Below are 57671 nucleotides of genomic sequence, written 5' to 3' on the forward strand. Positions count from 1 at the left end.
CCCGACGCGGCGGCACGACGCGCTCAACATACGATTGCACTGGTAGCAGCATCAGGGCGATTGCATGTTCATTGGTGTTCCTGAAGCATCATGGAACGGGCGGTCGGGGACTGAAGTCCCCGCCTACCGTCATTCAGTCGCTGCGCGACGGCCGTCGGGAACGGCCGGGGCTGGTGCGACTGGAGCGTCGCGCAGCGACTGCAGGATGGTAGGCGGGGCTTTCAAGCCCCGACGCGGCGGCACGACGACATCAACATGCAATCGCCCTGCTCGCCCGATGCCTGCGCTTGCGTGCTAATGGTGGGCGTGCGAGGACCGGGGCCGCGGCGATCTGGCGGTCGACCGTGGCCGGCCGGCCACCCTGCCCGCAAGCTGCACGCTCCGCTCGACGACCTCCTCCCCGACCTGCTCCAGCAAGTGGAGGATGTGGCGCGGATAGTAGAGCGCCGAGAGGCCGGATGGCAGCGGATCGGTGGAAAGCTCGTGCTTAGTCGGCACCAGGGCGACGTGCAGGCAGTAGCGCAGCCGCTGCCAGGCCGATTCCATCGCGCGGAGGTAGAAGAGGTTGCGCGCCGCGAACAGCTCGTCCGTCTCCGCGAACAACTGGCGGACCACCGTCTGCGCCAGATCGACCAGGATCGGATCGTCGGCGGCCCGCTTGACGACCCACGGTGGTATGGCGGCGTCCAGCAACTCGGCGGCCAGGAGCAGCCCGAGCAGCAGCATCCGAGCGCTGCCCATCTCCGTCGCCAGCCGCACCAGCCGTGCCCAGTCCAGCTCCGGCCGCGAGGCGGCGATCTCCGCAAGATCGCAGAGCCAGCGCAGCTGCTCCCAGCGGTGCTTGGCTCCGTGCAGGCAGAGGAACAGCAGCAGATCCGTCACGGCGAGGCTGCGGATCGTGACGCCTTGCAGGTCGGCCGTCTCAAGCTCCCCCCAGAGCCGCGTCAGGTCGAAGGGGAGTGAAAAATAGTGCGGCATCAAGTCCCAGTGGACTTCGACCATGATGGAGCCATCGGCGCTCACGAGATCGATGGCGCATTCGGACTGGGTGTAGGCGACCCGCCCCAGGCCGTGGAGGTCGAGGGCGCGCCGATAGCCGCGCTCGTGCAACAGTTGGAGCGCACGCCGCAGATCGCGCCGCTTGACCAGGATGTCCAGGTCGACGTACTGGCGCAGCGAAGGGTTGGCGTAGGCCGCCGCCGCCAGCACCGGCCCCTTGAACGGGACGGTGGCGACCCCCTGCCCTTCGAGCAGTTGCACGACGTCCAGCAGCTCGCGCTGCGAGAGCAGGTTGTGCGCCGCGTTCGCCAGGAACTGCGCGCGGAGGTCTGCGAGCACGCTCGGGGGCGACAGATCCCGGCCGTGGGCGTGGAGCTGCCAGGAGAGCAGCGCCGTCACGCCGTTGGCCTGGGCGATCCGCTGGAGGTACGCCCAGTCCAGGGGGCCAGCCAGCCGGGCGCGAAGCTGGGCTGCCGCCCTGGCGTCCAGGCGGGAGCGTGCACCGAGCAGCAGTACCGCGGCCTCGGGACGCAGCCCCTGCGCCAGCCCCGCCATCGCCGAACGCACGGCCGCTCGTCCCGCCTCAGCCCGCACTACGCTGTCACCGCGCGGCCGCCTGCCGCCCGGGCGCCAGTGTCGTCATGGTGTACACGCGCTGTACCCTCCGGCCCGCCGCGCCTGGATCGCGCGCAGCCCGCCCGTGTGGCAGGCATACCCGCAAGCCATGCGTGAGAGTATGCACAGCGAGGCCCGCAGCCCGCTCGCTCACGGCGGCGTCACGACGTCGCCAATGTGATGATTTTGACATGATACGGAGAGCAGTATGCTGACCACTCAACCTCTTCTCAACATGCTTCATGTACTCAATCTGCCCTCAACCATTCCTCATTCTTTGGGCATTGACGGTGTAACAGTACCATACAGATCATCAGAATATCACACAAATTGGGTAGGAAAAGGACTTTACGACATTGTCGATACTTCCGTAAGATCACTGCACCGATCTCTCCTTCGCCGTTCGTCAGGTTGCCAGGATACGGCCGTTCTGGCTTCTGTGTGACCCCTGGCGCGATTTGCGTGAGCCGGAGGCGCCCTTTGCACAGCACACTCACGTTCCGCCCTGCCAGTCACGTCGCTGTCGCCGAGTTCGATGGTGAGACCGTCCTGCTCAACGTCTCGTCTGGCATCTACTTCGGCCTCAACCCGATCGCCAGCCGCATCTGGCAGTTGCTGGGGACTGGCGCCAGTGAGCCGCTGATCGTCCAGACGCTGCTCGACGAGTATGACGTGGACGAGGCCCGTCTCCGCGCGGATGTCGCGGCGACGGTGCGGCAGCTCGCGGCTGATGGGCTGGTCTGTCAGGTTGAAGCGTAGCGCTGTGCGGCTCGATCTGGTGCGCCGCGCGTTGCGGTTGCCGCCATCCGAGTGGGTTGGCGTGCTGCGGGCAGCCGCCGGCCTGCTGCTGGTCGATCTGCACCTGCGACGGCGTGGCTTTCGGGACACGGCCCGGCTCGACGTGCCGGCCGGTGAGATCGGGACGTTGTCCTCGGCGGCGTGGCAGCAGGCGCGGCGCTACGTGCGCTGGATCGACGCGGCGGCGCTGGCGCTCCCGATCCAGGCGCGCTGCCTGCACCGCTCACTGCTGCTCCAGCGCTGGCTGCTGCGCGACGGTCTGCCGGCGGCCCTCTGCATCGGCGTGAGCCGGCCGGGTCGCCCGTTCCTGGCGCACGCCTGGATCGAGCTGCACGGCGTGGTGGTGAATGATACGGCGGCCAACATCGCGGATTTCGCGCCGCTGACCGGCCCGGCCATGTCGGCTGACGGCGCGGTCACGCCGGCGGTGCCCCTGTTTGTCGGCGTGGGGCAGCCAGCATGAGCGCGGTGTTTGGACTCGTGTACCGCGATGGCGAGGCTGCGCGTGCGGTGGAGCCGTGGCTGCTGCGGAAGATGGCCCAGAGCCTGCTGCATCGCGGGCCGGACGGACAGGGCATCTGGCACGACGGCCCGGCTGGCCTGGGGCATCTGCTGCTGCACACCACGCCCGAGTCGGTCGGCGAGCGCCAGCCGCTCCACGATGCTGGGCGCGGCCTGGCCGCCACGGTCGATGCCCGGCTGGACAATCGAGCCGAGCTGCTGGCGGCCCTCGATCTGCCGTCGTCGGCCACCGACGCCGATCTCGTCCTGGCGGCCTACGCGCGCTGGGGCGAGGCCAGCCCGTCACACCTCCTGGGGGACTTCGCGTTCGTCATCTGGGATGGTGGCGCGCGGCGGCTGTTCTGCGCCCGCGATCATGCTGGCGTCAGGCCGCTGGTCTACGCCAGCGTCGGCGGTCTGTTCGCCTGCGCCTCCGAGTCCAAGGCGCTGCTGACGCTGCCCGCCCTGACGGGTGAGCGCGACGAGGCCCAGATCGCCGACTTCCTGCTGGGCGAACCGGCTGATGCCGCCGCCACGTTCTATCGCGAGATCCGCCGCCTGCCGCCGGCCCACACCCTGACCGTGGACGGGGCCGGCCCGCGGCTGCAGCGCTACTGGTCGCCGTCCGACGTGCCGGAGCGCCGCCTTGGCTCGGACGCGGCCTACGCCGACGCGTTCCGTGAGACGTTCGCCGAGGCGGTCCGCTGCCGCCTGCGGAGCGGGCAGCCGGCCGGGGCGCTGCTGAGCGGCGGCCTCGACTCGTCGTCCATCGTCTGTGTGGCGAGCGCCATGCAGCCGGCCCCGCTCCCGACCTTCTCCTGTGTCTACGACGCCGTGCCGACCTGTGACGAGCGTCAGTATCAACAACTGGTGTTGCACGCGCGGCCCTGCACCTGGACGACCCTGGCGGCGGACGATCTCAGCCCGCTCAGCTACCTGGATGAGCTGACGATCCAGGCCGAGGGGCCACCGTTCGGCCCTGGTCTGGCCTCACAGGTTGCGCTCTACCGACTGGCGAGCGCCGCCGGCGTGCGGACGCTGCTGGATGGCCACGGCGGCGACGAGGTCGTGTCACATGGCGAGGGCTACCTGAGCGAGCTGGCCCTGGCTCACCGCTGGCCGGCGCTGCTGCGGGAGGTCCGAGGCGTCGCCCGGACCTACGACGAGGCCGCCTGGTCGATGTTCGCCACCTACGCCCGTTTCGGCCTCAGCACGTCGGCCACCTTCCGCAGGCTCTGGCGGGCGGGCGGTGCGGTCTGGCATGGCGTGCGCCGCACGACGCCCCAGCCGGCCGGCGAGGCTCCACGGCTCGGCGTGGTGCTGCCGGCGCTGGCGGCCCGGGTAAACCTGGCAGATCGCGTGCGCGAGCGGCAGCGCGCCCAGGCCCGTGCTGCGCGCACCGAGCGCGGACTCCACCTTGCCACGCTGGACGATGGCCGACAGCCCCTGGCGCTGGAGGTGCTGGACCGCATCGCGAGCGCGGCCGGCGTCGATCCCCGCTACCCCTTCTGGGACAAGCGGCTGGTCGAGCTGTGCGTGAGCGTGCCGGCCGAGCAGAAGCTGCGGGGCGGCTGGCCCCGCTCGATCTTGCGGCGGGCGATGGAGGGCATCCTGCCGCCGGCGATCCAGTGGCGCGCCGACAAGACGGATTTCTCGCCGTCGCTCAGGCGAGGCTTTCTGACCTTCGAGCGGCAGCGACTCGACGCGGCCCTGCTCGACGGCAGCCCGGAGCTTGACGCGTACATCGACCGGGCCGCCCTGCGTCAGCGGTATGACCGCTGGCTCACCGCCGAGCAGGGCGATGCCCACGGCGACATTCATCACATCTGGCGGGCAATGGCGTTGGGGCGCTGGCTCCAACTCACTGACCCGGTCCACCAGCAGGCATCTCCAGTTCGCGGGGTCTTCAGTCAGGGCCTGCCTGCCGCCCAGCTCCACCTGGGCGCTTGAGCGTACGCGTGGGTCATTCCAGCGGTTGCATGGAATTCGAGAGAAAGGAGGATGGGATATGGCAGTAAAGAAGGAGTACCTGGCCCCGGAGGTCAAGGCGCTTGGAGACGTGCGTGCGCTGACGCAGCGCAACGTCTCGGGGACGAAGACCGACAAGGCGTTCCCCGCTGGCACGCCGATCAACCAGTTGACCTTTTCCACCTAACCCACGCGCAGCAGTTCAGCGTGACCCGGCTGGACGGGCGGCAGCAGGCTCTGACTGAGGACCTCGTGGTCCATGCTGTGCAGGGCGGGCCGGCAGTCGCCCGCTTCTGCCCAGACGTCCCGCCGGTGGCGGGCGGGCCGTGCCGAGCTTCGTGCAGCAAGCACGGCCGTGGCTGCTGTCGGGAAGGGTACGAGTCTGCACGTTCAACAGACCGGCCTCACGTGGGGCTGGGCGCGTGGACACAGCACATCGATCCGGTTTTCAGTTCAGGAGAGATGAAGGAGGCCCGGGACATGGCAAAGAAGACGGTGTACCTGACGCCAGAGGTGAAGGCGCTCGGCGACGTTCGGACGCTGACGCAGCGGAACGTCTCTGGCACCAAGATCGACAAGGCGTTCCCCGCTGGCACGCCCATCAACCAGATGACCTTCTCGTCCTGACCCTCGCGCCCGCGTTCAGGCTCACCTGACAGCCTGAGTTGCGTGGCAGTCGGCTCTGACTGAGGACCCAGCGAACCATCAGCGCGTCCGGGCATGAGCGTGGCGACCGCCATGCTCGTACGCGCGCCACGTTGCTAGACGCAGCGGCAGACGCAGTACACGGGGGCAGTCGGTGTACAGGTACCGTGCCTACGGCTTCATCATCGACGCGGAGATGCCGTTGCCGGAGCTTCGGTCGGCGGTGGATGGCCCTGCCGACGTCGCCATTCGTTACGGCGCGGTGGGCCGCCCGCCGGCCCCGCCCGATCCCCAGACCAGCGCCTACGCGGTCTCCCCAGACGACGTGCGCTTCTTCTGGGAGCTGGTTGGCTCGTTCCGAGTCCGGGCGGGCCGCGAGATCCTCGTGGATCCCGTGCCGGACGTCGAGCAGGCGTTGCTCCGGATCCCCCTGCTCGGCTCGGTGCTCGGCGTGCTGCTGCATCAGCGGGGCAGCTTCGTGCTGCACGCCAGCGCGGTGGACGTTGACGGGCGGGCCGCCATCTTTCTCGGGCCGAAAGGGCAGGGGAAGTCGACCACGGCGGCGCTGCTGGTGGGACGCGGCCATCCCCTGGTGGCGGACGATATCGTCGCGCTGGACATGGGGCCGCTCGACAAGGGTGCGCTCGACATGGGGGCCGGCGCTCTGGGCGCGCCCGCACCGACCGCAGGCGAGTCGATCCGGCTGCTCCCCAGCTTCCCGCAGATGAAGCTGTTCGACGACGCCGCGGCCGCGGCCTTCGGCGACGATCCCGAGGATCTGCCCCTGCTGGCTTCCCTGATCCCGAAGCGGGCGCGCCGCACGCCGGACCGCTTCGCGGACCGCCCGCTTGCGCCCGGCGCGATCTATGTCCTGGCTGACGGCCCGGAGCTGAGCATCAGCCGCCTGACCGGCCAGGACGCCGTCTGCGAGGTGATCGGCAGCTCGATCCCGGCCCGCTTCGGCAGCGACCTGCTGGATGGCCCGGCTTCGCTGACCCACTTTCAGCGGGCCATGACGCTGCTGCGGCAGGTCCCGGTCTACCAGTTGGCCCGCCCGCGCGACCTGGCTGGGTTGGGACGGCTCGGCGCGGCCATCGAGGCGATGCTGCGGCAGCCGGTTGGGGCGGGCGCCTGATGGCGGACGGGCAATCGCCCGGGGGGATCATCGGGCGGCTGCGTGAGAGCGCCGCGAGCCTGGTCTACTGGCCGCGCGCCTTTCGGCTGATCTGGACGGCCGCCCCGCGCCACACGGCGTGGTGGCTGGCCTTGCTGACGGTGCAGGGCATCCTGCCGGCCGTCACGGTCTATCTGACCAAGGAGGTCGTTGACAGCATCGTCGGGGCGCTCGAGAGCGGCGGCGTCTGGGATCAGGCGGCCCCGGCGCTCGGGCTGATCGTGCTGGCGGCCCTGGTGCTCCTGGCGACGGAGAGCCTTCAGGGTATCGCGGACTGGGTTCGCACGGTCCAGACGGAGCGCGTCGAGGACTACGTCAAGGGGCTGGTTCATCACCAGTCGGTCGCGGCGGACTTCGCCGCGTTCGAGTCGTCCGAGTATCACGACCGGCTGGATCAGGCCCGCCGCGAGGCCGCCAGCCGGCCGGCTGCCCTGCTCGCCAGCCTCGGGAGCCTCGCCCAGAACGGGCTGACGCTGGTGGTGATGGCGGCCATGCTGTTCCCCTACGGCGTCTGGCTCCCGTTCGCCCTGGTGCTGAGCACCGCGCCGGCTGTCTACGTCGTGCTGGCCACGGGCTGGCGCTACCACCGCTGGTGGGAGGGCACGACCACGGCCCGCCGCTGGACTCACTACTACGACGCCCTGCTGAGCGACCGGCTGTACGCCCCGGAGCTGCGGCTGTTCGGGCTGGGGCGGCACGTCGCCGGGCTGTTTCAGCAGGGGCGGCAGACCCTCCGGGCCGAGCAATCGACGTTGCTGCGGCAGCAGGCCCTGGCCCGCCTCGGTGCGAGCGCGTTGGCGTTGCTGCTGACGGGCTGTGTGCTGGCCTGGATGGTGCTGCGGACGCTCCAGGGGGCGCTTACGCTCGGGGATCTGGCGCTGTTCTGGCAGGCGTTCAGCAGAGGGCAGGCCCTGGCGCAGTCACTCCTGGGACACGTGAGCCAGCTCTACACCAACACCCTGTTCCTGAAGAACCTGTTCGCCTTCCTCGATCTCAAGCAGGAGATCGTGTCGCCGGCCGTGCCGGCCCCCGTCCCGGAGCGGTTGACGCAGGGCATCGCCTTCAAGGACGTGACGTTCCGCTACCCGGGCGCCGAGCGGCCGGCCCTGGACGGCTTCTCGCTGACGGTGTCGGCCGGCTCGATTGTGGCGGTGGTCGGTCCGAACGGGGCCGGTAAGTCGTCGATGCTCAAGCTGCTCTGCCGGCTCTACGAGCCTGACGCCGGCAGCATCGAGATCGACGGCGTCGACCTGCGCACCTTTGACCTGGAGGAGCTGTGGGCACACATCGCCGTGCTGTTCCAGTATCCCGGCTGCTACGTGGCCACGGCCCGCGAGAACATCGCCTACGGCGACCTGCACGGCCAGCCGACGGCGGAGGCTATTGAGCGGGCGGCGCGGGCGGCCGGCGCGCACGAGCCGATCTCGCAGCTGCCGCGCGGCTACGACACGCTGCTCGGGAAGGGGTTCGGGGACGGACTCGACCTGAGCGGCGGCCAGTGGCAGCGGGTCGCGATGGCCCGCGCCTACCTGCGTGACGCCCCCATCGTCCTGCTGGACGAGCCAACCAGCTTCATGGACTCCTGGGCCGAGGCCGACTGGTTCGAGCGGCTGCGGACCCTGATGGCCGGGCGGACGGCGCTGGTCATCACGCATCGCTTCACCATCGCGCGGCGGGCCGACATCATCCAGGTGATGGATGGTGGCAGGATCGTCGAGTCTGGCAGCCACGAGAGCCTGCTGCGGGCGAACGGCCGGTACGCTGAGTCGTGGCGAGCGCAGATGCGGGCCGGGCTCTCGCCCGACCCCGATCTGGATGGGGGTGCTCCCGAGCTGGACGCGCGGCTAGACGAGCGGCAGGGCAGCCGGCTTGAAGTTCAACTGGACAGTCAACACCAGCAGCGCCGCGAACAGCCCGCGTAGCACATCGACGATGCGGCGGCCGGGGCCAGCCGTGGGCGATGGGAAGGGCGCGAGCGCCGCCGTGACCACCTGCCGCGTCGTTCGCAACGAGATCGCCTCGCGACGCAGCAGCCCGAGATAGCCGATCCAGCGCCAGAAGACGCGTTGGGGGGTGTCCGTCGCATCGGGGAAGAAGTGCCCGGACAGGTGGTCCGCCCCGCCCCCAGCCAGGTAGACGCAGAGGCGGGCGGCGGCGTCGGGTGCTGAGAGCTGCAGGTGGCCGCCCTCGCTCTGCCGGTAGCGCGCCAACTGGCGGCTGAGCTGCTCGACGAGCCGCGTGTGTACGTGACCGGGATGCAGGGCGAACACGGAGATCCCCTGTGCCCGCACCTCCCGTGCGAGCGACTGGGTCAGGCTCACGACGCCCGCCTTCGATGCCGCATACGCCGAGAGCAGCGGCCACGGCCCCACGGCGCCGTTGCTGGCGATGTTGATGATGCGACCCCGCTGACGCTCGATCATGCCGGGCAGCACGGCGCGCGAGCAGAGAAACGCGCTGCCGAGATTCAGGTGGAGATCGGCGAGCCAGGCGTCGGGATCACTCTCGGCGATGGGGGCGACGGACTGCGTGCCGCCGACGTTGTTGACGAGGATGGCGGGCGCTCCAAGCTGCGTCTGCACAGCCTGGATCATCGTGTCCACGCTCGACGCCTGCGTGACATCCGCCTCGATTGCCATCGCCCAGCCGCCTGCCTGCTTGATCTGCCGGCAGGTACGCCGTGCAGCCGCGCCGTCGATATCGACAACGGCGGTTCTGGCGCCTGCGCGCGCCATCTCGCGGGCGATTGCCGAGCCGATGCCGCTACCGGCGCCCGTGACGATGGTGACTTGCCCGTGCAGGTGACGGTGAGGGCCGCGGTGCTGGATGGGGAGAGGGGAAGGCTGCGTGGTCGTGGAGGAAAGCGTGAGTGACGCTTCCTGAACGAGCATAGGGGACAGTCCTCCTGTAGACGGAGATGAACGCGCCCGCCTCCCCCGAGGTTGACTCGTCGGTCAGATAGGTAACCCGCACGTCAGGCTGCAAAGAGTGCTGCAACGCCGACATCCCTGAGCAGTTGCCCGAACAACGGCCCGACTTCTGGCCCTAGGACGAACAGCCCCAGGTTCAGCCCGATGTGCGCCAGAATCACGCCCACCAGCGAGCCGCTCGTGGCGCGGGCCAGCCCGAACACGCCGGCGATGGCCATGGCGCACAGGCCCAGCGGCGGCGAGAGATACCCGATGTGGAGCACGCCCACGACCAGCACCACGAACGGCACAGCCAGCCGCCCGATGGCCCTGCGCGCGGCTTCGAGCAGCGCACCCTGGAACAGCAGGTCGTCCACGATGCCCAGCCCCGTGACGATGGGCAGGAACTTGTCGTCGAGGGTGTTCGGGTATGGCAGCGTGGTGACGAGTGACCGCTCCACGACGCCCAGGCCGACCCCAACACCGGCGACAAGCAGGTAGAACGGGATCTGCCGCCACCGGAACACGATGCCGACGTCAGCCCAGGTGAAATCTGCCGCCCGGATGGCGATGACCGTGGCGATGCCGGTGAGCAGCCCTACCAGGGCCAGCCGCCAGATCGGCACGATCTCGTCGAGCGGCGCGCCGAACGCGATCAGGCGGCTGGTCGGCGCGACGGCCAGCGTCCAGAGCAACGTTCGCATCCGGCGGCTGGCGACCCTCCCACCCACGATCAGCAGCCCGAGCGTGAGCACGCCGTACAGGATCGTGCCCAGGCTGCCGGCCATCACAATCGACAACTCCGCCACGGCGAGCAGCAGCAGCGTGACGGCGGCAGCGACCTTGAGTCGGGTCCGTGTGGACACAAGATCCAGGTACGGACGTGGGCCGCTGCGCGTCTCGGGCGGCTCCTGGCCGCCGGTGTCGTCGCCGACAGCCTCCAGCCGCCGCCGTTGCCGCTCCTGGGGGGTCAGCGAGAGGACGGTCAGCATCACGAGGGCCGGCAGCGTCAACAGCGCCATGCGCGCAGGGGCCGCCGCTCCACGGAACAGGGGTCGCACGATCGCCCAGAACCGGGCGCTCGGCTCCGTCCCCGTCAGGACTCCCTGCACGTCAGGCCGTTGCGCCTGCTGCCGCTTCGTCATCCAGTGCTCCTCTTCACCGCTGACCGCTTCGCGCGCCGGCTCCTGGGGCGAACGGCTGCGGGACGGACATCGGAAGGTGCTGGCTGGGGGGTGGGGCCGGGGTCGGGCGGACGCCGCTGTCTCCAGGCGGCGCAAGGTTCGCCTCGACGCCGCCGGCCAGATCGCTCTCGCCGGCGTTGGTGTCGCCGGCGGCTCCTGGCGCAACATCTACCCAGAGTCGCAGTCGCCGGTACGGCTGCTCCTCGCGGTTCAGGTAGAGCGCCAGCTCGATCATTTGATCGACGCCCGGGCGGGGCATCGTCCAGGTCAGCGGCCACTCGATCTTCTCGCCTGGGCCGACGGAGAGCGTCGATGGCGCGACCAGCACCTCGCGATCGCCCGGGTTCCAGGAATCGACGGTCCAGGCCTCGAAGCGGTAGCGCTGGCTGAACAGCTCGTGGTTGACGATGCCAAGCGTCACGTTGACCGGCTCCCCGACCTCGACCTTGCGCGGCAGCTGCTCCGCGAGGCCGCCGCGCCCGAGCACGTACATCTCGGTCATCAGGTCGTCAGCCGTCGGCGTCAGCATCGTCACCAGGGCCGCGCCGCCCGCCAGCACCAGGGCGATCAGCACCAGCGGGAAGACGATGCGCTCCGGGCCGCTCAACTGCCCGAGCCAGCGCCGCGTCGGGATCTGGGAGATGGCAGGGCGCATCGAGGGTGGCGGCTGCTGCGACCGCTGCCACAACGCCAGCAGGACGCAGGACACGATCCAGACGGTTTCAGCCATCACGACGGGCCAGGGGCGCAGGCCGCCCGGCGAGGCATCCAGCAGCAGCGCCAACAGCGGGATGATCGCCACGCTGACGCCGATGCTGATGCCGATGCGTTCGGCCTGATCCAGCGACTGCCGGCGCGGCGCGAGGACGGCCAGCAGGCAGTAGCCCGGCAGGTACAACACGACGATCAGCCCGAGCACCAGCCGAACGAACAGGACCGGCGCAGCGCGGCTCTCGATCAGCATCACCCCGAGCAGCAGCACCGCGCAGGCCACCGCTACCGCGAGATCCCGCGAGCGCACGACGGCCCGCCCAGCGCCCTGCACTGCCACGGCCATCAGGTTTGACCCCTGGGTCCGGGGGTGAGGGCCTTCATTCCATTAGCTTGCCACACGGTGGATGCCTCCCGTCACGCCGCGGTACACGTCGAGCGTGGCCTGGGCGGTGCGGTCCCAGGTGAACTGGGCTGCGCGCGCCAGACCGCGCGCGGCAAGCTCCTGGCGATGCGCAGGCTCGCGCAGCAGCTCACGCAGCGCCGTGGTCAGCCCCGGCACGTCCAGCGGATCGCAGAGGCGTGCTGCATCGCCAGCGATCTCCGGCAGCGACGACGTGGACGAGGTGATGACCGCCGTCCCGCAGGCCATCGCTTCGAGGACGGGCAGCCCGAACCCCTCGTAGAGGCTCGGGAAGACGAACAGGTCTGCGCCGCTGTAGAGGGCTGGCAGGTCGGCGTCTGGGACAAAGCCCAGGAAGCGGACCCGGTCCCCCAGCCGCAACTGCTCGACGGTGGCGTAGACCGGGCTGGACTTCCAGCCGGACGCCCCGACGATGACGAGCTGCCAGCCGCGCGCGTCCTCGGGGAGCGCCGCGAAGGCGTGCAGCAGCCGCGTCAGGTTCTTGCGCGCCTCCACCGAGCCGACGTAGAGGAGGTACGGCCCGGTGATGCCCTGCCGTGCCGTCACCGTAGTGATCTGCTCCGGCGTCGCGGGCGCGAACTCCGGCCCGACGGCGTTCGGCGTGACGTGGACCCGCGCGGGATCGACCCGCAGCAGCCGCACGATGTCGTGCCGCGAGCACTCGCTGACCGTCAGGATGGCGTCCAGCCGCCGGGCGACGCTCGGCAGCCACCGGTGGTAGATCAGGCGGTCGAGCGTGGTGCTGGCGGCCGGGTAGATCAGCGGGATCACGTCATGGATGGTCGCCACGCGCTGGCGCGTCGTCAGCAACAGCGGTGAGACGCCCGTCGGATCGTGGACGAGATCGAGATCGTGGCGGCGAGCGGCCCAGGCGATCTCGGCCTGGCCGACCGTCATCAGGCCGGGCAGCAGGCCAGCCCCAGGTAACTGCACCGTGGTGGGCGAGGGCGGCAATTCGCGGCCGGCCTGGAGGATGGTCAGCGGCAGCCCGGCCCGCAGCAAGGCGGCCCGCAGCTCGCGGGTGTACCGCGCGATGCCGCCCGTCGCCCGGTCGAGCGCGTAGGTGATCAGGCCAACGCGTGGCCCTGACTGAGGGCGCGGCAGAGCATTCATCGCTGGAACGGACTCCTCGGCCGTGAGTGGTAGATCTGGGCCTGCCCGTTGTCGTAGGTGATCATGCTGTCGGCCTCCACGGGCAGCGGGACGCCGTAGCGGATCGCCTGCTCGCGGGTGACCTCCGAGATCATGAAGTCGCGGGTGCCCTCGTCCACGTCGAACTGATCGAACTTGATCTCGCGGGGTGTGGCTCCGCGCCGGATCTGCTCGCCGGTGTTGACGCGCTCGTCGTAGGCGACCCACAGCGAGCGCCCGCGCAGGGCCGTCTCAGCCCAGGTGATGGCCGTCGCCTCGCCGGGCTGGTAGTAGACCCACTTGTTGCTGAGCAGCGGCTCGTTCGTCGCCTTGAACAGCGACAGCACGCTCAGGACGGCCACCAGCGTCCCGACCAGCACCGGCGCCGCCCACCGCACGACGCGGTTCTGCAGGGTCCAACTGGCCATCCAGCGGGCGGTCACCGGCGCCGCGATCATCACGAAGCTCGGGAACATGCGGTGCTGCAGGTTCGCCGCCAGCGAGCCGCTCAGGTCGACGATGATGCTGGCCGCGCCCTGCAGCCCGAACGCCCCGTACAGCGCCCAGAGCAGGATCTCGTTCTCGGAGAACGGTTTGCGCCGGCGCAGCAGCCAGAGGATGCCCTGCGTCGCCCAGATCAGCCCGGACGAGGCCAGCAGCAGCCAGTTCGCGAGGCTGACCGTCAGGTAGACCGTGGGACTGAGCCAGCCGGTGTTGATGGCCACGTACGGGTTGGTGATCTGGGCGGGCGGCGCGTCCTTCTCGGGAGAGGGTGCGCCGAAGAACACGATGGCTATGCGCTCCTGCACCTGCTGGATCACGCGGACGTCGTGGATGGCCGGGCGGTAGGCGTGAAAGGTCAGGATGTAGGCGAAGATCATCGAGATCAACGCTGCGTAGCCCAGGCGGCGCAGGGCCGGCCCGATCATCAGCAGCGGCGTCCCGGTGATCCGCGTGATGATGATGGCGATGACCAGCGTGCAGATCAGGCCGGCCACGTACGACGTTGCCAGCAGGTTGTTGAACGAGAAGATGGCGTAGACGCACATGTAGAACGCCACGACCAGCGCCCCGAACCTGACCGGATCGTCCCGCGAGCGGAGGCTCCGGAACAGCAGGTACAGCCCGAGCAGCATCAGGCCGCGCGTGAACTTCTCGTGGGTGCCCCGCATGATCGGGAAGAGGTACTCGGGCTGAATGTAGAGCAGGGCCGTGCCGAGGACGGCCCCCCGGACGGTGCCGGTCAGCTCCCGGAACAGCAGCCAGGCGGGCACAATCGTCCAGACCATCAGCAGGGCCGAGCCGTACATCGTCAGCGTGGCGAGACTCATCCCGGTGGCGCCGACCAGGAACGTGACGACCGCCTGGTAGGCGTACCCGTTCGGGTAGGCGAGGTCAGCGCCGGCCGGGATCAGCGTCGCGCCGTCCACCACCGCGCGGTTGGTGCGGATGATGCCGCTGGTGTCGCCCTCGCCCCAGAAGCCCCGGTACCGCGCGATGACGAACATCGACATCAGCACCGCCAGCCCCACCAGCACGATGATGCTCCAGGCGGCGCGCGGGCTGAGTCGGTCGTTGTAGCGATGCTCGGCGATCATGTCTCGCGCCTCCGGGTCTCGCTGGAGCGGAGCAGCAGGGCCACGACCACGCCGAACCCGACGGCCAGGAAGAACAGCGGGATCGACAGTTGGAAGAGCGTCTCCGTGCTCGGCAGCTGTGTCGCGATGGGGCCGGCCAGGACGGAGCGCCGCCGCACCTGGACCTCTTGCGTCTCGGAGGCAACGGTCTTGCCGGTGGCGTCCTCGGCCCAGAGGCGGATCGTCCAGGGTCCGGAGCGGACCGGCTGCCAGGGAATCGCCATCTGGAACGGCTCGCCGGCCAGGACGTCGGTCTTGAAATCGCCCAGCATGGTCGAGACGCCGTCGCTGGAGACACGCTCCAGGCGAACGGTCAGGTTCGGAGCATCGTGCAGGCCGAGGTTGGTGACCGAGATGCGGACCAGTCCGGAGGCGTCGGCGGTCAGCATCCGCCCGGCCTCGCTCTCGCCCCAGAAGTCGAGCGCAAATGACGCTTCCGTCAGCGGATCGAGCGAGAAGACGCCATCCGTCCCACTCGCCACCACGTACCGCCCCGGCCGCACGCCGCGCAGATCGAGGAGCTGCGGACCCTCGGAGCCAGTTTGTGCCTGCACGTCCAGCACGAAGCGGAAGCCGCCGCCACTCAGGGCGCGGAACTCGCCCATCTGGACGCCGCTGATGCGCTGCTCCTCGCCCTCGAACTGCTGCTGCATCTGGCGAAGGTCGCCAGCCGCCGGCTGCTTGCCCAGCGCATCAACGGCCCCCTTCAGGGCGCGCGCCTCGTCGCCGGTAGTCGGCACGACGGCCTCGTAGACGGAGGGCTTGACGGCAGCCTTCCGCAGCACCAGCTGGCCGCTGTCGCCGTAGACCAGGAAGCCGCTCAGGACGTGCAGCTCGCGCGTCTCGGTGATCTGCCCCTCGCCGTCGGCTTCGACATAGGTCCAGGAGTCGAGCCAGCCATCCTGGTTGGTGTCGGCGTAGCGGACGGCCGAGCTCTGGTTGACCTGCCAGACCCCGCCGGTGGACTTCTGGAGGTGCAGGCGTCGGTCAACGGGGCTGAGGTAGAGCAGCGGCCGAATCCCGAACTCGAACGCGTATTCGCCTCGGAAGCCCGGGCGCATCCCGCTGAACTTGCCGGCCGGCGGGATCGAGATGCTGCCCCGCAGATAGGGGCCGGCCGCCCGGCTCTGCTCGGCGGCGCGCGGGTCCATCTGGATCAGTTCGTTGTAGGACTTCTCCTCGATGGGCGCCCACTCGTAGATGCCCTCGGAGCTGGCGTAGCCCGGCCCCTCGCGCGCCACGAACGTCGCCATGTCCCAGGTGCGCTCGGCGACCCACCGCGGCAGCCGCTCGTACGGCACGATGCCGATGTCGAACCCGCCGATCTTCACGGTGTCGGTGATCAGGTGCCGGCCGGCCAGCCCGAGCTTGTAGTCCCAGATCAGGCCGTTCGGGTTGTGGTCCGTCCAGGTGTAGCGGATCTCGTTGGCGGCGGGGACGACGTTCTCGCCGTGGCGGTCGCCGGCCTCGTAGTAGCGGTGCCGGATGAACAGCTCTGGGCGGTGGTCATGGTCGCCGTCCAGATCGTAGTAGGCCATCATGTTCTCGAAGTTCGGCACGGTGCGTACGTCGGGCAGCAGGTAGGTCAGCGCGTTGATGTGGAAGCCCTGCTCGACGGGGTAGCCGATCAGGCCTGCGTCTACGATCCGCCCGCGTGTCCAGTCGACCTCGATGGTGGGGGCGGAGTCAAAGTAGCTGCCGGCCCGGTCGGCAGCGCCGCGCCCGAGCAGCGGCCAGAGGATGGCGGCGGCGTTCTCGCGCGGGTGGACGCGGCCGGAGTTGTACTGGACGCCCATGCGGTGCAGGCCCGACGACTCCGGCGACGGCGCGAGCAGCCGGTTGAGCATGTACTCGGGCGTACCGTCGCCGTCCTCGTCCGCGAAGATGGTCTCGGCGTCCACGCGGCCATCGCGCCTCATGGCGTTGACCAGCTCCTGTGAGTTCTCCTCGCCGGGAAACAGGCCGTCTTGTGCGAAGCGCAGGTTGTAGGACAGGCCGCCGTCGCCGCGCGTCCAGGTTGACCAGGTGGAAACGGTCAGGCGGGGGAAGCGCGTCTCGGTGATGACCGGCTGGCCCAGGGCGTTGACGTGGTACGCCACCATCCCGTCGCCGTCGTCGTCGTCGAACATGCGGGCCTCGACGCGCGTCTCGTCGACCCGCGCGAACTGGATGATCAGCTCGGCGCGGTTGTTGCCGCCCACGTCGAAGACCCAGGTGTCGTTCTCGAAGTCCGTGGCGGTGGCCCAGTCTTCGCTGGTGGCCATGTCCTCGCCGCCGTCGAAGACCTGGATGCGGTCAGCGCCGCCGGCGAAGTTCGACTCGATGGTGGTGAGGTCCATCCGACCGTCGCCGTTCTGGTCGGTCTGGAAGACGCGGCTGATCTCCAGCTCAGGCTGCGGCGTCGGGGTGGCCGTCTGGCCTTGCGCCACGGTCGGCGGCCCGATCAGCGCGGTGCTGCACGCGAACGCGAGCGCGCCGCCGAGAGCGATGGAGCGTAGACGCTGCTTCATGCGGTCCCCCGGGCAAGGTCCGGATGGTCGGGCGTGGCCGTGTCGCGGGCCGGCGTCCGCCCGTACAGCAGGTCGAGCTGCGCCGCCGAGGCAGCCCACGAGAATTGCGCGGCGTGCTGACGGCCACCCTCGCCGAGCCGACGCCGCAGCTCCGGATCGGCGATGAGCGTCCGCATGGCGGCCAGCAGGGCGTCCTCGTCGCCGGGCGGCACGGTGATGCCGCAGGCCGGCGTCACGATCTCGGGCAGACCGCCGGTCGCCGAGGCGATCACTGGCCGACTGCTCGCCGCCGCTTCGAGCGCCACCAGCCCGAACGCTTCGTGCCAGACGGACGGCACAACCAGGATGTCGGCAGCGGCGTAGACGGCTGGCATCTCGCGGGATGGCACGTTCCCGAGCGCCCGCACGGCCCCCGAGGCGATGCCGTCCGCCAGTGCGGCGTAGACGGTCTGGTCGTAGCCGCCGTCGTCCTCGCGGTGGACCCGGCCGCCCCAGAGATCGCGCCCGCCGGCCAGCACCAGCCGCGCTGCTCCCGTGCCCAGACGCTCGTAGGCCCGCGCCAGATGCAGGACGCCCTTCTCCGGCACGACGGCCCCGGCGTAGAGCAGCACCGGCTCGTCGCGGCGGACGCCCCAGGAGGCTCGCAACTGGGCGGCCTGCTCGGCCACCTGCGAGCCGCCGTACCGCCCATACTCGACGCCGCAGTAGACCGTGTGGACGTTGCCAGCCGCGCCCAGCCCGCGCCTGACCTGGGCCGTCACAAAGTGGCTGTTGCCGACCTGGACATGGCTGGTCCGGGCCACCAGGGCGAAATCAGCCGGTGAGAAATCGGTCCGAACGCCCCGCGTACTGACGTAGAGTGGGTCGGCGTGGAAGTGGATCACGCGGCGGCCGACCGGCAGGCCGCGCAGGTAGTAGTAGTTGTGGGCATGCACCACGTCCGGCCGCAGCTTGAGGCAGTACAGCAGGTTCGCCAGGTGCGTTCGGAAATCGATGGACCGCCCGGCCACGCGCACCTGCCCCCACGAGACCGCCCGACGCACGGCGAGGCGGACGCCCCGCCAGCGCGTCTCCCAGGCCTCCGCGCCGACTGCCAGGATCGTCACGTCGTGGCCGCGCTGCACCTGGGCGGCCGCCAGCTCCAGCGCGGCCCGAACCACCCCGCTGCTGCCGGTGGTGTCCGGTTGCCGCGGCAGGCGGCGGTCGCCGAGCAGGTGCAGGATTCTCATGGGGTGCCGCCGCGCAAGCTGAGCAGCAGCTTGAGGTAGCCGAGCCACCAGAGCAGCCCGACGTAGGCCACGGCGGCCGCGACGATCGCCAGCACCAGCCCGAGCAGGTCCGGCATCAGCTCGTGGATGACCGTCGGCAGGATGTAGGTACTGACGATGCCGGCCGCCAGGATCGTGCCGGCCCGCTTCCAGGGCAGATCGAGCCTGTAGAACAGGTACGCACAGACCATCAGCATGGTGGCGGTCGTCAGCTGCGAGACGGTGTTCGCCATCGCGCTGCCCACGGCGCCGTAGCGCGGCACCAGCACGAGGTTTGCCAGGATGCTGACGGTGGCGGAGATCAGCCCGAGCCGCACGTGCAGCCAGATACCGCCGATGGCGCTGATGGTCAGCCCGAAGACGGCGGTGATGACGCCCGGCAGCAGCCCGGCGAACAGCACCTGCGCGACCGGGATCGAGGGCGCAACCTTCTCGCCGTAGACGAGCGGCAGCAGGAACGGGAGCATCGCCAGCCCGCCCAGGCTGACCGGTGCGGCGTACAGGCTCGCCAGCTCGACGGCCTGGTGCAGCCGCCGCCGGATGCCGGCCCAGTCGCCGGCGCCGTAGTCGTGCGAGATGGCCGGGTAGTAGCCCTGCACGAGCGCCCATCCGAGCGCCAGAAACAGGCTGAACCCGGTGAAGGCGAGGCTGTAGTAGCCGATCTGATCCAGGGTGCTCTCGCGCTCCAGGAAGAAGACGCCCGAGCGCTGCCAGATGAGCTGATCGGAGAACTGGACGAACGCCGCCGGCGCGGCGAAGGCAACGTACCGCCGCAGGATCGCCGTGTCCGGCAGCCCGAGGCGCGGCAGGCTGAGCTTCGGCAGGGACCACCCGACGACGGCCAGCAGCCCCAGGCACGGCGCGGCGTTCAGCGCCAGCGCGGCGATCAGGAAGCCGGTCACGTGCCAGTGCAGCCAGACCGCCACGCCGATCAGTGCGAGGTGGACGCCCGTCGCCAGGATCGTGACGATGGAGACCGGGCGGTAGCGCTGGTCAGCCCAGAGGTGGGAGCGGAGCACGGCGGTCAGGGCGACCGGGATGACGCTCAGGGCGATGACGAGCTGGTAGGTGCGGTCTGGGAGCCCGTTCGTGAAGGCCCAGGCCACCAGCGCCAGGGCGATCGTAAGGTTGAGCGCCAGCAGGATCGCGACCACGAGGCCAGAGAGCATTCCGGCCTGATCGTCGAGCTGCTCGCCGCGCAGCTCCGAGCGGATCTTGGTCAGCGCGTTGGGCAGCGCCAGCGAGCCGAGCGTCCCCAGGATGCTGGCGAGCCACAGGTAGTAGCTGAACGCGCCGTACTCGTCCGGGGTCAGCCCCCGCACGATGACGACCGAGCCGACCAGTCCGGCCACCGCGCCGGCCAGACTCGCGAGGCTGCTCCAGAGGCCATTGCGGACCGCCAGGGTGCTGGAGGCGCGCTGATGCGGGCGCGCCTCGCCGGGGGTGGCCGCCCCCGCGTTGAGCGGGGGCAGTGCAGCGGCCTGGACGGCCGGCACAGGCGTCAGGCGAGACCGCCGTGCGCCCGCATTTGAAGAGAACGGTCGAATGGTCACCGGCCGCCCCCTGATACGCCCAGCGTCCAGTTGGCGGATGTGACGTTCGGGCCGACGACCTTGCCGCGCTCTTGCACGACGGCTTCCAGGCCAGTACTGATCTCAATCACGTTGTCTTTCACCTCGTACCGCCCAATGGTTCCATCGGCTCCAGCGCAGTTGATGGTCTGCCCAGAGACGTTCACGAGCTGTCGAGCATTCCGCACGCGATTGCCGATCACCTTGCTGCCAATGTGCTCGTAGGGGAGGTTCGCCCACCGCTGCGAGCAGCGATTGGCGAAGTCGGCCAGCATCTGGACGCCCCCCTTGACCTGATTGCCGGTGATCAGGGCGTTTGCGCCGGTGTAGCTGACGATCGAGTAGAGGCTCCGACCGTTGGCATCGGCGTTGAACGTGTTGTTTGCGACGACGATGTAGTTGGAGTGGCGCATTTCGCCGGGATCCCACTGGTCGTTGCCGTTGAGATCCAGCGAGAAGTCGTCGTTGGTCAGGAACAGCAGGCCGCCAGAGCCGAAGCCCGGCTCGATGGTCGAACCGATGACGCCTGAGCCCTGCGCGCCGTCGAAGTAGAGCGCGTACCGCTCGTTGCCCACGAAGTGGCTGCCGCGTACCCAGATGTTGTCGAGCATGGCCGTCGCCGAGATCAGGCCACGGTGATGCTCCTTCGGGTCGGCGTAGTTCTGCAGGGTGATGTTGTCGAACAGCACATCTCGGGCCGCGCTCAGGCTGATGGCTTGCAGCGCGGTCCCTTCGCCGTCGAACGTCAGGTTCTTGAAGTAGATGTTCTGGATGCGCTCGGTGGTGGCGCAGCGCAGAGCGTCCGGATCCTTCCTGGCAAACGCCGTGTTGAACGGGCCGTAATCCAGCCCCACGGTGCAGCCGGAGATCTGGGCGGGGCCTCCCTTGAGGATCGCGCCGCCGTCTGAGACGAAGTGGACGTTGCTCTTGCCCACGAGCTTGAAGGCCGCGCTGTAGGAGCCCGGCTCGAAGTAGAGCGTCCCGCCGTTGCCCGGCAGCGCGTCGATGGCCGTCTGGATGTTGCCGCCGTACTGGCGGGCCACGTTGACGACGTTCGGCGGCGAGACGATGGCGTCCTCGGAGATGTGGCAGAGGCTGTCCGGGTTGAGCGGGTGCCCCGCCCACCATTTGGTGACCTCGGCGGTGTAGTCCACGGGGTACGGCGGGACGCCGCCCTCGTAGGCGCCGGCCGCCGTCTGGCCGTCTTCGACCAGCTCGAAGACGGCGCCGCTGCCGGCCTCGAAGGGGATCGGCTGGCCCAGCTCGTAGCTGCGGCAGTCGTTCCCGGTCAGGCTGCGGAGCCGGCCGCCGATCTTCGAGGTGATCGCCACCTCGTGCGCCCGCAGCACGTCGCGGTTGACGACCACGGCGAGCTTGCGGCCATCATCGCGCTGGAGCGTGCTGACGTAGGCGCTGTTGTCGCCGCTGACCTGGAAGGCGTCATCCGCCTTGACCGAGCGGACCAGCGACTCCCGCACCGGCCGGATCTGCGTTGCGAAGTTGGCAACCTCCGTCATCAGGCCAGGGTTGTCCTTCAGGCCGGTCCAGCCCTGCTGCGAGCTGTAGACGAACCAGAAGATGCCTGTTGCGCCCTCGCCCACGGCCAGCCAGTTCTGGACGCGCAGCTCAGCCGGGATCGGCTGGCGCAGCTCCTCCTTGAAGCTGTGGGTCTGGAGGATCATCCAGAGCGGTGTGCCGGGCTCTCGCTGCTGGCTGACTGCCCGCACGTAGCTGATGAAGTCCATGAACCAGTAGCCGTAGCCCGTCATCGAGAGATCGCCGACGGGGTTCTTGAAGCCGAACGGGTACACGTCGATCAGGAGCACGCGCGGCTTCGCCGCCTGGTAGAGCGGCTGCGCGCGATCCAGCCCGATCAAGATCGGCATGGCCGGGCGCTCCGGATCGAGCGTGTGGAAGACGTCCGTCAACACCGCCAGCTTGTCCTTCAGGTCGAGCGTCGGCTCGTCGGCGATGGAGTACCCCTTCAGGCTGGGGTGCCCGGCCAGCCGCTCGATGGCCGGCCGCACGAGCGCCTCGGCGCGGGCGCGGTCGGCTGGGGCGTCGTCCGCCCACCAGGGCTGCTGCAGATCGGTCAGCGCAAAGAAGACGTTCATCCCGAGCCGGTCCGAGACGTCCAGCAGGCTGGCGTCGCGGCTGGCGTAGCTGTTGGTCAGCAGCACCGAGTCGAGGCCGCGCGCCTGGAGGTCGGTCAGCATCGCCTCGAACCGCCCGCCGCGCCCGCCGATCATCTGGGCGTCCTCGAACACGCCGAGCGGGAACGTGGCGTTGATCGAGTTCGGGCTGGCGGCTGCGACGCTCACGGTTGACTGTGCTGCGCGCGGCGAGCGCAGGATACCCGCGCTCACCACCACGAGGATGGCCAGAACGGCCGAAAGCCCGAGCAAGATGAGCCGCAACACGCTGCGCGGGCGCCCCGCAGTTCGTGGAGGTGGTGGCAGCGGCGGCCGGGCGGATCGTGACGGCTGCGGCCGGCTGGGCGGCGACGGGTGCCCCACGCGAATCAGCCTGTTCTCGCCTGAGCGCGGGGTGCGGCAGCACGCAAGCCTCGCATGGCGGTGGAGGTCGAGTAGGTCAGACGCCAGAGGCCGCTGCGGACCTTTGGCGAGACGGGCAGCGCCGAGATCGCCCCGGCCACCATCACGTCGAGACGCCGGCCGCCGGACCGGCGGGCCGTCTCAAGCGCTGCGCCGGCCTCGTCGGCGGAGCCGGAGTGCAGGAGGTTGAAGCCGAGGTTCGCGGCGCGCTCCTGGACGGCCTGCCTGCGCGCACGTTCGAGGGCGGGTGGGCAGACCGGCGCGAAGCCTTCGGTCAGCAGGCGGATCTCCTCCCGCAGGCGCGGCACGAGGTTCGCCGGCATGGTGAGCGCATCCGGGTGCTTGCGGAAGTAGGCCAGCGGCTCGTCCAGGTAGTAGGCCTGCGCGCCACGCCCAAACAGCTGGAGGTACAGGCTCCAGTCCATCGTAGCGGTGTAGCGGTTGTCCCACAGCTCGCCGGGCGGGCGGGGATGGATGCGCTCGACGGCGGCCCGCCGAGCCAGGGCCGTCGGGTAGCAGATGTAGCAGCCGCGAATCAGCTCGCGCAGGGCCTGGTGCCGGCCAGCCGGCGGCAGCGCCGTCCAGAGGTCCGACCAGCAGTTGAGGATCGCGCCCTCGGCGTCGGTGCGGTAGGAGTCGGTGTGGACGAGGGTCACGTCCGGCTCGCGGTCCATCACGCCGACCGTCTTCTCAAGGTACGTCGGCGCCCAGCGGTCATCGGACGGCAGGCAGACCCAGAACTCGGCGTCCGGCGAGGACCGCGCATACGCGAGGTTGAAGTTCCGCGTCAGGCCGACGTTCTCGTCGTTGCGGAAGTAGCGGACGCGGGAGTCCCGGGCCGCGTACTCGCGGACCAGCGCCTCGGTGTCATCCGTGGACGCGTTGTCGCTGACGATGATCTCGAAGTCCGGCATCGTCTGGGACAGGGCGCTGTCGAGCGCGTCTGGCAGGAAGCGCGCACGGTTCCAGGTCGCCAACAGGATGCTGACGCGCGGTGTCAAGGATCACTCCTCCGCTCGCTCCTGGGGAGCTGAACTGGGCCGCTGATGAGGTGGTGGGCGAGGCGGCGCGGCGGGGAGGCTCGCGTCGCCCCCGCGCGAATCAGGCCGGGACCAGCTCCGGCTGGAGGCCCATCTTTTCGAGGTCCGCCCCGATCTCGTCGAGGTAGATCGGGTTCATGACGATGACCACGTCTGGCCGATAGCGCTGCAGCTCGGCCGGCGGCAGGATCTGGTGGCCCGGCCCGGCCAGGAACTGGCCCTGACGCTGCGGGTTGATGTCCACGACGAACGCCACCTCGTCGGTGACGCCCAGCAGCGAGAGGTAGGAGACGGCCTTCGACCCTCCCCCCCAGATGACCGCTCGCTTGCGGGACTGGCGGATACGCTGCAACTGCGCGCGCCACTTCTCCAGCTGCTGGGGATAGATCTGCTGGAACCGTTCGACCAGTGCGACGGTCTGTCCCAGATCGTTCTCGGCCGGCAGCGGCGGCGTGGGCTGGCCGCGCGACGGCCGGGCCACGATCAGGCAGTACTGATCCTCGTAGCCAAGCTCCAGCTCCAGCACGTCGAAATCGGCCGCGCGGAACTGCCGCGCCAGCGCGCCGAGCGTGAAGTAGGAGCAGTGCTCGTAGTGGATGTCCCAGACCGAGAGGTCGCGCAGCACACGGGCCACGTCCGGCACTTCGAAGAAGACGACGGTGTCGCGGTCCCCGATGGAGCGGCGCACCATCCGCAGGAACTCGGTGGTCGGCTGGACGTGCTCCAGCGTGTGGCGGCAGCAGATCAGGTCGGCTTCGATACCCGCATGCTGCTCCCCGTAGAACTCGGGGATGAACTGTATGCGCTCCAGGGCCGGGCTCTGGATGTCGCCGGCACGGTAGCTCGGATCGATGCCGATGCCGCGATTGTTGCCGGCCTCGCAGAGCATGGCCAGGAAGTCGCCGCGCCCGCAGCCGATCTCCAGCACCGTCTTGTTCCGGATACCGTAGCCATCGACCAGCCGGCTCGTCAGGCCGCCGGCGAAGCGCCGGAAGCGGGGCGAGAACGACTGCGTCTCCTCGTAGCTGGAGGAGTAGTCGATGATGGACGGGTCGAAGCGGGTGTTGGTGATGAAGCCGCACGCCCGGCAGAGCGCCAGCTCGATGGCGCCGCGCGGGTAGCTGCGCGCCTCCTCGCCGTCATCTGCGAGCAGGCAGCTGGCCGCCGGCATGCTCTCGACCCGGTGGAACGGCTGCAAGCCATCAGCCCCACAGGCCGGGCACACCGTTACCTCGCGCATGAGGCCCACGGCGGCGCCCTGCGACCGCTGCGGAGCGAAGACCTTTCGACCTGCCATTACCACCTCTCCTGCCTGCTGGCGGAACCTGACGCGTTGACGGTTGGTGTTGAGGGGCGAGTCCGTCGCCATGCCGGATGTGACGGGTCTGTCATCCCGACCCCATTCGGCAAGCTCAAAGCAAGCTACGCGGGGAACGAGCGAAACGGAGGGATCTTCCTCGCACGGGTGTACAGGAGAAGCTCCCTCGACTGCGCTCGCACGCTCGCTCCGCTCGGGATGACGGTAGGACATCGCCTTCTGCGTGGTGAAGTACGAGCCCGGGCGGTGAGAGCCCTTCTCGCACCGGGGTGAGGGCCATTCCTGGCCTCGCGGCCGGGGTGCGGACTCCCGGGCCGTATGGTTTCGGCCTAGACCAGCACCGACGCCGGGTGCGCGGTCGCGCCGGCCATCCAGCGCAAGTCGTCCTGCAGCTGCCCCTCGGCCAGCAGCTGGCGAATGTGCCGAATGCGCTGGAAGCGCGGACCGATCAGGTCGTCGAACTGGAGGTGGTGCCGGTGGTACGACTCCAGGAGCTGCTCGATGCCCTTCTTCACGGACCACGTCGGGCGGAAGCCGGGCAGCCCGTCGCGCGCCTTCGCGAAGCTCACGCGGTAGCAGCGCTTGTCCGGGCTGGCGTCCGAGGCGTACTGCACGGTGCTGCCGGCGACGGCCTCGCGGACCATCTCGGCGACGTCCCGAATCTGGTAGTTCTCGTCGTCCCGACCGATGTTAAACGCCTGGTTGTGGATCGCCTCGCGCGGCGCTTCGAGCGCGCAGAGGACGCCGAGCGAGATGTCCTCGACGTGGACGAACGGGCGCCAGGGCGAGCCGTCGCTCATGATCTCGACGCGGCCGGTGGTGAAGGCGAAGCCGGCCAGGTTGTTGACGGCGAGATCGCCGCGCAGCCGAGGCGAGGCCCCGTAGGCCGTGGCATTCCGCAGGAAGACGGGCGAGAAGTCGTCCGTCGCGAGCGGGGCCACGTCCTGCTCGACCTTGATCTTCGAGCTGCCGTACGCCGTCACCGGGTTGAAGGCGGCGGTCTCCGTCACCATCTCGTCGCCGCTTGCGCCGTACAGGCTGCACGAGGAGGCGAAGACGAACCGCTCGACGCCGGCGGCCCGCGCCAGCCGCGCCAGCCGGACCGAGGCCCGGTGGTTGATCTCGAAGGTCAGATCGGCGTTCAGATCGCCCAGCGGGTCGTTGGAGAGCCCGGCGAGGTGCACGATGGCATCGAAGCCAGCCAGGTCGTCCTGGGCGACGTCGCGGATGTCGAGCCGCATCGCCGGAAGCGCGTCGGCCCGTCCGAGGAGGTTGCCCTCGAACAGTCCGGTATCCAGGCCGATGACCTCATGCCCTGCCCGCGCGAGCATCGGCGCCATGACTGTTCCGATGTAGCCCGTGTGCCCCGTCAGTAGGACTCGCAATGGTTCCCCCAGACTTTCCAGGGCGGATTGCCCCGGTCCCACAGTTCTTGCAGCAGCTGCTTCTCACGCAGCGTGTCCATGCACTGCCAGAAGGAGTCGTGCCGGTACGCCACCAGCTGCCCATCCCGCGCCAGCGCTTCGAGCGGCTCCCGCTCCCAGACCGTGTCATCCCCCTGGATGTAGTCGAGCACCTCCGGCTCGCAGACAAAGAAGCCGCCGTTGATCCAGCCCTCGTCCGTCGTGCGCTTCTCGCGGAAGCTGGTGACGCGGTCACCATCGATCTGCAGGATGCCGAAGCGGGCCGTTGGTTTGACGGCGGTGACGGTGGCGAGCCGCCCATGCTGCCGGTGGAATGCCAGAAGCGCGCGCAGGTCCACGTCGGCGACGCCGTCACCGTAGGTGACCATGAAGGTGGAGTCCTTCAGGTACGGCGTCAGGCGCTTGATGCGCCCCCCGGTCTGCGTCGTCTCGCCGGTCTCGACCAGGTCAACGCGCCAGGATTCGATTCCCGCTGCACGGTCGTAGCCATTGGTGTGATGGCCAGTCCCGTTCCCGTTGTGGCCGTTGGCGTCATGGTGGACACCGCGCTCGGCATAGTCGATATGGAGCGACCCGTTCAGCCGATACAGGTCGAGCATGTAGCGCTTGATATCGTCCCCACGATATCCCAGCGCCACAGCGAAGTCGCTGAAACCATGATGCGCGTACAGCTGCATGATGTGCCAGAGAATCGGCTTGCCGCCGATCTCGACCAGTGGCTTTGGCCGCACCGATGTTTCTTCGGCCAGGCGGGTGCCCATCCCCCCGGCCAGGATCGCAACCTTCACGGCTTCTCTCCCGATAGTCTCGGCGTGGCGCCGCCTGCGGACAGGCGGAGTGGCGATGGTGGCACGCCGGTGCAGACCAGAAGCTCTCGCCGATTCGAGTGTAGAAAAAGGCAGTTGACCACTTCTGGATTGCGTGTTGAGAACAATTTGAGGGGGCAGGTGGTCAGGGGCCGACCGGTACGCGCAGCCGGCCGGCATCGAGATGCTGATGGGCGGTGCTTGTTACGGCTCACCCTGGCAGATCGGACCAGACCCACGCTCATCGTGGGTGTTACGTTTGTGTGGCGACCTGCGTACGCCTACGTATCATCCGGATGAGGCGCTGGCTGCGCCTGCTGAGTGACTGTCTGTTCAAGATACACATGCCTTGCGGTGTCAAAGACAGCGATGCATCGGGTAAGATATCCTTCTCTGAAGCATTGATGAGAGATAGATGAAGCATATCTGAGAGTCGCTGGATACATTCAAGAGACAAGCTCGCACCGGCAACCAGGCGCCACGCAAGAATGGACGTCCAACAGGGAGATATCGCAGAGCGTCGCCGCTGTTACACTTCTTCAATGATAAAAAGGGACGGCGGAAGCTGACTATTCTTCACCGAGAAAAGTAGCCCGTACGTACTATCGCCAGCGCGCTACTGATCTAGAACTTCACGTGTTCGTCACGAAAACTCACTCAACTAAGGTAGGACTGTCAACTCATATACAAAGATCAACGTTGCGTTGATTACACCCCGGCCATATGGACAATCTAGCGCGGTATCATCTATCGTAACCCATGTCCTGATGATTTCGGTGTGGACAGATGCGGTACCGCGTAGCTTGGACTTCTCCGGGGCGAACAGTGTCGTTCGTCACCTCTCGCGCTTTTGTAGTGGCGTCGTTGCAACGGTGGAACGGCGATCGCGTCAGCTGAGAGAAAGGAACCTCTCCTGATATGCGGCGACCCTTCCGCCCGCCATTAGTGGAAGCGAGTGTGTAGATCGGACCAGCGCGTCTGCTGCTGGTCCGATTGGGAAATCCGGCGTGTGCAACGCGCACCTCTGCCTGGCGTTCTCCGGTGGGCGCCTCGTGGGCGTCAGGCGAGAGCAGGTGTGCATGGGCGTTCCTTGAATGTCGATGAGCACCCGTTTTGGGGCGGCTCGTCGGTGTGAGCATTCGGGGTGGACGCTGTGGCGATATGTAGGCATTGACACCGGGGGAAGCGGGTGGCGCTTCCTGGTACGGCCCAGCGACTGGATCTCAGGGCCGTCCGTGGTTGTAGGCGTCAATTGCTATCGCACTCGACTCGCAGGCCCGCGCTCCCTCGGGGCAATCTGGGGAGTGGTGGGGTCATACGTTACCCGTGGGGTCGTTCAGCCTCGCGAAGCGTAAGTAGCGTTCGCGGACTCATGGTGAGTTGCTGGCTACGCAGAGACAGACGTAGCGACTCGGAGGCCGGTGACCTGCTCTGCGCGGACTGAATGGGGTAGGGCATGAAGGTGCTGCTTGCCGATGACGATCTGGATACCCTCGACATTACGAGTTATGCGCTTCGCAAGGAGGGCTTTGACATCGTAACGGCGAGGAATGGAAAGCAGGCGCTAAGCCGCTGGGAGGATGAGCCGACCGATCTGGTTGTTGTGTCGTCCACATTGCCGAAGATCAATGGGTTCGATGTGTGCCAGCGGATTCGGGCGGCTCAGCACCTCCCGGTGATCGTGCTGCTTCCGCGCAATGATGAAGAGGATATTCTCCGGGGGTTCCGGAGTGGCGCTGACGACTGTCTCGCCAAGCCGGTGAGCGTCCGCCAGTTGAGCGCGCGGATGCGCCGGATCGGGTGGCGGTACCAGGTCAGGCCGTTGCTGACGCCGCCCTCAGTGCTGCGGATCGCCGATCTGGAGATCGACTTCCACGCACATCAGGCATTCAAGGGGGGTGAGTCCATCCAGTTGACGCCGCTGGAGTTCAGGATTCTGAACGTGCTGGCGCTCAATGCCGGGCGGACGGTCTCCTACGCGCACCTGCTCGACCATACCTGGGGGTATGGCCGCGGGCAGGCAACGCTCCTTCGCGCACACATCACCCATCTTCGCCGAAAGCTCGGGCTGGGCTACGGGCGACAGGCGGGCATCCGCTCGATTCAGAGCGTCGGCTATGCGCTTGTCTCGTAGTGGTTTGGACTGGTGAAGCGTTGCAGACGCCAGGGCGCGGCGGCTGGCATGGCCCAGCGCGGTCCTGCCGCCGACGCGCGCCGGGATGGCGTCCAGGGTGATCGCGAAAGGAGTGGGGGCGTGCTTGCAACCCGTGTCGGCGACCGTCAGCTGTTGCGCCGTGCTGTAGCACGCGGTCCCCTGCGCGGGACTCGACCACCGCACGGGGCCGGGGCGTACGCTCGTGCTGCCCTGCCCCACTACCTGCCATTGGCCGAGCAGCGAGGAGCGTCGTGATCGAGAGAAGACTAGGGGCGAATCCGGCGCCAGGCAGCTGGCAGCACCCACAATGGTCAGGGAGCGCCTCGGGGGAGGGGCGACTGCACACACATGATTCCGTCAGCAACATGAACGTGCGTGACCCGGCGCAAATGCCGATCTCTGTCGTGCTGGGCGACAGCAACTTGCTGTTGGTCCGGACGCTCGGCGCGTTGATCGATGCACAGCCAGACTTCCAGGTGGTCAGATCGCAGACCGACGCCGAGCAGGTGTTCGATACCATCTTGACGGTCGAGCCGGACGTGGTCCTCCTGGGAACGGACTTGCTGCTGCAGGACTTCCCTCGCTGGGTCGCCCTCTTTCGGGAGGGGCGGTCCTCCTCGAAGCTGATCATCATGTCGTCGAGCGAGGACGAGGCGGTCCTTGAGGCTAGTATCCGGGCTGGCGCGGTGGGCTACATCCACGGCGGCCTGCCGCCAGAAGAGATCGTCAATGCCGTCCGCCGCGTCAACAACGGCGACGTGCTGTTCGCGCCGCAGGTGCTTGTCGGCCTGCTGCAGCGGCCGAACCGCCCGCCAGAGCCCACGGAGAGCTCGCCCTCGTCAGCCCCTGGCCGCCGTGAGCTGGAGGTGCTGCGCGCCCTGGCCCGTGGCCTGAGCACGCAGGAGGTCTCCGAGCACCTGGGGATCACCTCCCACACCGTGCGGAGCCACGTGCGCAACGTGATGGCGAAGCTTCAAGCGCGGACCAAACTTGAGGCTGTCATGATTGCGTTACGCGAAGGGCTCATCAAACTTGAACGATAGTCCTGCCGGAATGCCACGACTGTAGTAGCAACGTGGGTTGCGATCCTGTTGCGCCGCTGGCCGCCGTAGCGTTGCCACGCGCGCAGCAGGATCGACCGCTGTTGACTGCGTAGAGCGCGGTGGCGGGAACTTTCGAGACGCGTCGATGCGTAGATGGTCGCGTGGAGGGGCAGTTCTGGCCGCTCCGCGCCAGCGTCAATCGTCGACTCTTCTCAACCGCCGATCAACGACTGCGAGTGATATGGATTCCTACACTGCCGGATATCCTGCATCGTTCTCGCAGGCCGCCCGGGCCGGCCATCTGGCCGTGTTGTGGCGCGGTCCGCGCGGCGACCGCTCCGGTAGGGGAGCCGCGGTAGTCGCCTGCTGCTGGAGGACGTGTCACGCTAGGAGTACCACATGCCTGGAGTAGCGCTGAGGCGGCGGAGCTATCTCGCAGTCGGGGGACTGTCGCTGCTCGTGATGTCGGTGGCGTGTACCGGGCCTGGTCCGGCGAGCCGTCAAGCGCCGCCGCCCGCCGCTGAGGTGGTGGCTGTCGCATCGCCGACGCCGGTCCCGCCCACGGGTTTCCAGGTCGGCGCGGTGCGTGTCGGCCCGATCACGGAGTCTGTCGCGCTTACCGGGCGGGTTGCCGACCGCTCGGAGACACCCATCACCGCGCCAGTCGCCGTCCGTATCGCCTCCTATCTCGTGGAGCTGGGAAAGCCCGTGACCGAGGGGCAGCAGCTGGCCGAGGTGGACGCGACCGGCGCTGAACGTGAGTTGAGCGACACACGCGCGCGAAAGGAGGCGGCCGATGCGCGCCTGGAGCGCGCGCGCGGCGTCCTCAACGCGCGGCGGCAGCGCGCCGACGAGGATCTCACGCGGATGACTGCGCCGCCGGCCCAATCCGAGCAGCTTCAGGCGGCCGGTGCGGTGGCGACCGCGCGCGAGAATCTCCGCAAGGCCGAGGCTGACGTCGCTCGGCTCAATTCGCCAGCGGCCTCAGCGGACGCCAAGGTGGCGGAGCAGGCGGTCCTCTCGGCCCAATCGATGCTCAAGAAGGCCGAGACGGATCTCGCGCGCTTGAAGAAGGGTGCCGATCCTTCGGATCTGCGGCGCGCGCAGAACGACGTGGCGACGGCCGAGAGTAACCTCGCCAAGGCGGTCGAGGCCCACCGTGTGCTGACGGCCGGCCCCGAGCCGTTCGCGCTGCGGGCCGCCGAGCGCGCAGTGATGGACGCCGAGCAGCAATTGCGGACCGCCGAGAGCATCAAGCCGCTGCCGATCGTCTACTCGCGGACGAACGACGGCAAGACGGACCGCGAGGCGCGCCGGCGCGCGGAGCAGGAGGCTGAGAACGCCCGCGTGGCGCGGGATGCCGACATCAAGAAGGCCGAGCTGGGGCTGAAGAACGCCATCGACCAGCTCAACAAGGTGCGCCAGCCGCCGCCAGCTTCAGAGGTGCAGTCCGCCGTGCGGGCTGTCGAGTCTGGCGAGCGGAGCCTGACCGATGCGAAGGAGAAGCTCGCCCTGGTGCAGGCCGGGCCGAAGCCCGAGGAGATCGAAGCGGCAGAGATCGCCGTGACGAGCGCCCAGGCGACGCTGGACCGGGCGGTCATCAACTTGGAGACGGCCCGCTCCGGCCCGTCCGAGAGCGATGCTGCATCCGCCCGGGCCAGCCTGGTGAGTGCGCGGTCCAACCTCGAAGTGGCCGTCGCACGGCAGAACGAGCTGATGGCCGGCAAGAATCCGGATTCGACGGAGGTGCGCGCCGCCCAGGACCGCATCGCCCTGCTCGACAAGCTTGCTGAGTCGTCGCTGGAGGCCATCGACGAGCAGGCGTCCAGCATCGATCCGAAGGACAAGGAGATGCTCGACGCCGTCGGGCTGTACCGCGACGCGCTCAAGGCGGCAGCCGACGAGCAGGCGCGGCTCACGCAGGCCGAGCAGGCTGTCCAGGCGACGCGGCTGGTGGCGCCGAGTGCCGGGGTCGTGACGGCCATCGTGACGCAGCCGGGTGAGCAGACGCAGCCGGGCAAGCCGGTCCTCTTCCTGGCGAAGCCAGGGGAGCCGATCGTCAAGGCCGATATCCCGGCGCGGGATGGCGGGCGCATCGCCAACGGGCAGGCAGCGAAGGTGGAGCTGGCCGAGCAGCCCGGCACGATCTACGACGCGACGGTCGTCGACGTGGCCGACAGCGAGTCCGGACGGCGGGTGACCCTCCAGGCGGTCTGGGGCGGCAACCCGCCAGCGTACGGCCAGGTGATCCAGTCGACGGTCGTGGTGCAGGAGAAGCCGGCCGCCTTGCTGGTTCCGCGCCGCGCGGTCACGAGCGTGGGCAGCCGCCGCTACGTTGATATCTTCGACCGGACACCGCCGCGCCGCGTGGCTGTCGAAGTCGGCCTGTCGAACGCCGACGAGGTCGAAGTGACTGGCGACATCCGCGAAGGGCAACCGGTGCTCGTCGCCCCGTGATCTCCGGCGGGCGTGCCGCCCGCGCCGCGAGGCTGCCAGGACGGTAGCCAGCTCTCTGAAAAAGCCGCCCCCTCAACGACGAGGGGGCGGCTTTTTGCCGTCCGCCGGGGGGCGTGAACGCCAGCCGCCCCGGGGGTGAAATCGTAACCGGAAGATGGCGAACTTGTTGAGGATCGCACGCTAGTCCACGTGGAATACCACAATTGTGGGAGTCCTTGATCCACACGGGTTACGCCATCTCCTCGGTTTCTTATGGCGACGTGAAATCACATCAGCTTCGTGTCAGATTTCGCGGTGTTGTGTCCTCTCCGGATTCTCTGTCGCGTTTGGACTGCTGAAGCGCTGACCGGGCACATGCGGGCTGTTGCAGTCCGAAGCGGCCTCCGAAAGCGCTCAGGTGTTCCGATGCTGGCCGTACACAGACGGCTGCATCGGCAGAGATTCGGCACTGAGCGGGCCATCCAACGGCGCCTGGACCTGGCCTGCCCCCTGTCACCACGCGTTCGAGAGGACACACCGTGAGGCTTTCTTCCGCTCGCAGTCAATCAGCTTCTCGCTGGTGGCGCATCATCTCGGTCATGTTCAGCGTCCTGGTTGCAGGCGCGGGCACGATCGGCAGTGTGACCGCTACCCCGGGCGTTGCCGTCGCAGCCGCGAGCTGGGATGGCGTCCCGAGTGTGTCGGCGGACTACTCGCGTGACGTTGAGTCGTGGTGGGCGGATCACCCCTTCAACCCCGATTCGGCCAACTACGCGCCGTCGATCGCCTCGCCGTCGAATCAGGTCAACGTCCGGACGCAGTTCAACGGCAGTATCAACTCGGCTATCAACTCGCTGCCGGCCAGCGGCGGCACGCTGTACCTGCCGGCGGGTACCTACACCGGCGGCTTCAGTCTGATCGGCAAGAGTCACGTCCACTTCATCGGCGAGCCCGGCACCATCATCCGGGGCAGCGGCCAGAACTACGTGCTTGGCTGCTCGATGGCCGGGGACTATGCCACCTTCTCCTCGAAGGTCAAGGAGCGCGACCCGGCGGCCCTCGTCTGTGCCACCACCGGGCGGATCCAGGACGTCTACTTCAAGAACATCACGTTTGATGGCTCGGGCTCTGGCCTGGTCGGCGTCTACCTGGCGGCTGCGCGCGATGTCGTCTTCGACAACGTGACCCTCCAGAACTACTACGATCCGAAGAGCAGCCATCGCGGCCTGATCACCGGCAACGCCCTGCTCGACAACGTCTGGGTCCGCGACTCGAAGTTCGTGGGCAGCGAGCGGTACGCGCTCTACCTGGACGGCCTGCATGGCGGTGGCGTCATCAACTCGACCGTCGAGGCCGGCTTCAGCGGCGGCGGCTTCCTCTTCCTGACGAACGACGACTTCTCCCGTGACATCAACGGCAATGGCCGCATCGACCTCCCCGAGCAGCGCACCGCCCAGCAGGTGGTGGTCTACGGCAACACGTTCAAGGGCAGCACCTACGATCTGGTGAGCGCCACCGGCCGCGAGATCCTGGTGACGAAGAACACGGCCACTGGCGTCAACGCCGTGGTCGCGAACTTCCAGTCCAAGAGCTCGCACATCGACGGCAACCTCGTCTACGAGTATTTCGGTAACCGTGTCGTCGCCAACAAGATCTACCAGGCGCGGAACCTGATCGAGATCGCCGCCTCGGTGACCTGCCCGATGGGCAGTAACTGCGCGCGTGTCGGCCAGTACCAGGCCCGCGACAACGATATCGCCCGCAACTCGACCTGGGCCGGCCCGGCCAAGGTCATCAACACCACCTACGGGACTGTCGAGGGTCCGAGCGTCGAGAGCAACAACTGTGTCGGCTCCAACTGCTCGAGTGGCGCGACGCCCGCGCCGACCAGCACGTCAGCCCCGACGAACACGCCGGCCCCCACAAACACGCCGGCCCCCACGAGCACTCCAGCCCCGACCAGCACGACAGCTCCCGCACCCACCAACACACCGGTGCCCACCAGCACACCGGTCACGCCGCCCCCGACGGCCACCGCTGCCCCCGCCTCGCCGCCCGCGAGTGGCACAGACCTCGTCACGAACGGCTCGTTTGACGCGGCGACCTCCGGCTACCCGACCGGCTGGCGCGCACGCGCCAACGCCGCCTGGGACGGATCCACCAAGCGCTCTGGTGCCGGCTCGATCAAGATCAGTGGCCCGGCGGCCTCGACCTACTCGGATCAGAGCCTGCGGCTCCAGCCGAACACCACGTACGCCGTCAGCTACTGGGTCAAGGCGCAGGGCGTCACTGGCTCGGGCATCAGCGTGCGCTACGCCCAGACCAGCCCATCCACCTACATCCTTCGCCAGGGAGACAGGGTCACCGGCTCGCAGGGCTGGAAGCAGCAGACCTTCACGTTCACCACGCCGGCCAACTACGGCGATGGCCGCCTGGATGTGGTCTGGGACATCACCGGCGGGCAGGCCTGGATCGACGATCTGACGCTCGTCGCTGGCTCCACGCCGATTGCCGATGCGCCGTCGAGCGACGCCCCCGTCACCGGAACGCCCTCGCCGACGAACCTGCTGGTGAACGGTGCGCTTGACGATGCCACCGACGGCTACCCGACGGGCTGGCGGCCGCGCTCGATGGCGGCCTGGGACGGCGCAGTCAAGCACGGTGGCGCTGGCTCCATCAAGATCAGCGGCCCGACCGCGTCGATCTACTCGGACCAGTCCGTCAGGCTGAAGGCTGGTACGGCCTACACTGTCCGCTTCTGGGTCAAGACGGACAACGTCACCGGCCCCGGGGTCGGCATGCGCTTCGCCCAGTTGAGCCCGACGTCGTACACCGTCGCGCAGAGCGACCGCACGACGGGCACCCAGGCCTGGACGCAGAAGAGCTTCACCTTCAGCACGCCCGCCAACCACACGGACGGTCGCATCGACCTGCAGTGGGAGCTGACCGGCGGGCAGGCCTGGATCGACGATGTCGAGCTGGTCGAGGAGAGCGGCAGCTAACGCTCAGCCACACGGCCAGACACTACCCCCTGCCGCGACCGCTCGATGGCGCGGCAGGGCGCCGATTTCACCGCTCGACTCGGTCAGATCGACGAATCGTGAGAATTCGGTGAAAAACCCCTGCGAGCATCCACCTGGATGTTCGCAGGGGTTTTTTGTCACGTTGCAGATGTGCCACGAATCTGTGTCAGTTACCTGGATCATTGCCCCCAGATGGGCCATCCTGGCCCCACATCCGCAGGATCGAGCATCTCGCACGGTGAGGATCGATCATTGCTATGCGTACGTCATTCTCAGGACGCTCCTGCAAATCGATGATGAACCTACAAAGAGAGTGTTGTCTCGACAGGACGTTTATCGATCTGCTTTATTTAGGCCGCGCTCCAATCCGTAACGTTTGCCATACTGGCAGGAGGATGCTGAGACGTTGCTTTCCCTATATCCCCGTAGTCCTGTGCGCGCAACGGCCCTGATCCTGCTGCTGTTCACGCTTTTTGGTTTCACTGGTATCGCCCCTGGCAACCTGTCACTCACCGGCAGCGCGGACCCGGCGCTTGCTGCCGCCCCCTGGAACGGCGTCCCCCATATCACCGTTGACTACACCAAAGACGTCGAGACCTGGTGGGCCTCCCATCCATTCAACCCTGAGTCTCCGGCCTACGCCCCCAACATCACCTCGCCCGCCAACCAGCTGAACGTCAGAACGCAGTACGGCGGCAACATCCAGGCCGCCATCGACGCCCTGCCGGCCACGGGCGGCACCCTGTTCTTCCCAGCGGGCGCCTACAACGGCAACTTCCGGCTCGTCGGCAAGAGCAACATCCACTTCCGAGGCGAGACCGGCAGCGTCATCCGAGGGACCGGCCAGAACCGGATCGCCGGCTGCGCCCTGGCCGACGACTATTCGACGTTCGGCGCGTATATCCAGGCCCGCGTCCCAGAGGCCCTGCTCTGCGCCACCACCGGCCGCATCAAGAACCTCTACTTCAAGGATCTGGTCTTCGACGGCGGCGGCGTCGCGTCTGAGGCGTTCGACATGTCCGCCGCCATGGACATCGTCTTTGACAATATCGTCTTCCAGAACTTCAAGGATCCGGGCGTCGGCCATCCCGGCATCATCTCGGGCAACGCCGTTATCGATAACATCTGGGTCCGCAACTCGCGGTTTGTCGGGCAAGAGCAGTACGCCATGTACCTGGATGGTATCCACGGTGGCGGCGTCATCAACTCGACCATCGAGAACGGCTTCTCGCGCAGTGCCTTCCTCTTCTTGACCAACGACGACTACTCTCGTGACTACGACGGCGACGGCACCATCGAGGTGCCCGAGCAGCGCATGTCACAGCATGTCGTGGTCTACGGCAACACCTTCGCTGGCGGCACCTACGACCTCGTCAGCGCCACCGGCCGCAACATCCTGATCATGGCGAACACCATCGCCGTGCCCGTGGTGACCGTCGCCAACTTCCAGTCGAAAAGCTCGGCGGTGGACGCGCGGCTGACCTACGAATACTTCAGCAACCGGGTGGTCCGCAACTACTTCCGGTCGATCCACCAGTTCATCGAGATCTCGCCGCCGCCGCAGTGCCCCAAGGTCACGAACTGCGCCAAAATCGGCCAGTACCAGATCCGCGACAACGTGGTGGAGTCGGCGGCCAACTACGTGCGCCCGGCCACGGCCTCGACCTCGACCTACGGCACGGTCACTGGCCCGAACACCGTCAGCGGCAACTGCATCGCCGATCCGGCCTGCCGCGGCGTGGCCGGTGGCGGCGGCGCAACGCCGACCGCCACGCCCACCGGCAGCTCGACGATCAGCCAGCGGTTCCCGCTCGGCCTCTTCGAGGATGCCAACATGACGGAAGGCCTGAACACGAAGTTCCAGACCCTCATCAACGATGCGAAGGCGAAGGGGCTCGACTCGGTCCTGTTCAACAACAACTACGTGGACCGCGACGAGCCGATGCTCTCGCTCTCGGACAGCCAGAACTTCAACGTCTATTTCGCGCCGCACCGCGAGTTGAACAGCGGATGGTTCTACGGCTCCGCGCCGTCCACCATCGAGGCGGCCCGCGCCCTGGCCTACCCCATCGTCGACCGGATCAAGGCCCACCCGAGCCTGCGCGGCTACAACCTCGTGGACGAGCCGGGCGTCGAGCACCAGGACAAGCTCACGCTGATGGTGCGCGCGTTCAAGGAGCGCGACGCCACCCGCCCCTCGCTGCCGGTCCTGATCGGCCTGAACCGCGGAGACACGTTGTTCTCGGCCGCGCAGCCGGGCGTCTTCCTGGCGGACGTCTACCCGATGGGCAACGCGAACGCCCCGTGCAACTACACCATGACCGGCTTCGGCTACACCCAGGAGGATTTCTCCTCGTACATCCGCCGGCTGACCGCCAACAAGCCGGCCGGCACCCCGCTCTGGGTGATCCTCCAGACCCACAAGCACAGCGAGGGGCCGTCCTACGCCTTGCGCGTCCCGACGGCGCCGGAGCTTCGGGCGCAGCAGTGGATGGCCGTTGGCGAGGGGGCCACCGGGATCTTCTGGTTCGTGTACTCCACCCAGCAGGATTGGACCGGTCTCAAGGACTCGCCGGCCCTCTTCACGGAGGTCGGCAACCTCGCCAACCGGCTCGGGCCGCTCCGCACCACGCTGGTCGATACGGACCGCGTCGCCAACATCTTCACCGTCACCGGGCCGAACAGCCCGTACGTCAGCACGCTCAAGTCGAATGATGGCAGGCGGACGTTCGCGGTGGTCGTCAACAAGGGGACGTGCTCGGGCTCGGCCGGGCTGGCGGTCAGCTCGGGGATCGGCGGTACGCTCAAGGATCTGGAGACGGGTGCCGTCTTCGCCCAGGGCGCGCAGATCACCTTCGCGGCCGGGGATGGCAAGGTCTTCGAGCTGATTCCGGATGGCTCGTCAACACCGGCGCCCACCACGACAGCAACCCGGACGCCGACCGCTCCGGCGGCGACGGCGACCCGCACGCCGACCGCCCCGGCCGGTGCGACGGCCACCCCCACTCGCACCCCGACCCGCACGCCAACGGCCCCGGCTGGCGCCACCGCGACGCCCGTGTCAACGCCGTCCAGCACCGGCAACCTCGTCAAGAACAGCTCGTTCGACACGCTGACGAGCGGCTACTCGACGGACTGGCGGCAGCGCAGTAACTCGTCATACGACCCTGGCATCAGCCACACCGGCCGAGGCTCGCTCCGACTGGCCTCGCCTGCCTCCAGCTCCTACGTCGATCAGGCGATAGCGTTGAAGCCGTCCACCACCTACGTGCTGCGCTTCTGGACTCGCACGCTCGACGCCGTGGGCACTGGCGTGGCCGTCCGCTACGCCCAGACTGCCCCAGCCGCCCAGACGCTGATTCAGGCCGGCTACGTGAACGGCACGAAGGAGTGGAAGGAGCAGACGTACACGTTCACCACTCCGGCCAATCACGCCGGCGGGCGCATCGACGTCCAGTGGACCATGTCCAGCGGCGTGGCCTGGGTTGACGATATCTCGCTCGAAGAGCTCAACCCGGCGGCCACCAACCTCGTCACCAATGGCACGTTCGATCAGGCCACCAGCGGCTTCCCGACCGCCTGGCGCGCCCGGCCGAACGCCGTCTGGACGAGCAACGTGGTCCGCACGGGGGCTGGCTCGTTCGAGGTTCGTGGGCCGGCGCCGGACGCCTACTCCGACCAGGCGATCAAGCTGCGCCCGAACACCTCGTACATCCTGACCTACTGGGTCCGCACCATGAACGCCACCGGGCCGGGCGTCTCGGTGCGCTACTCGCAGCTCTCCCCGACGCCGCTGACGCTGGTGGTCTCGCCGGAGACGACGGGCAGCCGGGCCTGGACCCAGATCACCGTCCGATTCACCACGCCGGCGAACTACACCGATGGCCGCCTGGATATCCGCTGGAACCTGACCGGCGGCTACGCCTGGATCGACGATATGGCCCTCTTCGAGGACTGAGCCGCGCTCGCCGCCCCCGTCGGCGCGGCACGCTCATCAGAACGGCAATGCGACGCTCCCTCATATGAGGGAGCGTCGCATTGCCGTTACCGCGCAGATGTGCGCCCGCCGCAGAATAGTGCGTAGGTGGTGGCGCTCGTGGCGGACATGGCAGCCGCGGGCAGACATGTCGCGGAGATGCGACATACCCCCCGTCACCTGCGCGGGCGTATCCCCGTTGGTCTAGGTAGGCGAGCGGCGTGAGGCGCGGGCAACCGAAGTGGTCCCGGGCGCGCTCGCAGATGAGCGTTCGTCGGGTCGAGACCGGGTCAGCGAGGCAGTCGTCTGCGCGCCGCTCCTCGATGGATGCCGCGCATGCGTGCTGATTTTCGCCGAGGACCGTCCGACCATGGCTCAGGCTGCCCCCGCTCCGAGACGCCGCCGGCAACAGCGACGGTGGCCGACACCGCTGCTGCGTGTCGCGCTGCTGGCCGTCCTGGTGCTCGGGCTGGCGGTCGGGCGCGGCGCGTGGGAGGGCGTCCAGACCGCCGATGCGACCGTCTGCTCGCCCCGTCCGCCGGTCTCGGTGCGGATCGAGGCCAGTGGCGGCCGGCTGCACGCGACGGTCTCCGCCGGGGCCGGCAACCTCCGGCAGATGACCGTCCGCCCGAGCGTCAACGCGGCGGTTACCCTGAACGGGCGCACTGTGGACGGCAACGGCGAGACGACGACGCTGGCCACCGGCAGCGCCACCAGTACGCTGACGGTCGTGCCGGTGCAGTGGGGGCAGCCCGTCACCGTGCCGATTGTCGTGACCGACGACTGTGGTCCGTGGACGACGTTTGTCGGGGGCGGCGCGGAGGCGTTCGGGCCGATGCCGCCGCCCCCGACGGCCACCGTCGCCGTTGCCACGCCGACAGCCACGGTCCCGATGGCGACCGCGACGACAACCGCAACGGCGACGCCGACCGGCGTTCCGTTGACGCCGACGCCCACCCGCACGCCGGCCCCGACGACGCCCACCGTCACCCCAACCCAGATCCCGATGCCCGCGCCGCCCGTCTCGAACCGGCCGGCCTGGAACGGCGTGCCACGCGTCTCGCTGGACTACACCCAGGATGCCGAGACGTGGTGGGCCGGCCACCCATTCAATCCCGAGTCGTCGGGCTACGCGCCGGAGATCGCCTCACCAGGCTACGAGATCAACGTGCTGACCCAGTATGGCGGCAACATCCAGGCCGCCATCGACGCCCTGCCATCGTCCGGCGGCACGCTCATCTTCCCGGCGGGGGCCTACACGGGTGGCTTCCGGCTGGTGGGCCGGAGCCATGTCCACTTCCTGGGCGAGCCAGGGGCGATCGTCCAGGCGACGACCGAGAACATGATCCTGGGCTGTCCCGTGGCGGCGGACTACGCCGCCTTCGGGGCGCAGCTTCAGGCGCGCGCGCCGAGCGCCCTGGCCTGCGCCACGACGGACCGCATCCGCGACGTCTACATCAGGGGGTTGACGTTCGACGGGATGGGGACGGCGCTCCAGGGGCTCCAGCTGGCTGCCGCCCAGGATGTCGTCTTCGACGGGGTCACGCTGCAGAACTACGCCAACCCGGGCGATCATCACCGTGGGCTGGTCTCGGGGAACGCCTCGCTGGAGAACGTCTGGTTCCGTGGCGTGCGGTTCGTCGGGCGGGAGCGCTACGCCCTCTACCTGGACGGCCTCCATGGCGGCGGCGTCATCGGCTCCGTAGTGGAGAACGGCTTCAGCGGCGGCGCGCTGCTCTTCCTGACCAACGACGACTTCTCCCGCGACTACGACAGCAGCGGAACGGTGGAGCTGCCTGAGCAGCGGATGTCCCAGTACATCGCCGTGTACGGCAACACGTTCGCCGGCGGCACCTACGACGTGGTCAGCGCCACCGGCCGCGCCATGCTGGTCAAGAACAACCGGGTAGTAGGATCGCTGGTGACGCTCGCGAACTTCCAGTCGAAAAGCTCCTACATGGACAGCCGCCTGACCTACGACTATGACGGCAACCGCGTGATCGGCAATCGCGTGCGGCAGGCGCGGCAACTGGTCGAAGTCTCCGCGCCGCCCACCTGCCCGAAGACGGTCAACTGCGCGGCCATCGGGGCGTACCAGATCCGCGACAACGTGGTGGAGAGCGCCAGCACCTACCAGCAGCCGGTAAAGGAGGTCAGCACAGTGTTCGGGACGATCCACGGGCCAAACGTCATCTCGAACACCTGCGTCGGCGGCGTCTGCGCGGCGGGGGCCTCCACTGGAGCACGGGCAGAGCGCAACCCGTGAGGCGACTGTACGGCATCGACGGATAGTACGGCTTTGCCGTATAATCGGTGGTGTGCGAGACGACGAACGGCAGGCACGGTTTCGGAAGGCGTTCTGGCGGGCCTTCAGCGAGGCCGACTCGATCAGGTTGCGCCAGTGGGAGCGGTCCAGTGTGACGCTCCCACAGTTGCGGGTGCTCTACCACCTGCGACGGCGGCCCCACTCTACCACCGGCGAGCTGGCGAGGCGGCTCGGGATCACCGTCTCGACCACCAGCGGGCTGGTCATCAAGCTGGTGGACCGTGGGCTGGTGGCGCGCGGCAGCCTCGCAGACGACCGGCGGCAGGCTCCCCTCAGCCTGACGGACGAGGGCGCGGCGCTGCTGGGCGAGCTGTCCGAGGAGGGGCGGGCGTTCCTGGCGCGGGTGGCGGACCGGCTCGGGGACGATCTCGACACGGTCACGGCGGCGCTGGAGCGGCTGGCCGAGGCCGGCCTGCTCGCCGACGAGGCGGAACGCGCCGACGAGGCGCCGCCCCGCTGCAAGCCGTCGCGCCGGCCACCGCGCGATGCACCGGCCCCGGCCGGCGACACCACGGCTCGGGGAGGGTCATCCACATGAAGCGGCTCACGCAAGATCGACCGCGGGCGGAGGACGGCGAGACGAGCGTGCCCGGCCCGCTCGACGCGCCGCGCACAGACGTCGCCGTGCGCATGGGCCACACGTTCCGTGCGCTCCGGCACGCCGACTTCCGCGCGTTCTGGGTGGGGCAGGTCGTCTCCAACACGGGCACCTGGATGCAGAGCATCGCCCAGGCGTGGTTGATTCTCAAGCTGACCAACTCGCCGCTGGCGCTCGGGACGCTCACGATGCTCCAGGCGCTGCCGGTGCTGCTGCTCGGGCTGTTCGGCGGGGTCATCGCGGACCGCTTCCCGAAGCGGACGCTGCTGCTGGTCACCCAGAGCATCATGTTCGTGCAGGCCGTGGCGCTCGGCGTGCTGACCTACACCGACACGATTCAGATCTGGCAGCTGTACACGCTGGCGCTGAGCCTTGGCGTGCTCAACGCCCTGGACAACCCCACCCGCCAGACGCTCGTCTCCGAGCTGGTGCCCGCCGAAGACCTCCCGAACGCGGTGGCGCTGAACTCCCTGAGCTTCAACACCTCGCGCCTGCTCGGGCCGGCCATCGGCGGGGTGACCATCGCGCTGGTGGGTGTGGCCGGCTGCTACTTCCTGAACGCCGTCAGCTTCATGGGGGTGATCTCCAGCCTGCTGCTGATCCGCGCCCGGCCGAAGCCCGCGCCAGCGGATCGGCGGCGCGGCTCGATGCTGCTGCAGGTCCGTGAGGGACTGCACTACGCCTGGAACACGCCAGACGTGATGTTCGTGGTGATCGCGATGGCCGCCATCGGGACGTTTGGCTACAACTTCCAGACGGTGCTGCCGCTCGTCGCCGAGTACGTGCTGAACGCCAGCCCGGCCAGCTTCGGCCTGCTCACCTCCTCCATGGCGCTCGGGTCCGTCGGGTCGGCGCTGTTCATGGCCAGCCGGGGCAGCGTCTCACGGCAGCGGATCTTCGTGGGGGCTATCGGCTTCAGCGTCCTGCTGTTCTCGGTCTCGTTTGCCAGCTCGTGGTACGTGCTGATCCCGCTGCTGGTGGCCCTCGGCGTGTTCAGTATCCTGTTCGGGTCGAGCGTCAATGTGCATCTGCAGACGGTCACGCCGCCGGCCTTGCGCGGCCGGGTGATGAGCATCTACACGCTCCTGTTCCTCGGCTCGACGCCCTTCGGCAGCATGATCGTCGGCACGCTGGCCGAGCACCAGGGCGTGCAGGTGGCGCTTGCCGAGATGGCGATCTGCTGCGGCATCGGTGTGCTGGCGAGCCTGCTGTACTTGAGCCGCGTGCGTCACGTGCTCGACGCCACGGACCTCGCCGGGCAGACGCCGGAGCCAGCCACCGCCGCGTGACCCCCCTACATGCTCCACCAGCGGACCACGCCGCTGATGTTCGCGGCCAGCCCGTTCTGGAAGTTCGCCCAGGAGCCGTAGCGCGGCGTGAGCGCCGTCCGCACCGCCGCGATCATCGCCTCTGAGTTGTCGGCGTGGCCGGCCGCCCGGGCGTCGCGGATGGCAGCCATCAGATCCAGGTAGTACTGGCGATGGTCCTGCAAGTCCTGGCGCGTGCCCCAGATGTTGGCCTGGGGACCGTGCCCCGACAGGACGACCTCGAAGTCAAACGACTGGTCCACCCGCTCCAGGAAGGCGACGAACGCCTCCGGCGAGGCCTGCGGGAGATCGCTGAACGGCAGCGTGCGGATGCGGCCAAGATCGACGGTCATGATGACCTTCTGGGCCGGGTAGGCGAAGATCAGGTAGTCGGTCTGCTCGGTGATGCCGGCCCAGTGCAGCTCGAAATGCTTGCCGCCAAGATCCAGGGGCATGGTCTTGTCGAACGTCACCGTTGGCGCGGGCGAGGTCGGATCGTTGCGCGACTCGAACGCCGCCTTCGCGTTGGCGTGGCTCACGAACGTGGCCGTGTCCGAGAAGACGGCCCCGCCGGTGCCATGGTCCGGCGCCGCGTGGCTGTACACCAGGAACTTCACGGGCTGTGGGGTGATCGAGGCAATCGCCGCCTTCAGGGCGACTGGCGCTTGCGGGTTGCCGCCGCCGCCAATCGGGTCGACCACCACGACGCCTTCGTCGGTGGGCACAAACAGCGACACGTGGTTCAGGTAGCGGAACGCGTAGACATCCTCGCGCACCCGCACCAGCTCCGCCACGGACTGCGGCAGTTGTGGCTGCTGCTGCTGCGCGAGCGCTGGCGAGACGCCGGCCAGCACCAGCGTCAGCAGGGCAAGGAACGCCGCGAACCGGGCCGTGCTCGCAGCACGCTGCACCACCATCATCATCAGTCCTCCCGGCCTCGCGCTCACGGCGAGGCATCCTCGAGACCTCGACGCCGGCCGCGCTGCCGTCGTCGGATGAGCCGTCGCTTCCTCCGTCCGCCGCCATCAGCCGCGAGTGCCATCAGCCGCGAGGATGGGCGACCGCTCTCCCCGCATACGCATGACAGGGATTTCAGGATTTCTGCCACCTCACCCTGAGACGGTATCCTCCCCACCACTGATTGATCGGCGGGCTTCGCTTCGGCTCCCCGCTCTCGCGCACAGGGACGTTGGCGACACGGAGAGGCGGCGCAGCCGAGATGATGTCGGCGAAGCCGATGTTCGCGCCCAGCATGGGCCGTCGTTCGTGAAAGCCGATGTTCGCGCCGCGCAGCGGAGGGGTTGGGGGTGAGGGCCTCCTGGCAGGGAGCACAGAACCATGCGACTGGAAGGAAAGGTCGCCGTCATCACCGGCGCGGCGACCGGCATCGGGCGGGCCACCGCCGTACGCTTCGCGCAGGAGGGCGCGCGCGTCGTCTTCGGGGACGTCAACGACGTTGAGGCCGACGAGACGCTGCGGCAGATCGGGCTGGCCGGCGGCCAGGGCACGTTCCTGCACTGCGACGTGCGCCGCTCGGAGGATGTGCATCGGCTGGTTGACGCCGCCGTGACGGCCCACGGGCAGCTCGACATCATGATGAACAACGTCGGCGTCAACTTCTACGGCAAGGTGCATGAGACGGCCGAAGAGGACTGGCAAGCCTGCCTCAACCTGAATCTCGGCAGCGTCTACCGTGGCATGCACGCGGCGATCCCGCACATGCTCGAGGCCGGCAGGGGCTCGGTCATCAACACGGCGTCCAATCAAGGGCTGGTGGCGTTCAACGGCTTCGCGGCGTACGCGGCGGCCAAGGGGGCGATCGTGCAGCTCTCGCGGCAGGCGTCGTTGGACTACGCCCCGAACAACATCCGGGTGAACTGTATCTGCCCGGGGGCCGTCCGCACGCCGATGAACCCCGAATTGCTGGACCCGAGTCTGGACGGCGGCGCTCGGCTGGAGCGCTCGTCGTCGCGCATCCCGATGCTGCGGATCGGCGAGCCGGAGGAGGTGGCGCAGGCGGCGCTCTACCTCGCCAGCGACGAATCGGCCTGGGTGACCGGGCTGGCGCTGGTGATCGACGGCGGCGTGACGGTCAAGGGGCCGTAGGTTCGTGTTGCGCGGCACCCCTCACCCGGGGTGAGGGCGTTACAGGCGGGCCGCCCGGATCAGGTCATATTTGGGGACCGGGATGCGCTCCCAGGAGGCGTTCGGCGGGAGCGTCGCCAGCGCTTCCCGGAGCGTCATCCCCTGCAACTCGTGCTTGACGACGGCCATGCTGACGCTGTGCGCCACCACGCAGATCGTCAGCCCCTGGTGCAGCAGCATCATGTCGTCCAGGGCGTCCCGCACCCGCATGCGGACCTCTTCCAGCGTCTCGCCCTCTGGCAGCCGGAGGTCGATGGGGTGATCCTGCCAGGCGGCCAGTTTCTCGGGGTGGTGCAGCATGATCTCGTCGTGCCGCATCCCTTCCCACTGGCCCTGGTCGATCTCGTCAAGGCGGGCATCGCGGCGGACCTGCAGCCCGCGCGGCGTTGCGATCTCGACGGCGGTATCGTAGGCTCGCTCCAGGGTGCTGGAGTAGACGACATGGATGGCCATATCGGCCAAGGTGCCGGCCAACTGGCGGGCCTGCTGGCGGCCGAAGTCGTTGAGGGGGACGTCCGTCCGTCCCTGGTACCGCCCCTGGGTGTTCCAGTCAGTCTGGCCGTGGCGGCATAAGATGATCTCCGTCACCGGGACTCTCCGGGGTGCGCCGGCGCACTCGGCGGCCGGGCTGCTGGTGGCGTAGAGGCGTTGCGTCTTGGGCGCGGCGGGTGGGCCGCCTGGTACTCGGGGATCAGCGCGATGGGCGGGCGCTCGGCATCGCCGACCTGCCGCAGCTCCACGTGGAACTGGTCGCGCTGATGCTGGATCAGCTTCATGGTGGTGTTAACCTCGGTCATCAACTGGAGACGGTGGCGCTGTTCGAGGCGCTTCATCACCACCTGATGAATGACAAACGACATCACACTTAACGACGCAAGGGACTGATTACGGTGCACCCGCCGCTTGAGATCGACCTGCCCAATGGCCCGCAGGCCGAATTGGAGCAGCAAATCGATCAGCAGGCCGGTCTCGACGCCGTAGCCGGTGAAGAACGGCAGTTGCTCCAGCGCGGAGCGCCGCCCGGCCTGCTCGCCGGCCAGTGGCTGGATCAGTCCGGACAGCTCTGGGTAGTAGAGATTCATCATCGGCCGTGCCACCAGCTCGGTCACGCGCCCGCCGCCCGTGGACTGGAGCACCCCGCCCGGCCCACGGATCGGCCGCTTGTAGAACCCCTTCACGAACTGCAGCCGCTGATCCCGCAAGAACGGTCCGATCAGGCCGTAGACGAAGCGCGGGTGGATGTTGCGGATGTCCGTGTCGATCCAGGCGATGATGTCGCCTTTGAGCACGTACAGGCTCTTCCAGAGAGCCTCACCCTTGCCGCGCAGGGAGCCTTGCTCCGGCAGGATGTCCTGGTGAATGTAGACGGGGACGCCCAGTTCCTCGCAGATCTCGCGGGTGCGGTCCGTGGAGCGGCTGTCGATCACCACGATCTCGTCGAGGAGGGGGTGGCGGTCCATCAGCTCGGTGCGGATCATCTTGACGATCTGGCCGATGGTCTCCTCTTCGTTGAGGGCCGGCAGGCCGAGGCTGATGGTGACGCCTTGCTGGCGCTTGAGCCGCACCAGCTGCTCGATGTTCTCGAACTCTTCGCTGTCGTAGGTGTTCTCCGCGAACCACTTGTCCACGATCTGCGAGATGTCTGGGGCCTCGGCGGCCGTCGCCGTCCGGCCGTAGAGCTGCTCCCACTCTTCGTGGGTGGCCGTGCCCGCGAGCTTCGTCTTGACGACGACGAGCCCCTTGTCGAGCCGCCGCGCGATCTCCTCGGCAATCGGACCGAAGGTCTCATTGGGGTTCTGCGCGCTGGCCGCCGCGCCCATCACCACGACCTGATGCGTCTCGGCCTGCCGCAGGATGGCGTCCACGACGGACTGGGCCTCGACCACGACCTCGCGGACGCGGTCCGGGCGGGGGGCGGTCGCGAGGACGGCCTCGAACTCCACGCGGTCACGCTCGCGGCTGGCGATGGTCCCCTCGTCTGGGCCGCCGGGGCCACCCGGTCGCTCGATGCGGAGGGCGGTCACCACGCCGTCAACCCGCTCGGCCAGACCAGTCGCCAGCTTGAACGCCAGGGCTGCGTGCGGACCACCGCGAATCGGCACCAGGATGCGCTTGGCGCTCTGGATACTGACGCCCTTGGCGATGGCGATGTCGCAGGGGGCGTTGCGGACGGCTTCGTCGATGGTGGTGCCCAGGACCGAGTTTGCGTTGACGCGGCCGCTCCAGCCGAGCAGGATCAGGTTGGCGTGCTCTTCCTTGGCGGCCTCGATGATCCCTTGCCAGACTTGCCGATGAACCCGCACGAGGGTTCGCAGCTCGATCTGGGGCGAGCGGTTGACCCGCCGCAGCCGGCCGAGCATCTGGCGGTGGATGCGGGCCGGCACGGCCCCGGCGCTGAACCCGATCTCCTCGGGGATCTCGACCACGCCGAGCGGCAGTACACGGCCGCGGGCCTCGCCTTCGTGGACGGGCATCAGGGCGGCAGCCACCTGGATCAGCCGGCCAGCCGTGCTGAGATCGGTGGTGGGGACCAGGATGGTGAACTCGTCCTCGTCGCCAATGGACTCATCTACCAGGAGCTGCGGAACGACGTTCGGCTCGGGCGACGCGGCGTTCTGACTGTTGGCCGGTCCACCGTGTTCCCCCGTCGCAGAGTCCTCCGTGGTGTGCGCGTCAGTTCGGGGATCGACGAGCATCGACAGGCTCCTCTGGCTGGGTGGCGTGGCCGTCTCCGGGTGGATGGCCGACACCCGCGTGGGTCTGGTCAGCAGGAACGGAGGCTGGCGGCACGAGCAGCGGCGCGATCCGCTCGCGGTAGACGCGCTCCCAGGCGTACTGTCGCAGGACGGTGTGGCGCAGCCGGGTGGCAGGGTCTGTTTCCAGGAAATGGGCGATACGCGCGGCGGTCTCGGCGGGCGGGGCATCGAGCGCGAAGCGATGGACGCGGTCCCCCGCGATCTCGCGGAACGGCGGGATGTCCGAGCAGAAGACGGGCAGGCGCACCAGGCCGGCCTCGAGGAGCGGTATCCCGAATCCCTCCTGGGCGCTCGGGAAGATCAGCAGGTCGGCAAGCTGATAGAGATCGTCCATCATCGGGTCGGTGGCTGTCCAGAAACGGCCGCGCGGGTCGTTCTGGCGGCGCTCCTCGTAGAGGAAGATGACCTCGTTGTGGACATCCAGCTGGGCGCGCTCGGCCTGCAGCTCATCGACATAGTCGACCGAGCGGACGTTGTGCGGCCCGGGCGGCCCGGTCACCAGCAGACGGGGCCAGAGGCCGAGATCCCGCAGAGCGCGGGTCACGCCGATGGCGTACTCGATGTTCTTACGTTTGGTGATCCTGGCGGGCAGCAGCATGAAGGGCCAGCCGTCGTCCAGGCGCAGTTGGCGGACGAGCTGGAGGGTGGCGGCGCGCAGGCGGAGCTTGGCGCGCGAGGAGACGCCGGCCGGCACGACGACGGGATCGGACGCGGGTTTGGGGGTCTGGGTTTCAGGTGTCAGGGGGCGGGAGCGAGCATCTTCTGACCGCCGATTGCTGACGGCTGACTGCTCCCACAGGCGCAGCAGGTCCTGGCGGCGGTCTTCGGAGACGACGACGTAGCGCACGCCCGGCAGGCGCGTCTTGAGCAATGACCACGGCTCGCGCTCCCGCATCAGCGGGGTGTAGAGCGGGTTCGTCCACGAGAGATCGTGGTTCCAGGCGACCAGCAGCGGCGCCCGTCCTTCGGCGATCAGCCGAGCGAAGGCGGCGGTCAGCGGCAGGTTGAAGTGCAGGGAGAGGGCGTTGTGGACGATGCAGACGTCGAGGCCTGCGAGGTGCTCGCGGAGGAGGGCCAGCAGCTCCGTCGCCAGGGCGTCAAATCGGGGTGAGACCTCGCCCGTTTTCAGCTCGTCGTTGACGGCGAGCAGGGCCGGGTGCTTCGAGTCCAGGGGCGGCAGCAGCGTCACGGGGACGGCGGGATTGAAGCGCCCGCCTCGGCCGGCCAGCACGCGGACGGAGTGCCCCTCGGCCAGGAGCAGCTCGGCGTGCTGGCCCATCAGCAGCTCAACGCCGCCGACGATGGGCGGGCAGGTGAAGTGGAGAATACCAACGCGCAGAGAGCCGGTCACGGGATCCGCCGTGGCGCGGCTCTCCAGGCTACTGGGCACGACTGGCGTCTCGCTCCAGCCAGGCCAGGCGCTCTTCCAGCTCGACGAGCCGTTGCTGGAGCGCGGCGATAGTCTCCGCTGCCGGGTCGGGGAGGCGCTGCACGGGCTTGGTGTCCGGGAAGCGCACGCCGACCGTCCGCCCAGGGACGCCCACGACCGTCGAGTACGGCGGCACGTCCGTCACGACGACGGAGCCTGCGCCGACGCGCGCACCCTCGCCGACCTCGATCGCGCCGATCAGCTGGGCGTGCGCCCCGACGGTCACGCCATCGCGCAGGGTCGGGTGGCGCTTCTCGTGGAGGCGGCTGGTGCCGCCAAGGGTGACGCCCTGGTAGAGCATGACGTCGTCGCCGATCTCGGCGGTTTCTCCGATGACGACGCCCATGCCGTGATCGATGAAGAAGCCTTCGCCGATGGTGGCGGCAGGGTGGATCTCGATGCCGGTCACGGCGCGATTGGCGTGCGAGAGCGCGCGCGCCAGCAGCGGATGACCGCGATGGTGCAGGGCGTTCGCCAGCCGGTGCAGCTGGCGGGCGTGGAAGCCCGGGTAGAACAGGACGACTTCGACGTTACTGCGAGCGGCAGGATCGCGCTCGCGGGCGGAACGGATGTCCCGCCGGATGCTCTTGAGAAGACTTCGCATAGCAGCGCAGGAGACTCCGTTAGACGCGCCCGCGCGGGCGAATGGCGATGAACCCGTACAGCGTCGGCTCGAACCGGTTGGCGATGCGGAGGTACTCCTCTTCATTCCCTTCAATCATGAGCTTGTGCATCAGGACAACGTCTCCGTCCGGAATGGGGTCCACCGGCTGGACGCAGAGCGCCATGATCGGCACGCCCCCCTCGTAGACTTTGACCTGGCCCTGATGCCTCGGGACGCGGTAGATGCGCCGTGGACGGGAGCGGCTGGGCACTTCGAGATACCCGCGCCTGCACAGATGATGGTACTCCTCCGTGGGAAGAACGTCACGGAGCATCTGCTCGGCGCGCTCCTGCGCTTCGCGCCAGTCCGAGCGGCGGCCGCCGCCCAGCGGCTGATGGGCCAGCACGCCGACGGGTGCACGGCAGAGCAGGCAGACGATCAGCAGGACGAAGAGCAGCTCAAGGGCGATGACGGTGACGACCACGGACCTTCAACCTGAGTGGGTGCAGCAACGGGTCGCGTACGCACGGGGGCCTGGGATAGGGGCTGATTGCCTCAGAGGGATGATGGCAGACAGGCACAGGGCGATGCGAGGAGCAGCCGAGCGGACGGCACGGCCCGCCCGGCGAGCGACCGGCAGGAGGAAGCGGCAGCCTGATCTGGCGCCGCGCGCCGCCCGCGGGCGTCAGCCGCCGGCGACCCTCGGCACCATGATGATCTGCTCGGCGGTGCGGTCGAACGTGTCGATCCGCTGGGCCGGCTTGTCTGGCAGGACTTTGAAGGCGGTCGCGCCTCGGGAGCGCTGCTCCTCGAAGATGCGCTCGGCCTCGCGCACGGCTGCCAGCGCATCAGGATCACCCGTCACGAGCTTGCGTTCGTCCCACTCCAGCACGGTGTCGCCTCGTGCTGACAGCACTCGCAGCTTCGACATCTGAGCTTCCTCCTTTGCCGGTCGCGGTCGTCCGTGGAAGCACAGAACCCGCCCAGACCCATGTTGCCAGCCCGGGCGGGCGAGAGGGTGCGTGTATCAGCGGACGATGCGAGTCAGAAGGCGGCGAACGCGCGCCGGCGCCTCTGCCAATGCCTCGGGGCCAGTGTCCGTACTGGCTCCGCCTGTATCAGCCAGTATACTCGGCTCCCCCCCGCTGTCAAGCTGAATTTCGGGCAGGGAGGCGGCAGCGGTTGGAATCGGCGCGCGGATGGGTTGTGTTCGTGGTCGACTCCCGTGTCATCCTGAGCGCAGCGAAGGGTCTCACCCGCTGACGCGAGCGTTGACGGCCAGCGGGTGACATCCTTCGCTGCGCTCAGGATGACACGGGATGTTGCATGCTTTGCACGCGGTCACAGCCTGATTCTGGCCGACACCGCGTGCTTTCACCCCCGTCTCAGGCCGGTTCGAGCGTCTGGCGGCTTTCGGCGTCTGCCTCGATGCTGGCCCAGGTGTAGAGCATCGGGTTGAGCCGCTGCTCGCTCCAGGCCGCGACTTGATCGGCGTAGTGGGGGCTGGCCGGGTGGCCGGTGCCGCCGATGGGGCTGGTCCAGCCGCTGTTGTCCCAGTCCGCGAGGTCGAAGGCGTAGCGGGTGACGGAGGAGACTGTCACGGTGAAATCGACGCCGTCTGAACAGGCATGGGTGCCGTTCTGGGGCGTGTCGCCATCACCGCCGACGCCCACGGACGGCGGATCGAGCAGGTCCGCGTACTGGGGGAAGACGCCGGAGAGCGGGTGGCGCAGGCGGGTACGGTGGATCTCCTGCCAGCGCCAGCCGTCCTGGTCCGCGCCGAGCCGCTCGGTCAACTGGGCGACGGTGGCCGCGAGCGCCCGCGCACCGAGCGTCTCCCAGGTATCGCCCGGGGGCAGCACCGACGTGTCGCCCTGGAGCAGCAGCCCGAAGAAGACGTTGCGGAGGCGCTGGGCGGGCGGCATCACCTGGGTCGGCAGGGGATCCCACTTGCGGCTGGCATCCACCAGCGGCCTGAAGTCGGGGCCAGCCAGGATGGCCTGGGTGATCTGCTCACGCCAGACGGCGTAGATGGTCGGCGCGACGCCATCCGGCAGCATGTCGCCGTCCCAGGTGAGGAGGCGGTCGCGGGCAGCGGCCGAGGAGGCGTCTGCCGGCTCCAGGCGGCGGGCGAGATCGACGAACGCCGCGCTGGGGATGGAGACCTTGTCGGCGTGGACGGCCGCCATTTCGGCGATGGTGGCGGCGGGCATCTCGCGCAGGCGGGCGTTGACGCGCATGGCACGGTGCGGCGGCGACCAGTCATTGGAGATGTGGTGGGGGTAGTCCGTGCCGACGATGCGCTGGTTGGCGGTGGCGATGAAGCCCTGCTCGGGGTTGCGGGCGCGCGGCATCTCCTCGAAGGGGATGATGCCCTGCCACTCGTGCTCGCCGGTCCAGCCGGGGACGGGCAGCCAGTGGTTGGCGGCCGACCGGACGGGCACCTGCCCACGCGTCAGATATCCGATGTTGCCCGAGGTGTCGGCCATGACGAAGTTGTTGTCGGGATCGACCCAGGGGCGCTTGGCCTCCTCCAACTCGGCCACGCTGGTGGCGCGGAGCATCGGGAGGATCGACTCGAACGAGCGGTTCGGCTCGATGACGGCGAGGGCGCGGGCTGCCAGGGCCGTGCCGCTGGCGGGATCGCCGACGATGACAGGGCCGTGGTGGGTGGTGGTGATGTCGATCTCGACGGGGGCCTCGCCGCGCACCTCGATGGTCTCGGTGCGGCGGTCGGCCCTGCGCCACTCGCCCTGGTACTGGTAGCGGGCGGGATCGCCGGGCGCGAACTTCTCGACGTACAGGTCTTGCTGGTCCGAGGTGGCGGTGGTGACGCCCCAGGCGACGTGCTGGTTGTGCCCGAAATGGGTGATGCCAGGGACGCCGACGAAGGCGTAGCCGATGGCGTCGAACTCGGGGCCTGCGATGTGGTGCTGGTAGTAGACGTTGGGCACGTCGATGGCACGGTGGGGATCGCCGGCCAGCAGCGGCTTGCCGGAGGCAGTACGGCTGCCGTGGACGGTCCAGTTGTTGCTGCCGCCGTCGACGTCCCCGAGGCCGAGCGCGAGGGCGGTGAGGCTGACCGACTCGCCGTAGCCGTCGGGCACGTCGTAATAGGTCAGGCCGGGCGGCACCACGAGCGGGGCCCTTTCGCCGGAGCCAGCACGGAGCTTCGTGATCCAGTCCGGGCCGAGGGTCTTGGCGATGCGGAGTCGCCAGAGCTTGGCGGCCATCGAGCCCATGAGCGCGTGGCGCACCTTGAAGACCGCGCCGCAGTGCCAGGGCTGCCACGGCTCGGGCTGTACGCCGAGCAACTGCAACTCGATGGGGAGGGCGATGGTGGTGCTGATGAAGGCGTTGACGCCAGCGCTGTAGGCGTCGAGCATGGCGCGGGTCTCGGCGTTGAGGACGGCGTAGTCGGCCTGGGCGCTGGCGGCGAGGCCGAGGCGGCGGGTCAGTTTGTCGGAGTCGAGGCCGCCAGGACCGACGTAGGCGGCCCACCGTCCGAGGGCGCGGGCGCGGTCGTACTCCATATGCCAGAGGCGGTCCTGGGCGTGGACGAACCCCTGCGCGAAGAAGGCGTCATGGGTGGTGGTGGCCTTGATGTGCGGGATGCCGAGATGGTCTCGGACCACCTGGACGGGGCCGTCAAGGCCGGGCAGCGCGAGCGTGCCGTCGAGGGCGGGGATGGCCGAGCGGGCGCGCTCGGTGGGGGACGACGTGGCTGTCACCGTTGACCCTCCTGCCAGGAGTGCGGGTGCTGTTGTGGCGATCATAGCGCCGGGGCAGGGTACGGCTCACCCCGGCATGCTGCGCGACGCCTCTGCTTGACGATTCCGCCTGCGAAGCGAGATCGCCGGCGAAGCTGTGTCATCCCGACCGAAGCGAGGTACGAGCGGAGTGGGGATCTTTCCCATGCAGCTGCCAGAAGATCCCTCCACGTCGCTCGCAGGCTCGCTCCGCTCGGGATGACCGAGAGGCTGTATGCTGCTGCCGAGCGCAGTCTTACCCCGGCAGCCTGGCCCCGAGGATCCCCGTCAGCGCGCGCAGGTCGGCCTGGGCGTCTGCGACCGGCCGGCCGGACTTCGCGGCTGCCAGGATACTGTCGGCCAGCTCGCGCAACACGGCGATGGCCTGCGGCGTGTCGAGGTCGTCCTCCATCGCCGCCACGAAGCGCGCGCGCAGCGCGGCCGACTCGAAGGGCGCGCCGCTGGTGCCGCCAGCGACCGTGGCCGCCGCCTCCAGGTGCGAGACCAGCAGCCCGGCCTCCACCAGCGTCCGCGGGTTCCACTCCAGCACGTCGCGGTAGCGGACGCCGGACAGGTAGAGCCGGATCGCCTCCGGGCGGTGCTCCTTGATGAGGTCGTGGACGAACACCATGTTGCCCAGCGACTTGCTCATCTTCTCGCCGTCCATCCGCAGCATGCCGATGTGCATCCAGACGCGGGCGAACGGCTTCTGGCCGGTCCAGGTCTCGGACTGGGCGATCTCCGACTCGTGGTGCGGGTAGACGAGATCGCCGCCGCCGCCGTGGATGTCCAGCGTCTCGCCCAGGTAGCGGATCGACATGGCGGAGCACTCGATGTGCCATCCTGGCCGGCCCGGCCCCCAGGGGCTGGGCCACGTCGGCTCGCCGGGCTTGGCGGCCTGCCAGAGCAGGAAGTCGATCGGCTGCTCCTTGCGCGGATCGTTGGCCGGGTCGCCGGTCTCCGTCAGGCGGACGGCCATCTCGTCGGCCGGCAGGCGGGAGAGGGAGCCGTACTCCGGATCGCTGGCGACGCGGAAGTAGACGTTTCCGTCCACCTCGTAGGCGTGCCCCTTCGAGATCAGCGTGTCGATCATCTCGACCATCAGCGGGATCTCTTCGGTGGCGCGGGGGTACTTGACGGGCGGGAGGACGTTCAGGTTGTCGAGCGCGGTCTGGTGGATCTTGACGTACCGGTTGCCCAGCTCATCCCACGGCTCGCTAACCTCGTTGGCCTTGCGGAGGATGTCATTGTCGATGTCAGTGATGTTCTGGATGTAGCGGACCTTGTACCCCTGGTACTGGAGGAACCTGCTCAGCACGTCGAACGAGACGTAACAGAACGCATGGCCCAGGTGCGCGGTGTCGTAGGGGGTGACGCCGCAGACGTAGATGCGGACCTCGTCGCCCTCCGGCTGGAACTCTTCAATGGTCCGACTCAACGTGCTGTACAGCCGCAGGCTCACGCCGCTCACTCCAAACGAGAGGTTCCGACTCGCCATTGTAGGCGCACCGTCGTGGTGCGCGTCGCCGGCAGAGGGAACACAGACCGTGCCCGATTTGTTCCCACCGGCCGCGCGCGTGGGGCCGAAAACCCGAACCCGCTCACCCACGCCATATGCTACGGTTCCAGGCAGACGCTCGGGCGGACGACGCTCGTGGAGGAGCATGGTGGACGGGATCGCGCAGAATCAGGGAGATGCGCCGCGCCTCGGCTTGGGACGCCCGACCTTCGGCATGACGCGTGACCAGGGCAAGCGCGTCGAGGTGAGCCTGGCGCTCAAGAACGGCGGCAGCATCGTGGCCGTCGAGGAGCTGAGCGAGTCGATCTCGGCTGACGTGCTGGCGGACTACGCCAAGGGCCTCACGAAAGACATCGCCGAGGGCAAGCCGCGCACGTTCTCCGACGCCTGGACCGCGACCGGCCAGTACGTGTGGGTCAACCTGGCGGAAGTCGTCGCGTTCTCGCTGCGGCCGGCCAAGTAGGCCAGCGGCTCCAGCCCACCAGCACCGTAGGGGAGACAGGCACGCTGCAATGGCGCCTCGCAAACCGCGACGCCACGCCGGCGAGCATGACCTGATCGAGGCGTTCGGGCAGCCGGGCTGCCCGGTCTGCCGCCTTGCCACCGAGGCGGTGGATGCGTACCTGACCTCGGTCTGCTACGAGCAGGTCAACGACCTTGACCTGCGCGCGCAATTGCGGACGGCCGGGGGCTTCTGCCGGCCGCACGCCGAGCGCTTCATCCGGCAGCGGCTCGGGCAGCTCGCGGCGGCCATCGTCTACCGCGACGTGCTGAACACGGCCCGCAAGCGGCTGGCGGCCGGCGGGTGGGGCGGCCGGGGCCGCTCGATGCTCTCCGGCTGGTTCGGGCGGGCGAAGAGCGCCGCCCGCGGCCTGCCGCCGTGCCCCGGTTGCGAGGTCGAGGCCGAGGCCGAGGGCCGCTACCTGGCGGCGCTGCGGAATCGCCTGCGCGAGCCGTCCGTCCGCGAAAAGTACCAGGCCGGCGATGGCCTCTGCCTGCCGCACATCGACCAGGCGCTGGAGACGGACGACGCGGGCGCTGAGACGCTGGCGTCGGCGTCCGTCGAGATGCTGGGGACCATCGTCGAGCAGCTCGACGAGTACATCAAGAAGCACGACTATCGCTTTCACAACCCGGTCTGGGACGGCGGCGAGGACACGCCCGAGCGTGCGGTGGAGCGGGCCGTCGGGCACCGGCCGCCGCCGGAGTTCGTGTCGTAGTGGCAGGCCCGGGCTTGCAACATTTCGCGGCTCGTCGCCGTCCCTCCAGTACACTTGTGGCTGGGGCCGTGTTCGATGATTTGTCCCCGCTGCCAGGAGCTCACCCCCGACGACAGCAAGTTCTGTAACCAGTGCGGAACTGCGCTGTCGCTCGTCTGTGAGTCCTGCTCGACCGTCAACACCGTCGGCAGTCGCTT

General features: G+C 68.5%; 42 protein-coding genes (1 of these 42 running past the window's edge). 19 read left to right on the forward strand and 23 right to left on the reverse strand.

What is annotated here, in order from left to right; translation table 11 throughout:
* Positions 1-294 precede the first annotated feature (294 nt).
* A complete protein-coding gene (locus IT306_31010; GenBank protein ID MCC7372884.1) occupies positions 295-1566 on the reverse strand; it encodes a nucleotidyltransferase family protein in 1272 nt (423 codons plus the stop codon).
* Between the two features lie 528 nt (positions 1567-2094).
* On the opposite strand from IT306_31010, the gene IT306_31015 reads away from it, so the two are divergent.
* The 7 genes from IT306_31015 (at position 2095) to IT306_31045 (ending at position 8622) form a co-directional block, all read left to right on the forward strand.
* On the forward strand, positions 2095-2373 hold the full coding sequence (locus IT306_31015) for a PqqD family protein (GenBank protein ID MCC7372885.1): 279 nt from the start codon (positions 2095-2097) through the stop codon (positions 2371-2373).
* Positions 2282-2875 carry a lasso peptide biosynthesis B2 protein gene (locus IT306_31020; GenBank protein MCC7372886.1) on the forward strand — a complete coding sequence of 198 codons (594 nt, stop codon included), beginning with the start codon at positions 2282-2284 and terminating at the stop codon, positions 2873-2875. The genes IT306_31015 and IT306_31020 overlap by 92 nt, the downstream gene beginning before the upstream one ends.
* A complete protein-coding gene (locus IT306_31025) occupies positions 2872-4863 on the forward strand; it encodes an asparagine synthetase B (GenBank protein ID MCC7372887.1) in 1992 nt (663 codons plus the stop codon). The genes IT306_31020 and IT306_31025 overlap by 4 nt, the downstream gene beginning before the upstream one ends.
* Before the next feature lie 58 nt (positions 4864-4921).
* Positions 4922-5068, forward strand: a complete 147-nt coding sequence (locus tag IT306_31030; GenBank protein ID MCC7372888.1) for a putative RiPP precursor — start codon at positions 4922-4924, stop codon at positions 5066-5068.
* A 293-nt stretch (positions 5069-5361) separates the two neighbouring features.
* The gene (locus IT306_31035; protein MCC7372889.1) at positions 5362-5508 is read left to right on the forward strand and encodes a putative RiPP precursor; all 147 of its coding nucleotides are present in this window, start codon (positions 5362-5364) and stop codon (positions 5506-5508) included.
* Positions 5509-5680: 172 nt separating this feature from the next.
* Positions 5681-6661, forward strand: coding sequence for a hypothetical protein (locus IT306_31040; protein ID MCC7372890.1), 981 nt, complete (start codon positions 5681-5683; stop codon positions 6659-6661).
* The gene (locus tag IT306_31045; protein ID MCC7372891.1) at positions 6661-8622 is read left to right on the forward strand and encodes an ABC transporter ATP-binding protein; all 1962 of its coding nucleotides are present in this window, start codon (positions 6661-6663) and stop codon (positions 8620-8622) included. Before IT306_31040 ends, IT306_31045 begins: the two co-directional genes overlap by 1 nt.
* Here the strand turns inward: IT306_31045 and IT306_31050 are convergent.
* From IT306_31050 to rfbF, 13 genes are all read right to left on the reverse strand, one after another.
* Positions 8545-9435: an SDR family NAD(P)-dependent oxidoreductase gene (locus IT306_31050; GenBank protein ID MCC7372892.1), complete on the reverse strand. Its 891-nt coding sequence runs from the start codon at positions 9433-9435 to the stop codon at positions 8545-8547. The genes IT306_31045 and IT306_31050 overlap by 78 nt on opposite strands.
* A 239-nt stretch (positions 9436-9674) precedes the next feature.
* Complete coding sequence (locus tag IT306_31055) at positions 9675-10754, reverse strand: CPBP family intramembrane metalloprotease (GenBank protein MCC7372893.1); 1080 nt, start codon at positions 10752-10754, stop codon at positions 9675-9677.
* 13 nt (positions 10755-10767) lie between these two features.
* On the reverse strand, positions 10768-11850 hold the full coding sequence (locus IT306_31060) for a DUF1616 domain-containing protein (GenBank protein MCC7372894.1): 1083 nt from the start codon (positions 11848-11850) through the stop codon (positions 10768-10770).
* 42 nt (positions 11851-11892) lie between these two features.
* Complete coding sequence (locus IT306_31065; GenBank protein MCC7372895.1) at positions 11893-13041, reverse strand: glycosyltransferase family 4 protein; 1149 nt, start codon at positions 13039-13041, stop codon at positions 11893-11895.
* A complete protein-coding gene (locus IT306_31070) occupies positions 13038-14657 on the reverse strand; it encodes a hypothetical protein (protein MCC7372896.1) in 1620 nt (539 codons plus the stop codon). Before IT306_31070 ends, IT306_31065 begins: the two co-directional genes overlap by 4 nt.
* Positions 14654-17206 carry a hypothetical protein gene (locus tag IT306_31075; GenBank protein ID MCC7372897.1) on the reverse strand — a complete coding sequence of 851 codons (2553 nt, stop codon included), beginning with the start codon at positions 17204-17206 and terminating at the stop codon, positions 14654-14656. Before IT306_31075 ends, IT306_31070 begins: the two co-directional genes overlap by 4 nt.
* Positions 17203-18435, reverse strand: coding sequence for a glycosyltransferase family 4 protein (locus tag IT306_31080; GenBank protein MCC7372898.1), 1233 nt, complete (start codon positions 18433-18435; stop codon positions 17203-17205). Before IT306_31080 ends, IT306_31075 begins: the two co-directional genes overlap by 4 nt.
* Complete coding sequence (locus tag IT306_31085; GenBank protein MCC7372899.1) at positions 18432-20027, reverse strand: oligosaccharide flippase family protein; 1596 nt, start codon at positions 20025-20027, stop codon at positions 18432-18434. The genes IT306_31080 and IT306_31085 overlap by 4 nt, the downstream gene beginning before the upstream one ends.
* Positions 20024-22465: a hypothetical protein gene (locus IT306_31090; protein MCC7372900.1), complete on the reverse strand. Its 2442-nt coding sequence runs from the start codon at positions 22463-22465 to the stop codon at positions 20024-20026. Before IT306_31090 ends, IT306_31085 begins: the two co-directional genes overlap by 4 nt.
* A 101-nt stretch (positions 22466-22566) precedes the next feature.
* Entirely contained in the window at positions 22567-23601 is a 1035-nt protein-coding gene (locus IT306_31095) for a glycosyltransferase (protein MCC7372901.1), read from the reverse strand.
* A gap of 100 nt (positions 23602-23701) precedes the next feature.
* Entirely contained in the window at positions 23702-24880 is a 1179-nt protein-coding gene (locus IT306_31100; GenBank protein ID MCC7372902.1) for a methyltransferase domain-containing protein, read from the reverse strand.
* A 407-nt stretch (positions 24881-25287) separates the two neighbouring features.
* Positions 25288-26343, reverse strand: a complete 1056-nt coding sequence (locus IT306_31105; GenBank protein ID MCC7372903.1) for an SDR family oxidoreductase — start codon at positions 26341-26343, stop codon at positions 25288-25290.
* A complete protein-coding gene (gene rfbF, locus IT306_31110) occupies positions 26328-27170 on the reverse strand; it encodes a glucose-1-phosphate cytidylyltransferase (GenBank protein MCC7372904.1) in 843 nt (280 codons plus the stop codon). The genes IT306_31105 and rfbF overlap by 16 nt, the downstream gene beginning before the upstream one ends.
* 1474 nt (positions 27171-28644) lie before the next feature.
* Between rfbF and IT306_31115 the strand changes: the two genes are divergently transcribed.
* The 8 genes from IT306_31115 to IT306_31150 all read left to right on the forward strand — a co-directional run bounded on the left by IT306_31115 (position 28645) and on the right by IT306_31150 (position 44034).
* The gene (locus IT306_31115) at positions 28645-29322 is read left to right on the forward strand and encodes a response regulator transcription factor (GenBank protein MCC7372905.1); all 678 of its coding nucleotides are present in this window, start codon (positions 28645-28647) and stop codon (positions 29320-29322) included.
* Positions 29323-29594: 272 nt separating this feature from the next.
* Positions 29595-30386, forward strand: a complete 792-nt coding sequence (locus IT306_31120; protein MCC7372906.1) for a response regulator transcription factor — start codon at positions 29595-29597, stop codon at positions 30384-30386.
* A 399-nt stretch (positions 30387-30785) separates the two neighbouring features.
* Positions 30786-32843: an HlyD family efflux transporter periplasmic adaptor subunit gene (locus IT306_31125; protein MCC7372907.1), complete on the forward strand. Its 2058-nt coding sequence runs from the start codon at positions 30786-30788 to the stop codon at positions 32841-32843.
* 620 nt (positions 32844-33463) lie between these two features.
* The gene (locus tag IT306_31130) at positions 33464-35824 is read left to right on the forward strand and encodes a carbohydrate binding domain-containing protein (protein ID MCC7372908.1); all 2361 of its coding nucleotides are present in this window, start codon (positions 33464-33466) and stop codon (positions 35822-35824) included.
* Between the two features lie 454 nt (positions 35825-36278).
* Positions 36279-39803 (forward strand): carbohydrate binding domain-containing protein, encoded by a 3525-nt coding sequence (locus IT306_31135; GenBank protein ID MCC7372909.1) that lies wholly within the window; start codon positions 36279-36281, stop codon positions 39801-39803.
* Between the two features lie 388 nt (positions 39804-40191).
* Positions 40192-42087 carry a hypothetical protein gene (locus IT306_31140; protein MCC7372910.1) on the forward strand — a complete coding sequence of 632 codons (1896 nt, stop codon included), beginning with the start codon at positions 40192-40194 and terminating at the stop codon, positions 42085-42087.
* Between the two features lie 52 nt (positions 42088-42139).
* A complete protein-coding gene (locus tag IT306_31145) occupies positions 42140-42685 on the forward strand; it encodes a MarR family transcriptional regulator (GenBank protein ID MCC7372911.1) in 546 nt (181 codons plus the stop codon).
* Entirely contained in the window at positions 42682-44034 is a 1353-nt protein-coding gene (locus IT306_31150) for an MFS transporter (protein MCC7372912.1), read from the forward strand. Before IT306_31145 ends, IT306_31150 begins: the two co-directional genes overlap by 4 nt.
* Before the next feature lie 5 nt (positions 44035-44039).
* Here the strand turns inward: IT306_31150 and IT306_31155 are convergent, their stop codons facing one another.
* Positions 44040-44999, reverse strand: a complete 960-nt coding sequence (locus IT306_31155) for an MBL fold metallo-hydrolase (protein MCC7372913.1) — start codon at positions 44997-44999, stop codon at positions 44040-44042.
* Between the two features lie 391 nt (positions 45000-45390).
* Here IT306_31155 and IT306_31160 point away from each other — a divergent pair, with 391 nt between their 5' ends.
* A complete protein-coding gene (locus tag IT306_31160) occupies positions 45391-46158 on the forward strand; it encodes an SDR family oxidoreductase (GenBank protein ID MCC7372914.1) in 768 nt (255 codons plus the stop codon).
* A 39-nt stretch (positions 46159-46197) separates the two neighbouring features.
* On the opposite strand, the gene IT306_31165 is transcribed toward IT306_31160, so the two are convergent.
* From IT306_31165 to IT306_31200, 8 genes are all read right to left on the reverse strand, one after another.
* Positions 46198-46785: a histidine phosphatase family protein gene (locus IT306_31165; protein MCC7372915.1), complete on the reverse strand. Its 588-nt coding sequence runs from the start codon at positions 46783-46785 to the stop codon at positions 46198-46200.
* On the reverse strand, positions 46782-48893 hold the full coding sequence (locus tag IT306_31170; GenBank protein MCC7372916.1) for a glucosyl-3-phosphoglycerate synthase: 2112 nt from the start codon (positions 48891-48893) through the stop codon (positions 46782-46784). Before IT306_31170 ends, IT306_31165 begins: the two co-directional genes overlap by 4 nt.
* Positions 48871-50343, reverse strand: coding sequence for a glycosyltransferase family 4 protein (locus IT306_31175; GenBank protein ID MCC7372917.1), 1473 nt, complete (start codon positions 50341-50343; stop codon positions 48871-48873). Before IT306_31175 ends, IT306_31170 begins: the two co-directional genes overlap by 23 nt.
* A complete protein-coding gene (cysE, locus tag IT306_31180) occupies positions 50333-50986 on the reverse strand; it encodes a serine O-acetyltransferase (GenBank protein MCC7372918.1) in 654 nt (217 codons plus the stop codon). Before cysE ends, IT306_31175 begins: the two co-directional genes overlap by 11 nt.
* 19 nt (positions 50987-51005) lie before the next feature.
* Positions 51006-51470: a hypothetical protein gene (locus tag IT306_31185; protein ID MCC7372919.1), complete on the reverse strand. Its 465-nt coding sequence runs from the start codon at positions 51468-51470 to the stop codon at positions 51006-51008.
* A 201-nt stretch (positions 51471-51671) separates the two neighbouring features.
* Positions 51672-51917: a hypothetical protein gene (locus IT306_31190; protein ID MCC7372920.1), complete on the reverse strand. Its 246-nt coding sequence runs from the start codon at positions 51915-51917 to the stop codon at positions 51672-51674.
* Positions 51918-52371: 454 nt separating this feature from the next.
* The gene (locus tag IT306_31195) at positions 52372-54717 is read right to left on the reverse strand and encodes a penicillin acylase family protein (GenBank protein MCC7372921.1); all 2346 of its coding nucleotides are present in this window, start codon (positions 54715-54717) and stop codon (positions 52372-52374) included.
* Positions 54718-54991: 274 nt separating this feature from the next.
* Positions 54992-56191, reverse strand: coding sequence for a cysteine--tRNA ligase (locus IT306_31200; protein MCC7372922.1), 1200 nt, complete (start codon positions 56189-56191; stop codon positions 54992-54994).
* Positions 56192-56399: 208 nt separating this feature from the next.
* Here IT306_31200 and IT306_31205 point away from each other — a divergent pair, with 208 nt between their 5' ends.
* From IT306_31205 to IT306_31215, 3 genes are all read left to right on the forward strand, one after another.
* Entirely contained in the window at positions 56400-56717 is a 318-nt protein-coding gene (locus tag IT306_31205; protein MCC7372923.1) for a hypothetical protein, read from the forward strand.
* Positions 56718-56766: 49 nt separating this feature from the next.
* Complete coding sequence (locus tag IT306_31210) at positions 56767-57474, forward strand: hypothetical protein (GenBank protein ID MCC7372924.1); 708 nt, start codon at positions 56767-56769, stop codon at positions 57472-57474.
* 75 nt (positions 57475-57549) lie between these two features.
* A protein-coding gene (locus IT306_31215) for an AAA family ATPase (GenBank protein MCC7372925.1) crosses the window boundary here: on the forward strand, positions 57550-57671 show its start. 3550 nt of this gene lie beyond the right edge of the window; 122 of the gene's 3672 nt are visible here — the first part of the coding sequence; its start codon is at positions 57550-57552; the stop codon falls past the right edge of the window.

This window comes from Chloroflexota bacterium (assembly GCA_020850535.1).
GTDB lineage: Bacteria > Chloroflexota > UBA6077 > UBA6077 > JACCZL01 > JADZEM01.

What these genes read in the sequence shown, in the direction of transcription:
- IT306_31020 (MCC7372886.1), top strand. Translation starts at nt 2,282, where the DNA reads ATGACGTGGACGAGGCCCGTCTCCGCGCGGATGTCGCGGCGACGGTGC.
- IT306_31025 (MCC7372887.1), top strand. Translation starts at nt 2,872, where the DNA reads ATGAGCGCGGTGTTTGGACTCGTGTACCGCGATGGCGAGGCTGCGCGT.
- IT306_31030 (MCC7372888.1), top strand. Translation starts at nt 4,922, where the DNA reads ATGGCAGTAAAGAAGGAGTACCTGGCCCCGGAGGTCAAGGCGCTTGGA.
- IT306_31035 (MCC7372889.1), top strand. Translation starts at nt 5,362, where the DNA reads ATGGCAAAGAAGACGGTGTACCTGACGCCAGAGGTGAAGGCGCTCGGC.
- IT306_31045 (MCC7372891.1), top strand. Translation starts at nt 6,661, where the DNA reads ATGGCGGACGGGCAATCGCCCGGGGGGATCATCGGGCGGCTGCGTGAG.
- IT306_31050 (MCC7372892.1), bottom strand. Translation starts at nt 9,435, where the DNA reads ATGGCGCGCGCAGGCGCCAGAACCGCCGTTGTCGATATCGACGGCGCG.
- IT306_31055 (MCC7372893.1), bottom strand. Translation starts at nt 10,754, where the DNA reads ATGACGAAGCGGCAGCAGGCGCAACGGCCTGACGTGCAGGGAGTCCTG.
- IT306_31060 (MCC7372894.1), bottom strand. Translation starts at nt 11,850, where the DNA reads ATGGCCGTGGCAGTGCAGGGCGCTGGGCGGGCCGTCGTGCGCTCGCGG.
- IT306_31065 (MCC7372895.1), bottom strand. Translation starts at nt 13,041, where the DNA reads ATGAATGCTCTGCCGCGCCCTCAGTCAGGGCCACGCGTTGGCCTGATC.
- IT306_31070 (MCC7372896.1), bottom strand. Translation starts at nt 14,657, where the DNA reads ATGATCGCCGAGCATCGCTACAACGACCGACTCAGCCCGCGCGCCGCC.
- IT306_31075 (MCC7372897.1), bottom strand. Translation starts at nt 17,206, where the DNA reads ATGAAGCAGCGTCTACGCTCCATCGCTCTCGGCGGCGCGCTCGCGTTC.
- IT306_31080 (MCC7372898.1), bottom strand. Translation starts at nt 18,435, where the DNA reads ATGAGAATCCTGCACCTGCTCGGCGACCGCCGCCTGCCGCGGCAACCG.
- IT306_31100 (MCC7372902.1), bottom strand. Translation starts at nt 24,880, where the DNA reads ATGCGCGAGGTAACGGTGTGCCCGGCCTGTGGGGCTGATGGCTTGCAG.
- IT306_31115 (MCC7372905.1), top strand. Translation starts at nt 28,645, where the DNA reads ATGAAGGTGCTGCTTGCCGATGACGATCTGGATACCCTCGACATTACG.
- IT306_31125 (MCC7372907.1), top strand. Translation starts at nt 30,786, where the DNA reads ATGCCTGGAGTAGCGCTGAGGCGGCGGAGCTATCTCGCAGTCGGGGGA.
- IT306_31140 (MCC7372910.1), top strand. Translation starts at nt 40,192, where the DNA reads ATGGCTCAGGCTGCCCCCGCTCCGAGACGCCGCCGGCAACAGCGACGG.
- IT306_31150 (MCC7372912.1), top strand. Translation starts at nt 42,682, where the DNA reads ATGAAGCGGCTCACGCAAGATCGACCGCGGGCGGAGGACGGCGAGACG.
- IT306_31160 (MCC7372914.1), top strand. Translation starts at nt 45,391, where the DNA reads ATGCGACTGGAAGGAAAGGTCGCCGTCATCACCGGCGCGGCGACCGGC.
- IT306_31170 (MCC7372916.1), bottom strand. Translation starts at nt 48,893, where the DNA reads ATGCTCGTCGATCCCCGAACTGACGCGCACACCACGGAGGACTCTGCG.
- cysE (MCC7372918.1), bottom strand. Translation starts at nt 50,986, where the DNA reads ATGCGAAGTCTTCTCAAGAGCATCCGGCGGGACATCCGTTCCGCCCGC.
- IT306_31190 (MCC7372920.1), bottom strand. Translation starts at nt 51,917, where the DNA reads ATGTCGAAGCTGCGAGTGCTGTCAGCACGAGGCGACACCGTGCTGGAG.
- IT306_31205 (MCC7372923.1), top strand. Translation starts at nt 56,400, where the DNA reads ATGGTGGACGGGATCGCGCAGAATCAGGGAGATGCGCCGCGCCTCGGC.
- IT306_31210 (MCC7372924.1), top strand. Translation starts at nt 56,767, where the DNA reads ATGGCGCCTCGCAAACCGCGACGCCACGCCGGCGAGCATGACCTGATC.